This is a genomic window from Xanthomonas bonasiae (genome assembly GCF_017163705.1).
GTDB lineage: Bacteria > Pseudomonadota > Gammaproteobacteria > Xanthomonadales > Xanthomonadaceae > Xanthomonas_A > Xanthomonas_A bonasiae.
This window is the reverse complement of sequence record NZ_JAFIWB010000011.1, coordinates 57,672-115,342: the sequence shown is the minus strand read 5'-3', so window position 1 is coordinate 115,342 and position 57,671 is coordinate 57,672. Positions and strand designations below refer to the sequence as shown.

The 57,671-nt window shown below is 68.8% G+C and carries 45 protein-coding genes (1 of these 45 only partly in view); 31 read left to right on the top strand and 14 right to left on the bottom strand.

Going from position 1 to position 57,671, the window contains the following annotated elements; all coding sequences use genetic code 11:
- Positions 1-224 precede the first annotated feature (224 nt).
- The 6 genes from JR064_RS11860 (at position 225) to JR064_RS11835 (ending at position 10,874) form a co-directional block, all read left to right on the top strand.
- Positions 225-1,562, top strand: a complete 1,338-nt coding sequence (locus JR064_RS11860) for an outer membrane protein transport protein (RefSeq protein ID WP_145708758.1) — start codon at positions 225-227, stop codon at positions 1,560-1,562.
- 631 nt (positions 1,563-2,193) lie between these two features.
- Positions 2,194-5,172 (top strand): TonB-dependent receptor, encoded by a 2,979-nt coding sequence (locus JR064_RS11855; RefSeq protein WP_206229847.1) that lies wholly within the window; start codon positions 2,194-2,196, stop codon positions 5,170-5,172.
- Positions 5,173-5,242: 70 nt separating this feature from the next.
- Positions 5,243-7,114, top strand: a complete 1,872-nt coding sequence (locus JR064_RS11850) for a beta-galactosidase (RefSeq protein WP_206229846.1) — start codon at positions 5,243-5,245, stop codon at positions 7,112-7,114.
- Between the two features lie 70 nt (positions 7,115-7,184).
- The gene (locus tag JR064_RS11845) at positions 7,185-8,558 is read left to right on the top strand and encodes an APC family permease (protein WP_206229845.1); all 1,374 of its coding nucleotides are present in this window, start codon (positions 7,185-7,187) and stop codon (positions 8,556-8,558) included.
- Positions 8,555-9,481 carry a carbohydrate kinase family protein gene (locus JR064_RS11840; RefSeq protein WP_206229854.1) on the top strand — a complete coding sequence of 309 codons (927 nt, stop codon included), beginning with the start codon at positions 8,555-8,557 and terminating at the stop codon, positions 9,479-9,481. The genes JR064_RS11845 and JR064_RS11840 overlap by 4 nt, the downstream gene beginning before the upstream one ends.
- The gene (locus JR064_RS11835) at positions 9,462-10,874 is read left to right on the top strand and encodes a family 4 glycosyl hydrolase (RefSeq protein WP_206229844.1); all 1,413 of its coding nucleotides are present in this window, start codon (positions 9,462-9,464) and stop codon (positions 10,872-10,874) included. Before JR064_RS11840 ends, JR064_RS11835 begins: the two co-directional genes overlap by 20 nt.
- Positions 10,875-11,032: 158 nt before the next feature.
- Here the strand turns inward: JR064_RS11835 and putA are convergent, their stop codons facing one another.
- Entirely contained in the window at positions 11,033-14,218 is a 3,186-nt protein-coding gene (putA, locus tag JR064_RS11830) for a bifunctional proline dehydrogenase/L-glutamate gamma-semialdehyde dehydrogenase PutA (RefSeq protein ID WP_369916606.1), read from the bottom strand.
- Between the two features lie 274 nt (positions 14,219-14,492).
- On the opposite strand from putA, the gene JR064_RS11825 reads away from it, so the two are divergent.
- Genes JR064_RS11825 through JR064_RS11805 form a run of 6 tightly spaced genes read left to right on the top strand, consistent with a single transcriptional unit; the run spans position 14,493 to position 19,234 of the window.
- On the top strand, positions 14,493-14,969 hold the full coding sequence (locus JR064_RS11825) for a DUF2244 domain-containing protein (protein WP_179567876.1): 477 nt from the start codon (positions 14,493-14,495) through the stop codon (positions 14,967-14,969).
- 20 nt (positions 14,970-14,989) lie between these two features.
- Positions 14,990-15,979, top strand: coding sequence for a cytochrome c oxidase subunit II (coxB, locus tag JR064_RS11820; protein WP_191826926.1), 990 nt, complete (start codon positions 14,990-14,992; stop codon positions 15,977-15,979).
- A gap of 30 nt (positions 15,980-16,009) precedes the next feature.
- Positions 16,010-17,620 carry a cytochrome c oxidase subunit I gene (ctaD, locus tag JR064_RS11815; RefSeq protein WP_185815048.1) on the top strand — a complete coding sequence of 537 codons (1,611 nt, stop codon included), beginning with the start codon at positions 16,010-16,012 and terminating at the stop codon, positions 17,618-17,620.
- Complete coding sequence (locus tag JR064_RS23235; protein WP_255432700.1) at positions 17,620-17,751, top strand: hypothetical protein; 132 nt, start codon at positions 17,620-17,622, stop codon at positions 17,749-17,751. The genes ctaD and JR064_RS23235 overlap by 1 nt, the downstream gene beginning before the upstream one ends.
- Complete coding sequence (locus JR064_RS11810; RefSeq protein WP_179567870.1) at positions 17,748-18,338, top strand: cytochrome c oxidase assembly protein; 591 nt, start codon at positions 17,748-17,750, stop codon at positions 18,336-18,338. The genes JR064_RS23235 and JR064_RS11810 overlap by 4 nt, the downstream gene beginning before the upstream one ends.
- Before the next feature lie 20 nt (positions 18,339-18,358).
- A complete protein-coding gene (locus JR064_RS11805) occupies positions 18,359-19,234 on the top strand; it encodes a cytochrome c oxidase subunit 3 (protein ID WP_179567868.1) in 876 nt (291 codons plus the stop codon).
- Between the two features lie 111 nt (positions 19,235-19,345).
- On the opposite strand, the gene JR064_RS11800 is transcribed toward JR064_RS11805, so the two are convergent.
- A complete protein-coding gene (locus JR064_RS11800; RefSeq protein WP_003480622.1) occupies positions 19,346-19,564 on the bottom strand; it encodes a twin transmembrane helix small protein in 219 nt (72 codons plus the stop codon).
- 30 nt (positions 19,565-19,594) lie between these two features.
- On the opposite strand from JR064_RS11800, the gene JR064_RS11795 reads away from it, so the two are divergent.
- The 5 genes from JR064_RS11795 to JR064_RS11775 are packed head-to-tail and all read left to right on the top strand — an operon-like array spanning position 19,595 to position 23,509.
- Complete coding sequence (locus tag JR064_RS11795; protein WP_206229843.1) at positions 19,595-20,353, top strand: SURF1 family protein; 759 nt, start codon at positions 19,595-19,597, stop codon at positions 20,351-20,353.
- Positions 20,354-20,380: 27 nt separating this feature from the next.
- Positions 20,381-20,956 carry a hypothetical protein gene (locus JR064_RS11790; RefSeq protein WP_206229842.1) on the top strand — a complete coding sequence of 192 codons (576 nt, stop codon included), beginning with the start codon at positions 20,381-20,383 and terminating at the stop codon, positions 20,954-20,956.
- An 11-nt stretch (positions 20,957-20,967) separates the two neighbouring features.
- On the top strand, positions 20,968-22,131 hold the full coding sequence (locus JR064_RS11785) for a COX15/CtaA family protein (protein WP_206229853.1): 1,164 nt from the start codon (positions 20,968-20,970) through the stop codon (positions 22,129-22,131).
- Positions 22,128-23,048 carry a heme o synthase gene (cyoE, locus tag JR064_RS11780; protein ID WP_206229841.1) on the top strand — a complete coding sequence of 307 codons (921 nt, stop codon included), beginning with the start codon at positions 22,128-22,130 and terminating at the stop codon, positions 23,046-23,048. The genes JR064_RS11785 and cyoE overlap by 4 nt, the downstream gene beginning before the upstream one ends.
- Complete coding sequence (locus tag JR064_RS11775) at positions 23,045-23,509, top strand: hypothetical protein (protein ID WP_206229840.1); 465 nt, start codon at positions 23,045-23,047, stop codon at positions 23,507-23,509. Before cyoE ends, JR064_RS11775 begins: the two co-directional genes overlap by 4 nt.
- Positions 23,510-23,674: 165 nt before the next feature.
- Here JR064_RS11775 and JR064_RS11770 read toward each other — a convergent pair whose 3' ends face one another.
- Complete coding sequence (locus tag JR064_RS11770) at positions 23,675-25,261, bottom strand: thioredoxin family protein (RefSeq protein ID WP_206229839.1); 1,587 nt, start codon at positions 25,259-25,261, stop codon at positions 23,675-23,677.
- A gap of 353 nt (positions 25,262-25,614) precedes the next feature.
- Positions 25,615-26,604, bottom strand: coding sequence for a bile acid:sodium symporter family protein (locus tag JR064_RS11765; protein WP_179567856.1), 990 nt, complete (start codon positions 26,602-26,604; stop codon positions 25,615-25,617).
- A 239-nt stretch (positions 26,605-26,843) separates the two neighbouring features.
- Between JR064_RS11765 and JR064_RS11760 the strand changes: the two genes are divergently transcribed.
- Positions 26,844-28,028 (top strand): lipase family protein, encoded by a 1,185-nt coding sequence (locus tag JR064_RS11760; protein WP_206229838.1) that lies wholly within the window; start codon positions 26,844-26,846, stop codon positions 28,026-28,028.
- Between the two features lie 52 nt (positions 28,029-28,080).
- Here the strand turns inward: JR064_RS11760 and dnaG are convergent, their stop codons facing one another.
- From dnaG to rpsU, 4 genes are all read right to left on the bottom strand, one after another.
- The gene (dnaG, locus tag JR064_RS11755) at positions 28,081-29,820 is read right to left on the bottom strand and encodes a DNA primase (protein ID WP_206229837.1); all 1,740 of its coding nucleotides are present in this window, start codon (positions 29,818-29,820) and stop codon (positions 28,081-28,083) included.
- Between the two features lie 67 nt (positions 29,821-29,887).
- Positions 29,888-30,802, bottom strand: coding sequence for a YihY/virulence factor BrkB family protein (locus JR064_RS11750; RefSeq protein WP_179567850.1), 915 nt, complete (start codon positions 30,800-30,802; stop codon positions 29,888-29,890).
- A gap of 131 nt (positions 30,803-30,933) precedes the next feature.
- A complete protein-coding gene (locus JR064_RS11745; RefSeq protein WP_191826935.1) occupies positions 30,934-31,380 on the bottom strand; it encodes a GatB/YqeY domain-containing protein in 447 nt (148 codons plus the stop codon).
- 273 nt (positions 31,381-31,653) lie between these two features.
- A complete protein-coding gene (gene rpsU, locus JR064_RS11740) occupies positions 31,654-31,869 on the bottom strand; it encodes a 30S ribosomal protein S21 (protein ID WP_003465342.1) in 216 nt (71 codons plus the stop codon).
- Between the two features lie 121 nt (positions 31,870-31,990).
- On the opposite strand from rpsU, the gene tsaD reads away from it, so the two are divergent.
- The 6 genes from tsaD (at position 31,991) to JR064_RS11710 (ending at position 39,902) form a co-directional block, all read left to right on the top strand.
- Entirely contained in the window at positions 31,991-33,073 is a 1,083-nt protein-coding gene (gene tsaD, locus JR064_RS11735; RefSeq protein WP_206229836.1) for a tRNA (adenosine(37)-N6)-threonylcarbamoyltransferase complex transferase subunit TsaD, read from the top strand.
- Between the two features lie 89 nt (positions 33,074-33,162).
- The gene (gene folB, locus JR064_RS11730) at positions 33,163-33,522 is read left to right on the top strand and encodes a dihydroneopterin aldolase (RefSeq protein WP_206229835.1); all 360 of its coding nucleotides are present in this window, start codon (positions 33,163-33,165) and stop codon (positions 33,520-33,522) included.
- Positions 33,523-33,639: 117 nt separating this feature from the next.
- A complete protein-coding gene (locus JR064_RS11725; RefSeq protein WP_179567842.1) occupies positions 33,640-35,088 on the top strand; it encodes a circularly permuted type 2 ATP-grasp protein in 1,449 nt (482 codons plus the stop codon).
- A complete protein-coding gene (locus JR064_RS11720; RefSeq protein WP_179567840.1) occupies positions 35,088-36,029 on the top strand; it encodes an alpha-E domain-containing protein in 942 nt (313 codons plus the stop codon). Before JR064_RS11725 ends, JR064_RS11720 begins: the two co-directional genes overlap by 1 nt.
- A 353-nt stretch (positions 36,030-36,382) precedes the next feature.
- The gene (locus JR064_RS11715; RefSeq protein ID WP_206229834.1) at positions 36,383-38,560 is read left to right on the top strand and encodes a glycoside hydrolase family 3 N-terminal domain-containing protein; all 2,178 of its coding nucleotides are present in this window, start codon (positions 36,383-36,385) and stop codon (positions 38,558-38,560) included.
- Positions 38,561-38,756: 196 nt separating this feature from the next.
- A complete protein-coding gene (locus tag JR064_RS11710; protein WP_206229833.1) occupies positions 38,757-39,902 on the top strand; it encodes a PQQ-dependent sugar dehydrogenase in 1,146 nt (381 codons plus the stop codon).
- Between the two features lie 357 nt (positions 39,903-40,259).
- On the opposite strand, the gene JR064_RS11705 is transcribed toward JR064_RS11710, so the two are convergent.
- A complete protein-coding gene (locus JR064_RS11705; protein WP_179567834.1) occupies positions 40,260-40,565 on the bottom strand; it encodes a hypothetical protein in 306 nt (101 codons plus the stop codon).
- A 191-nt stretch (positions 40,566-40,756) separates the two neighbouring features.
- Between JR064_RS11705 and JR064_RS11700 the strand changes: the two genes are divergently transcribed.
- On the top strand, positions 40,757-41,269 hold the full coding sequence (locus tag JR064_RS11700) for a CcdC protein domain-containing protein (protein ID WP_206229832.1): 513 nt from the start codon (positions 40,757-40,759) through the stop codon (positions 41,267-41,269).
- A gap of 40 nt (positions 41,270-41,309) precedes the next feature.
- Here JR064_RS11700 and JR064_RS11695 read toward each other — a convergent pair whose 3' ends face one another.
- From JR064_RS11695 to JR064_RS11675, 5 genes are all read right to left on the bottom strand, one after another.
- On the bottom strand, positions 41,310-41,807 hold the full coding sequence (locus JR064_RS11695) for a hypothetical protein (protein ID WP_179567830.1): 498 nt from the start codon (positions 41,805-41,807) through the stop codon (positions 41,310-41,312).
- 87 nt (positions 41,808-41,894) lie between these two features.
- Entirely contained in the window at positions 41,895-43,187 is a 1,293-nt protein-coding gene (locus JR064_RS11690) for an APC family permease (protein ID WP_179567828.1), read from the bottom strand.
- Complete coding sequence (locus JR064_RS11685; RefSeq protein WP_425510297.1) at positions 43,184-43,936, bottom strand: L,D-transpeptidase family protein; 753 nt, start codon at positions 43,934-43,936, stop codon at positions 43,184-43,186. Before JR064_RS11685 ends, JR064_RS11690 begins: the two co-directional genes overlap by 4 nt.
- A 1,457-nt stretch (positions 43,937-45,393) precedes the next feature.
- Positions 45,394-46,497, bottom strand: a complete 1,104-nt coding sequence (locus tag JR064_RS11680) for a dipeptide epimerase (RefSeq protein WP_179567824.1) — start codon at positions 46,495-46,497, stop codon at positions 45,394-45,396.
- Entirely contained in the window at positions 46,494-47,888 is a 1,395-nt protein-coding gene (locus JR064_RS11675; protein WP_206229831.1) for a C40 family peptidase, read from the bottom strand. The genes JR064_RS11680 and JR064_RS11675 overlap by 4 nt, the downstream gene beginning before the upstream one ends.
- 386 nt (positions 47,889-48,274) lie before the next feature.
- Between JR064_RS11675 and JR064_RS11670 the strand changes: the two genes are divergently transcribed.
- The 6 genes from JR064_RS11670 to JR064_RS11645 all read left to right on the top strand — a co-directional run.
- Complete coding sequence (locus JR064_RS11670) at positions 48,275-51,067, top strand: TonB-dependent receptor plug domain-containing protein (protein ID WP_206229830.1); 2,793 nt, start codon at positions 48,275-48,277, stop codon at positions 51,065-51,067.
- 95 nt (positions 51,068-51,162) lie between these two features.
- Positions 51,163-52,821: a serine hydrolase gene (locus JR064_RS11665; RefSeq protein WP_241093013.1), complete on the top strand. Its 1,659-nt coding sequence runs from the start codon at positions 51,163-51,165 to the stop codon at positions 52,819-52,821.
- Between the two features lie 55 nt (positions 52,822-52,876).
- Positions 52,877-53,686 (top strand): N-acetylmuramoyl-L-alanine amidase, encoded by an 810-nt coding sequence (locus tag JR064_RS11660; RefSeq protein ID WP_179567818.1) that lies wholly within the window; start codon positions 52,877-52,879, stop codon positions 53,684-53,686.
- 131 nt (positions 53,687-53,817) lie between these two features.
- Positions 53,818-54,735 carry a hypothetical protein gene (locus JR064_RS11655; RefSeq protein WP_191825103.1) on the top strand — a complete coding sequence of 306 codons (918 nt, stop codon included), beginning with the start codon at positions 53,818-53,820 and terminating at the stop codon, positions 54,733-54,735.
- 403 nt (positions 54,736-55,138) lie between these two features.
- The gene (locus JR064_RS11650) at positions 55,139-55,924 is read left to right on the top strand and encodes a hypothetical protein (protein ID WP_206229829.1); all 786 of its coding nucleotides are present in this window, start codon (positions 55,139-55,141) and stop codon (positions 55,922-55,924) included.
- A gap of 167 nt (positions 55,925-56,091) precedes the next feature.
- Positions 56,092-57,671 carry the 5' portion of a peptidoglycan-binding protein gene (locus JR064_RS11645; RefSeq protein ID WP_206229828.1) on the top strand. 400 nt of this gene lie beyond the right edge of the window, so the window shows 1,580 of its 1,980 coding nt (coding positions 1-1,580); it begins with the start codon at positions 56,092-56,094; the stop codon falls past the right edge of the window.

The window sequence follows — 57,671 nt, the reverse complement described above, 5'->3', positions numbered from 1 at the left end:
CGGGGGACGCGGCCCGTAACGATACCGGCTCCCTCCGGCTGAACGCACGCCTACTCCGCGCGAAACTGAACGGGCGGTATTGTTATTGTTCGGTTAACGCAGAGGGGTATACTGCATACGGCGTCGTATGTCGGGAGGGGACTCCGGCGCGCATTTCCGGCTTGCTCAGCGGGGATGCGCAGACGCGAACACAGACATTTTCGTCTTCCGGAGAGTAACAAGCCATGCAAAACGCAACCCAGTTCGTCCGCTTCACCGCCCTGGCCGTCGGCATCGTCGGCGCCCTGACCATCGGTCAGGCGCACGGCGCCGCGTTCCAGCTCAAGGAAAACAGCGCCAAGGGCCTGGGCCGCGCCTTCGCCGGCTCCGGCAGCGCCCCCGGCGACGCCTCGATCATCGCCAACAACCCGGCCGGCATGCGCCAGCTCGACGGCAAGGTGTTCCAGGCCGACGTCAGCGCGATCCAGTTCGCGGCCAAGTACGAGGGCACCGGCACCTACGCCACCGGCTCGGCGATCTCCGGCGGCAACGGCGGCGATGCCGGCACGATCGCGCCGGTCCCGGCGGTCTACTTCCACCTGCCGTTCGGCGAAAACAACAACATGCACTTCGGCACCTCGCTGACCGTGCCGTACGGCTTCAAGACCGAATACGACCGCGACTGGAAAGGCCGCTACAACGGCGTCAAGACCGAGCTGCAGGCGATCGACCTCAACCTCGCCTTCTCCTACGACGTGAACCCGTACGTGTCGTTCGGCGCGTCGGTGTTCGCCGAGCGCCTGGACATCGATCTGTCCAACGCGATCGATCTGGGTTCGGTCCTGGCCGCGCGCCGCGTGCCGGGCTTCGCGCCGGGCAGCGCCGACGGCTACTCGCGCATCAAGGGCGACAGCACCGATATCGGCTACACCCTGGGCGGCCTGTTCAGCATCGACGAGAACACCCACATCGGCTTCAGCTACCGGTCGAAGGTCGAGCACAAGATCACCGACGGCACCGCCGACTTCACCACGCCGGCCAACGCCGCCACCGTGCTGGCCGTCGCTGCGCCGGGCACCTTCGTCGACACCAAGGGCCGCGCCACGGTCACGCTGCCGGCCAGCGCGACCGCCAGCTTCACCCACACCATCAACGAGCAGTGGACGGTGATGGCCGACGTCAGCCGCACCGCCTGGAGCAAGTTCGACCAGGTGACGGTGGACTTCGCCAACAACCAGCCCGACAGCGTGCTGAACTTCGCCTACAACGACACCACCTTCGTCTCGATCGGTGCCGACTACCGCATGAGCGACACGCTGACTCTGCGTGGCGGCCTGGCCTACGACGAAACCCCGACCAGCAACGAGCACCGCGACGTGCGCGTGCCCGACGCGAGCCGCAAGTGGGTCTCGCTGGGTCTGAGCTGGCGTCCGTCCGAGCAGGCCGAGTACAGCTTCGGCTATACCCACCTGTTCACCAGCGATCCGAGCATCAACTCGACCACTGCCACCGGCAACACCCTGATCGGCAGCTACGACGTCAGCGGCAACGTGCTGGCGGCGTCGGTCAACTACAAGTTCTGATCGAGCGCTTGCGCGACAGTCTCGCGGCGCAGGCCGCGAGCCACCAAAGCCCCGCTTCGGCGGGGCTTTTTTGTGCGTGTTTCCCTTCCCCTGACGCGGCTTCGCGCATATCGTCGCGAATGCTTGACAGGCATCCCACCCGGGCGTAGAAGGCTTGTGAAGCCGATGGGGATGTGACATCGGCATGCGGCCACGGCAGTCATGCCGTCGCCATCCGGCCTGCGGTCGTCGAATGGGAGAGGTTGGCAATGCACCACCGCGAATCGACTCCTTCGTCCTGCGCTGCAACGCCGCTGTTTTCCTGTACCGCGCCTTCGGCACTGGCTGCCGTCCGCGTTTCTCGAGGCGGGCCGGCATGACCGTTCGCCACAAGCTGAGTGCCCTGCGCTCACGCGACAAGTGCGTCGCCGGCTACTCGCCGCCTCGACGCTAATCGTGCATCGCGGTCTGATCTGACCGACGCCGTCGCGTTTGTTTCCCGTGTCCCGTTGCCCGTGCGCGCCCGTTTTTGCGCGCAGCGCCGCAGCGTGCGCGCCATGCATTCGCCTTGCGTCCGGTCGGTCCAAACGACATCCGGGTTGCCGACATGCGTCGCGCCCGGTGCATGGCACTTTTGGCGAGGGGAAGCATCATGTGCAGTGGCAAGCGTTCGAACGGCAAGATCCTGGTTGAGGCGATCCTGGCGGTACTGGGGGCGAGCGCCGCATTGACGGCGGTGGCGGGGACGGTGACCGGTCAGGTCAGCGTGCAAGGCGGCAAGCCCGCCGCGAACGCGCGGGTCGGCATCGCCGGGACCGCGTACAGCGCGGTGACCGATGCCAATGGGCATTTCGCCATCGCCGATGTGCCGGCCGGGCAATACGCGCTGGAATCGAGCTATCCGGGTTTCAGCGCGGCGCAGACCAGCTTCGAGGTGAGCGACACCGGCACCACCGCGCTCACCGTCGCGCTGGACGAGGTCAAGCAGCTGAAGAACATCACCGTCGTCGCCAACCGCTACGACGCCAGCAACCTGAAGATGAATGCCGTGAACACGGTGGACGTGCTGTCCGCCAACGACCTGCAGCACACCGCGGTGCACAATGTCGCCGAGGCGCTGGGGCTGATCTCGGGCATCAACATCACCACCACCGGTTCGGGCTATTTCGGCGGCGTGGATGGCGCGGCGCGCGGCGAGGGCATGTTCGCCTCGGTGCGCGGATTGCCGTCGGAGTACAACGTCAACCTGATCGACGGTGTCACCGTCGCGCAGGGCATGCCCTACAGCCGCAGCGTGCAGCTCAGCCTGCTGCCGCCGTCGGGATTGCAGACCATCGTGGTCAACAAGACCTCCACCGCCGACATGGACGGCGATGCGATCGGCGGCACCATCGACTTCCGTACGCCTACCGCGTTCGATTTCAAGCAGACCACCAGCGGCAGCGTGACCGGCAGCGGCCGGCTGGAGAGTCGCGCGCGCGACTACGGCGGCGACGGCCTGGGCGGCGGCCTGGCCGGCGAGTTCCAGCACAAGTTCGGCGACGAACAGCAGTTCGGCTTCTATGCCAGCGCTTACTACGACTACCGCACTTCGACCAACAGCGAGGTCGCCGCGGCGACCAGCGCGCTGAACGACCATTCGTGGGCGTTCCTGCATGCCGATGCCGACGGCGGCAACGCCGCCGGTTACGATCCGCAGCACAACCTGACCAGCACCGGCATGAATGTCGGCGTGGTCGCCGGCTGGGAACGCCGCTACGGCGGCAACGCCTCGTTCGACTGGCAGGTCGACGACAGCCTGTCGCTGTACGCGCGCGCCACCTACGCCTACGCCAAGACCGACCAGGGCACCACCTTCGTGCAGCTGCTGCCGCAGGACGTGACCTATGTGCCGAGCGCGACAGCAGGCGTCTACACGCCCAACATCGGCCGCATCGCCTCGCGCTTCTGGTACGAGACCAATCCGGAAATCGCCGACCTGGCGACGTTCCAGATCGGCGCGCGCAAGACCTCCGGCGGCTGGACCTTCATGCCGAACCTGTTCTACAGCTTCGGCGACAACGACCGTCCCGACCATGTCGAGATCGACGGCCGCGAGGACAAGTTCTCGCAGACCAACTACGCCTACTCCGGCAGCAGCCTGGTCAACTACGGCAGCGGCGCCTTCCCGTATCCGCAACTGACTCCGGCGTTGCTGGCGCAGGTCAACAATATCCCATCGCTGTACGCCAGCAGCTACGGCGAACTGACCAAGATCTATTCCGGGCAGAAGAAGGGCGGCGCCAAGTTCGACGTGCGCTACGACTTCGAGGACGGCGCGCTGTCGGCGCTGCAGTTCGGGGTGAAGTACAGCAAGAGCTCGCGCAATTTCAGCAACCGCGACTGGTGGACCGGCGGCGTCGACGACACCAGCACGCTCGGCGACCTGGGCATCTTCAACGGCAACTACAGCGCCATCTTTCCCGGCAAGTATCCCTGGGTCACGCCCAAGGTCAGCGAGACCGCGGTCAGCAACGTCATCTACAGCCATCTGCGCGACGACGACCTGGACAGCTGCGGCAAGGCGTATTACGTCAACAACTGGAACTGCAACACGATGCGCGGCACCGAGGCGGTCGCCGCAGCCTATGCGATGGCGACCTTCTCGCTCGGCAACCTGGAAATCGTGCCGGGCGTGCGCTTCGAGCACAGCAGTATCCACAACACGTTCTGGGTGACGCCGTCCGACGCCGACGGCAACGAAACAGTCGGCTATTTCGACAGCAACCACACCGCCTACGACGAACCGTTGCCGAGCGTGTTCCTGACCTGGCGCCCCGACGCGCGCACCGCCTACCGCGCCTCGCTGTGGACCAGCTATACCCGGCCCGCGTTCGTGCAGTTGGGCGGCGGATCCAACATCAGCATCTCCAACAGCGTCCCCGCCGTCACCACGATCACCCAGGGCAACCCGGACCTGAAGCCGATCGAAGCGACCAACCTGGACCTGTCCGGGGAATGGTCGACCGAGCATGGCGGCTTCTTCTCGGTCGCCGGCTTCTACAAGCGCCTGCGCAACTACATCTACGACGCCGGCTCCGGCCAGGCCAATCCCGGCACCAGCGGCAGCGGCACGGTGTTCTATTCGATGCCGACCAATGGCGGCGACGGCCGCGTCTATGGCCTGGAGGTCAGCGCGCGCCAGCGCTTCCAGGATCTGCCCGAACCGCTGAACGGCCTGGGCGTGAGCTTCAACGCCACCCGTCAGCATGCGCGCGCCGACCTGGGCATGGACGGCTTCGAGAACGAGCACATGCAGTCGGCACCCAATGCCATGGCCAACGTCGAGCTGTTCTACGAACGCGAGCGTTTCTCGGTGAACCTGAGCTACCACTTCAGCAGCTCGTATCTGCTCAGTTACGACTATCTGCACCAGGGCGCGACCTGGGACGACCTGTGGGCGCGTCCGACCCGGCGCGTGGACCTGCATGCCGGCTACCACTTCGACAACGGCCTGAGCCTGGATCTGTCGATCTCCAACCTGACCAAGGAGTACAGCTACTGGGCGCACGTGGGCCGCAGCGATCTGGCGGTCTCGGACATCGTCGATGCCGGCATGACCACGTTGCTGACCGCCAAGTACGCGTTCTAGCCAGTTCTCCGCGGGATCGGGGCGATGCAGGCCTGCATCGCCCCGTGCCGCGCTGCCCACGGAGACTTCGATGAAACGTCGCCATTTTTGTTTGCTGAGTGTGCTGGCGCCGCTCGGGATGGCGGCCGCGCCAGCGGGTGCCGTCGCCACGGCCGTCGCGCCCGAACCGGACGGACGCCCGCACGCGTTCGGTTTCGCGCAAAAGCAGTTCGTGCTCGACGGCCAGCCGTGGCAGATCCGCAGCGGCGAGATGCATCCGTTGCGCATTCCACGCGAGTACTGGTTGCAGCGGATCCGCATGGCCAAGGCGATGGGCCTGAACACCATCGCCCTGTATCTGATGTGGAACGCGCTGGAATCGGCACCGGGCGTGTTCGACCTGGACAGCGATCGCCGCGATTTCGTCGCCTTCATCCGCCTGTGCGCGCAGGAAGGCATGTGGGTCTATCTGCGGCCGGGTCCCTACGTCTGCGCCGAGTGGACGCTCGGCGGCCTGCCCGCCTATCTGTTGCGCGAACCCGGCATGCGCCTGCGCGACGCCGGCGATGCGCGCTACATGGCCGCAGTGCGGCGCTACATCGCGGCGGTGGCGCCGCGCATCGCGCCGTTGCTGGCGGCGGCCGGCGGGCCGGTGCTGATGCTGCAGATCGAGAACGAGTATTCGATGTTCGGCGACGACGTCGGTTATCTGCAGGCGTTGCGCGCGCTGTGGCAGGAGCACGGCATCGACGGGCCGTTCGCGGTCGCCGACGGGATGAAGGACCTGCGCCGGCGCAAGGCGTACCTGCCCGGCGCGGCGCTGGGCCTGGACGGTGCCGACCTGGCCGATCTGGAGCACGGCCGCGTGTTCGCCGGCGACGCGCCGGTGTGGGTGGCCGAGGGCTATCCGGGCTGGCTGACGCACTGGGGCGAGGCGGACTTCGCGCGGCGCGACTACCTGCCGACGCTGCGCCGGCTGTTGGCGCATGGCCATTCGTTCAACCTGTACGTGGTGCATGGCGGCAGCAACTTCGGCCTGAGCGCCGGCGCCAATGCCGACGACGACGGCTCCAACTTCCAGCCGGCGTTGACCAGCTACGACTACGGCGCGCCGATCGACGAGCGCGGCGCGGCGACGCCGGCGTACTGGGCGATGCGCGACGCGATCGCCGCGTCTGTGCCACAGCGCTTGCCGTTGCCGCCGGCGGCGCCGCCACGCACGACGTTCGCGCCGACCCTGGCGCTGCCCTATGCGTCCTTGTGGGACAACCTGCCCGCGGCACCGGTCGCGACCGTGGCGCCGGCCGGCAACGAACTCCTGTTCGGCCAGGACCAGGGACTGGTGCTGTATCGCCGCCGCATCGGTCCCGGCGCGCAGTTGCGTGTGGACGGCGCGCACGACTACGCGGTGGTGCAGGTGGATGGCGAGGAAGTGGGGCACGTGTCGCGGGTGCGGCATCGCACGTTGCAGTCCTCGCCGCAGCTGACGCTGCCGCGGGCGCAGCAGGCCGAGCGCACGCTGGAGATCCTGGTCGACAGCTTCGGCCATGTGAACTTCGGTCCGGCGCTGGGCGATGCCAAGGGGCTGGTCGGCGCCGTGCAGTTGCAAGGCGCGCCGCTGCAGGAGTGGCAGGCGTATCCGATCGCGCTGGACGACGCCTGGATCAAGACGCTGCTGCCGCTGCGCGCGGCGTCGTCGCGGCCGGGGCTGTTCTTCCGTGCGGAGATCGTGGTCGAGACGCCCGGCGACGCCTACCTGGACATGCGCGAGTGGGACAAGGGCTATCTGTGGGTCAATGGCCGGTTGCTCGGCCGCTACTGGCGGATCGGGCCGCAGCAAGGCCTGTACTGCCCCGGGCCGTGGCTGCGTCCAGGCCGCAACGAGGTGCTGGTGCTCGATCTGCATCGCCGCCGCGCCGCCGCGATCCATTGCGCGGACTCGCTGCGGGGAACACACGCATGAGCCTGCGCCGCGTACACACCGACCGTCTCCATCCGATCCACTGCGTCGCGCCGGCGACAAGGGAGTCTGCATGCTGCTGACCACGCCCGATGCGACGCGTCACGATGCCGAGCACGTGCCGCCGCGCGCGATCGGATTCTGGGGCGGGCTGTCCGCGAACCTGCTGAACATGGTCGGCATCGGCCCGTTCATCACCATCCCGTTGGCGTTGTCGGCGCTGGCCGGACCGATGGTGCTGCTGGGCTGGGTGGCCGGCGCGTTGCTGTGCCTGTGCGACGGCCTGGTCTGGGCCGAACTGGGCTCGGCGATTCCCAAATCCGGCGGGCCGTACCACTACCTGCGCGAGGCCTATGGCCGCGACCGCCTGGGCAGCCTGTTCGGTTTTCTCTACCTGTGGCAGACGCTGCTGACCGCGCCGTTGTCGATCGGCGCGGCGGCGGTCGGCTTCACCCAGTACCTGGCCTTTCTGGCGCCGGGCCTGGCGCCATGGCAACTGACCGCGATCGCCGCGGCGCTGTGCCTGTTCAACACCGTCTTGCTGTACCGCGAAGTGCGCTCGGTGCAGGTGCTGTCGCTGCTGGTCACCGCCGCGGTGGTGGCGGCGGTGGTGTGGATCGTGGCCAGCGGCCTGCTGCATTTCGACATGGCGATCGCGCGGCGTTTCCTGCATGCCGGTGCGGTCTCGCCGCACGGCTTCTGGCTCGGCTTCGGCGCGGTGGCGCTGATCGCGGTGTACGACTACGGCGGCTACAACAACGTGTGCATGCTCGGCGGCGAGATCCGCCAGCCGCGGCGCAACATCCCGCTGGCGGTGCTGTGTTCGATCCCGATCGTGGCGGCGCTGTACCTGGGCTTGAACGTGGCCATCCTCGGCGTGCTGCCGTGGCAGCAGGCGGCGCAGTCGAAGGCGGTGGTCGCCGACTTCATGCAGGCGATCTACGGGCATGTCGGCAGCACCATCGCGGTCGCGCTGATCATGCTGGCCAGCTGGGGCTCCGCGCTGGTGGTATTGCTGGGCTATTCGCGGGTGCCGTACGCGGCGGCGGCCGAGGGGCAGTTCTTCCGGGTGTTCGCGCGGCTGCATCCGCGCGGGCGTTTCCCGACCGTGTCGCTGCTGTTCGTCGGCGCGACCTCGGCGCTGGCCTGCCTGCTGTCGCTGGACGACCTGATCGCCACGCTGATGGTCATCCAGATCATGTTCCAGTTCATGGCGCAGTGCCTGGCGGTGGTGCTGCTGCGGCGGCAGGCACAGCGTCCGCCGGAGGCGTTCTCGATGCCGCTGTATCCGTGGCCGCTATGGGTGAGCGTGGCCGGCTGGCTGTACATCCTGGCCACCAGCCAGGGCCGCCATCTGCTCGCGGCGGTCGTGGCGTTGTGTGTGGGCACGGCGCTGTTCTTGATTCAAGCCAGGAGGCAGGGCACATGGCCTTGGGTAGCGCGATGAGCGCGTGCGACGTCGCCGTGGTCGGCGAGATCTACGCCGATCACATCCTCAGCGGGTTCCAGCGCTGGCCGCAGCCGGGCGAGGAAGCCCTGGCCAGCGCCTATCTGCGCGAACTCGGCGGCGGTACCGTCAACACCGCCTGCGGGCTGGCGCGGCTGGGGCGCAGCACGCGGCTGATCGGCCTGATCGGCGAGAGCGACCGGCCATGGTTCGAACAGCGCCTGGGCCAGTTCCAGGTGCGCAGCGACGGCTTGCGCAGCGACCCGGCCGGCACCGGGATCACGGTCAGCGTGTCGATGCCCGACGACCGTGCGTTCTTCACCTACCTGGGCGCCAACGCCAAGCTCGACGCGCTGCTCGCGCGCGCCGAGGTGCTGGACGAACTGTGCGCGGCGCGCCACGTGCATTTCGCGATGCCGCTGTCGCGCGCGCTGGCGCAGACGCTGCTGCCGGCGCTGGCTGCGGCCGGCTGCACGACGTCGCTGGACGTGGGCTTCAGCCCGGACTGGCTGAGCGCGCCGCAGAACCTGGCCACCTGCCGCGAGGTGGACTATTTCCTGCCCAATCAGAAAGAGGCCGCGCTGCTCGGCTGCGGCGACGGCGCCGAGGCGTGCCGCCAGTGGGCGCAGACGCTGGGCTTGCGCCATGCGGCGATCAAGCTCGGCGGCGCCGGCGCGATGGCGGTCGATGCGGCCGGCGCGCGCCTGGTGGCCGCGCCCGCGGTGCAGGTGCGCGACACCACCGGCGCCGGCGACGCCTTCGACGCGGGCTTCATCGATGCGCTGCTCGACGGCGCAGGACTCGACGACTGCCTGCGCCGCGCCTGCTTCTGCGGCGCGTCCTGCTGCGCCGCGCTCGGCGCGCTGGACGGCCTCCCCGATTTCGACCAACTGAGGAACCGCAATGACAGCAACGAATCGTAAGATCGCCTTGATCGGCGGTGGCGGGGTGCGCTCGCCACTGGTCGTGTATGGGGTCAACGAGGCGGCCGCGGCACTGGGCGTGGAGGAGATGGTGCTGTACGACCCGGATCCGGAGCGCGTGCAGCTGATGGTCGCGATGGGCCGCGCAGTGGTGAGCGAGTTCGGCGGCGACTTGCGCCTGCGCGCGGCCGATTCGCTGGAGGATGCGATCGAAGGCGCGGACTTCGTGCTCAACAGCATCCGCATCGGCGGCATCGCGCAGCGCGCCGCCGACGAGCGGGTGAGCATCGACCAGGGCTATCCGGGGCAGGAGACCACCGGCCCGGCGGGCGTGGCCATGGCCTTGCGCACCGTGCCGGTGTCGATCGCGCAGGCGCGGCTGGTCGAGCAGTTGAGCCCGGACGCATGGCTGGTCAACTTCACCAATCCGGCCGGGCTGATCACCCAGGCGGTGACCACGCATACCCGCGCCAAGATCGTCGGCATCTGCGACACCCCGACCGAACTGTTCCACAACATCGCGCATGCGCTGGGCGCGCACCACGACGCGGTGGAGTGCGATTACGTCGGCCTCAATCACCTGGGCTGGGTGCGTGGCGTGCGCCTGCACGGCGAAGAGGTCATCGACCGGCTGCTGCAGGACGACGCGCTGCTGCGCCAGCTGTACCTGGCGCCGCTGTTCGACTTCGACATGATCCGCGAGCTGCGGCTGATTCCCAGCGAATACCTGTTCTTCTACTACGAGCGGCGCCGCGCGCTGGCCAACCAGCGCACGCAGGGCGGCAGCCGCGGCGCCGAGATCGAGACCTTGAACCATGCCCTGATCGCCACGCTGGGCAGCCGCCTGCAGGCCGGCGACGGCCACGGTGCGGTGCAGACCTATGCGGCGTATCTGAACCAGCGCTCGGGCTCGTACATGAAGCTCGAGGCCGAAGGCGGTTCGGCGTTCGATGCCGGGGTCAGCCTGCAGGCCGATCCGTTCCGGGTCAGCACCGGCTACCACCGCATCGCCATCGACGTGATGAGCGCGCTGACCGGCGCGGTGCCGGCGAAGATCGTGGTCAACGTGCGCAACCAGGGCGCGATCGCCGATCTGCCCGACGACGACATCGTGGAGATTTCCTCGCACATCGACCGCGACCGCATCGTGCCGTGCCCGACCGCGCCGCTGCCGGATGCGGTCCATGGCCTGATCCGCGCGGTGAAGGCCTACGAGCGCGCGGCGATCGAGGCGGTGCTGTCGGGCAGCCGCCTGACCGCGCGCAAGGCGATGCTGATCCATCCGGCGATCGGCGAATGGACGCCGTCGCACGATTTGCTGGAGAGCCTGTTCGGGCATCTCAGCGACGACGGCCAGTGCCTGTGCCAGGGGCCGATGCACTGGCATGGCTGATGGGTGCATGAGGACGTGGCGGCGGAGCCGTTGATCCGCCGCCAATTGCGCTTCGCTGTCGTGTAGGAGCGGCTTCAGCCGCGACATTGGCTTACCGGAGAGTGCCTGTCGCGGCTGAAGCCGCTCCTACAGAATGCCGCACAGAACCCTTGCGCCGATCAGTCGCCCAGGGTCAGCAGCGACGCATTGCCGCCGGCCGCGGTGGTGTTGACCGTCACCACCTTCTCGGTGGCGAAGCGCAACAGGTAGTGCGGACCGCCGGCCTTGGGGCCGGTGCCGGACAGGCCCTGGCCGCCGAACGGCTGTACCCCGACCACCGCGCCGATCTGGTTGCGGTTGACGTAGACGTTGCCGACCTGCACGCGGGCGGCGATGCGCTCGATGGTCTCGTCGATGCGCGAATGCACGCCCAGGGTCAGGCCGTAGCCGGTGGCGTTGATCTGCTCGATCACCGCGTCGAGTTGGTCGGCCTTCCAGCGGATCACGTGCAGCACCGGGCCGAAGATCTCGCGCTGCAGCTGCGCCAGCGACTGCAGTTCGTAGGCGCGCGGGGCGAAGAAGCTGCCGTGCGCGGTGCCGTCGTCGCTGGCGGCCACCGCGATCAGGCGCGCTTCGCGGTCCATGCGCGCGGCGTGGTCGGTGAGGAGTTGCAACGCGTCGGCATCGATCACCGGGCCGACGTCGGTGGACAGCAGGCCCGGGTCGCCGATCTTCAGTTCGGCCATCGCGCCGGCGAGCATGGTCATCACCTTGTCGGCGATGTCGTCCTGCACGAACAGCACGCGCGCGGCCGAGCAGCGCTGGCCGGCGGAGATGAAGGCGCTGGAGATCGCGTCCTTGACCACCGCCTCGGGCAGCGACGAGGAGTCGGCGATGAACGCGTTCTGGCCGCCGGTCTCGGCGATCAGCACGCCGATCGCGGCGTCGCGCGCGGCCAGCGCGCGGTTGATCGCGCGCGCGGTCTCGGTCGAGCCGGTGAAGGCGACGCCGGCCACGCGCGCATCGCGGGTCAGTGCGGCGCCGACGGTGGCGCCGTCGCCGGGCAGGAACTGCACCGCCGCTTCCGGCACGCCGGCCTCGTGCAGCAGCTTCACCGCGGCATGGCCGACCAGGTTGGTCTGCTCGGCCGGCTTGGCGATGACGCTGTTGCCGGCGGCCAGTGCCGCGGCGACCTGGCCGAGGAAGATCGCCAGCGGGAAGTTCCAGGGACTGATGCACACGAACACGCCGCGGCCGTGCAGCTGCAGTTCGTTGGACTCGCCGGTCGGCCCGGGCAGGCGCTCGGGCGCGCCGAACTGGGCGCGCGCCTGGCCGGCGTAGTAGCGCAGGAAATCCACCGCCTCGCGCACTTCGGCGACGCCGTCGGGCAGGGTCTTGCCGGCTTCCTTGACGCACAGCGCGATGAACTCGGGCATGCGCGCTTCCAGCAGATCGGCGGCGTGCTCGAGGATGGTGGCGCGGCTGGCGGCCGGGGTGCGGTTCCAGCCCGGCTGCGCGGCGACCGCGTTGGCCAGCGCCTTCTCCACGGTGGCGGCGTCGGCCGGTTGCCAGCGGCCCACCACCTGGCGGCGGTCGGCGGGGTTGGTCACGTCCAGCGGCGCGCTGGCGATCACCGCGCCCGGCACCAGCGGCACGGCCTGCCAGGGCTTGATCGCGGCGTTGAGCTGGTCGGCCAGCGCGCGCAGGTCGTTGTCGTTGGCGAGGTTGGCGCCCATGGAATTCTTCCTGTTGTGGTTCTGGCTGCGCAGCAGATCGGCCGGCAGCGGAATCTTCGGATGCGGGATGGAGGCGAATGCGGACACGGCTTCGACCGGATCGCGGATCAGGTCCTCGATGGCCACGTCCTCGTCGGTGATGCGGTTGACGAAGCTGGAGTTGGCGCCGTTTTCGAGCAGGCGCCGCACCAGGTATGGCAGCAGGTCCTCGTGCGAGCCGACCGGCGCGTACACCCGGCACGGCACGCCCAGGCGGTCGGCGGGAATCACCTCGGCGTACAGGTCGTCGCCCATGCCGTGCAGCTTCTGGTGTTCGTAGTCCTTGCTGCCGGCGATGGCGCGCACCGCGGCGATGGTCTGCGCGTTGTGGGTGGCGAACATCGGGTACAGCGCGTCGCTGTGCGCGAACATGCGCTTGGCGCAGGCCAGGTACGACACGTCGGTGTTCTGCTTGCGGGTGAACACCGGGTAGCCCGGATGGCCCTCGACCTGCGCGCGCTTGATCTCCGCGTCCCAGTACGCGCCCTTGACCAGGCGCACCGGGATGCGGCGGCCGACGCGGCGCGCCAGGTCGGCGAGGAAGTCGATCGTGTACGGGGTACGCTTCTGGTACGCCTGCACCGCCAGGCCGTAGCCTTCCCAGCCGTCCAGCGACGGATCGGAGAAGGTGGCCTCGATGATGTCCAGCGACAGTTCCAGGCGGTCGGCCTCTTCGGCATCCACCGTGTAGCCGATGCCGTAGGACCGGGCCAGCTGCGCCAGCTCCAGCACGCCCGGCACCAGTTCGGCCATTACCCGCGCGCGCTTGGCGTGCTCGTAGCGCGGATACAGCGCGGACAGCTTGATCGAGATGCTGGGCGCGGCGAACACGTCGCTGCCCTTGTACGAGCCGTTGGGGCCGCTGCGGCCGATCGCGTGGATCGCCTGGCGGTAGGCGTCGAGGTAGCGGTGCGCGTCCTTCATGGTCAGCGCGCCTTCGCCGAGCATGTCGAACGAGTAGCGGTAATGCGCGTTGTCGCCCTTCTTCGAGCGCGACAGCGCCTCGCCGATGGTACGGCCCATCACGAACTGGTGGCCCATGATCTTCATCGCCTGGCGCACCGCCAGGCGGATCACCGGCTCGCCGACGCGGCCGATCAGGCGCTTGAACGCGCCGGCCACGTCGGCGCGGGTCAGGTCGTTGATCTGCACCAGCTTGCCGGTGAGCATCAGCCCCCAGGTGGAGGCGTTGACCAGCACCGAGTCGCTTTCGCCCATGTGCTTCTTCCAGTCCGCGTCGCCGAGCTTGTCGCGGATCAGCTTGTCGGCGGTTTCCTGGTCGGGGATGCGCAGCAGCGCTTCGGCCACGCACATCAACAGCACGCCCTCTTCGCTGCCCAGGTCGTACTGGCGCATGAAGGCTTCGATCGCGCCCTGGTTCTGGGCGCGGGCGCGCACCCGGGTGACCAGGTCGGCGGCCAGCGCCTGCACCTTGGCCTGGTCGGCGGCGGGCAGGCGCGCCTGTTCGAGCAGTTCGCGCACGTGGTCGGCCTCGTCCTTCAGCCATGCGGCGGTGATCGCGGCGCGCAGCGCGTGGGAGGCGGGGGGCAGTTCGGGGGCAAGCAACGGCGAGGGAGACGCGGACGGCATCGCCGGTGAGGAACCGGCGCCAGACAGAGCGTTCATGCAGGGAGGACCAGGGAAGATGCGCGCATTTTATGCCAGCGCCCGCTCGTGCAGCGCGTCGGCGCGGTGCACGGTTGCCTGCGGCGGGCACCGATGGCTGAACGCTTGCGGCGAGAATTTGGTTGCAATGCAGCATTTTTTATGATGAACGCGCGCTTGCCGGCGCGCAGGCCCGGGGCTACCATCGAATCGTTGCTCGCGGCTGGTACAGCGCGGCGGCTCGGAAGCGCGGTTCGACATGATCGAAATGTGTCCGTTTTCTGCGGAGGGAGCGGGTACGCAGCTGCGGCTGCGGCCGCCGCGGGCGCTCAGTGCCCGGCAATTCGTGATGTTGTTCGCGGCGCTGGCCGGGGCGATGTGGGCGGTGGCGGTGCTGGGGTGGTTCGCCGGCAACGTGTTCGCGCCGGCGTTCGCCTTGTTGCACAGCATCGTGGTGGCGCTCGCGCTGCGCTGGTCATGGCGCAGCGGCGAGCGCGAAGAGGACATCCGGGTGGGTCCGGGCTGCGTGGAAGTGACCCGCACGAATGCAGGAACGCCGGCGTTCCGCGCCCACCCGCATTGGGTGCGGTTGCGGATCGAAGGCGACGACAGGGTGGTGCTGGCGTGCAGCGGCAAGCAGGTCCGGGTCGGCGAGTTTCTCGGCCCGGGCGAGCGCCGCGAGCTGGCGCAGACCCTGGAAGGCTTGCTGGCGGCCGCGACCGGCCGCAACCGATGACGCTCCAAGGGGTCTAGGCAATGAAGCAAAGCGGCAGATGGAAGCAACAGGCGGTCAGGGGCGGGATGGCATTGGCGGCGGCGCTGGCCGTCCCGATGGCGTGGGCACAATCGGCCGATCCGAAACCCTGGCAGTTGAACATGGGCCGCGGCGTCACCCAGAGCGCGCGCAACGCCTACGATTCGAACATGCTGTCGCTGTGGATCTGCGCGGTCATCGGCGTGCTGGTGTTCGGCGCGATGGGCTATGCGATGTTCAAGTTCCGCAAGTCCAAGGGCGCGGTCGCGGCGCAGTTCAGCCACAACACCAAGGCCGAGGTGATCTGGACGGTGATCCCGGTGCTGATCCTGATCGCGATGGCGTGGCCGGCCACGGCCAAGCTGATCGCCATGTACGACACCCGCGACGCCGAGCTGACGGTCAAGGTCACCGGCTACCAGTGGATGTGGCGCTACGAATACCTGGGCGAGAACGTCTCCTTCACCAGCCGCCTGGCGCGCGACTCGGACCGCATGCGCCAGAGCGGCCAGGTGCCGAGCCTGGAGAGCAATCCGCACTACCTGCTCGACGTGGACAACCGGCTGGTGCTGCCGGTGAACACCAAGGTGCGCTTCGTGATCACCTCCGACGACGTGATCCACGCCTGGTGGGTGCCGGCGCTGGGCTGGAAGCAGGACGCCATCCCCGGGATCATCAACGAAGCCTGGACCGACATCGACACTCCCGGCGTGTACCGCGGCCAGTGCGCCGAACTGTGCGGCAAGGACCACGGCTTCATGCCGATCGTGGTCGAGGCGGTGTCCAAGCAGGACTTCCAGAAGTGGCTGGCGGCGCGCAAGCCGGCACCGGCGGCGGCCCCGGCCGCGCCGGCCGCCGCACCTGCCGAAGCGCCCGCCGCGCCGGCGGCTCCCGCTGCGCCCGCGCCCGAGGCCACTGCGCCGGCCGCGCCGCCGCAGGCGCTGCTGCCCCGTCTTCGTTCCGGTTCGCACCTGACCGTGCAAGCCGCCTGATCTCCTGCATTCTTTTTTGAGGTAGCCGCCATGGCCCATTCCGCAGTCGATCACCACGACGAGCACGGGCATCAGCAGAGCTTCGTGGAACGGTGGTTCTTCTCCACCAACCACAAGGACATCGGCACGCTGTACCTGCTTTTCAGCTTCACGATGTTCATCGTCGGCGCGGCGATGAGCGTGGTGATCCGTGCGGAGCTGGCGCAACCGGGCCTGCAGTTCGTCAAGCCCGAATTCTTCAACCAGATGACCACCGTGCACGCGCTGGTGATGATCTTCGGCGGGGTGATGCCGGCCTTCGTCGGCCTGGCCAACTGGATGATCCCGCTGCAGATCGGCGCGCCGGACATGGCCCTGCCGCGCATGAACAACTGGTCGTTCTGGCTGCTGCCGGTGGCGTTCACCCTGCTGCTGCTGACCTTCTTCCTGCCCGGCGGCGCGCCGGCCGGCGGCTGGACCCTGTACCCGCCGCTGTCGCTGCAGGGCGGCTACAACGTCGCCTTCAGCGTGTTCGCGATCCACGTCGCCGGCATCAGTTCGATCATGGGCGCGATCAACATCATCGCCACCGTGCTGAACATGCGCGCGCCCGGCATCGACCTGCTGAAGATGCCGATCTTCTGCTGGGCCTGGCTGATCACCGCGTTCCTGCTGATCGCGGTGATGCCGGTGCTGGCCGGCGCGGTGACCATGCTGCTGACCGACAAGTTCTTCGGCACCAGTTTCTTCAATGCGGCCGGCGGCGGCGACCCGGTGATGTACCAGCACATCTTCTGGTTCTTCGGGCACCCGGAGGTCTACATCATGATCCTGCCGGCGTTCGGCGTGGTCAGCGAGATCATCCCGACCTTCAGCCGCAAGCCGCTGTTCGGCTACCAGGCGATGGTGTACGCGATCGCCGCGATCGCGTTCCTGAGCTTCATCGTCTGGGCGCACCACATGTTCACCGTGGGCATGCCGCTGGGCGGCGAGATCTACTTCATGTTCGCCACCATGCTGATCTCCATCCCCACCGGGGTGAAGGTGTTCAACTGGGTCAGCACCATGTGGCAGGGCTCGCTGACCTTCGAGGCGCCGATGCTGTGGGCGGTGTCGTTCGTCATCCTGTTCACCATCGGCGGCTTCTCCGGGCTGATGCTGGCGATCGTGCCGGCCGACTTCCAGTACCACGACACCTACTTCGTGGTCGCGCACTTCCACTACGTGCTGGTCACCGGCGCGGTGTTCGGGCTGATCGCCGCGGTGTACTACTGGTGGCCGAAGTGGACCGGGCGCATGTACAGCGAGGCCTGGGGCAAGTTCCATTTCTGGTGGACGATGCTGTTCGTCAACCTGCTGTTCTTCCCGCAGCACTTCCTCGGCCTGGCCGGCATGCCGCGGCGCATTCCCGACTACAACGTGGTGTTCGCCGACTGGAACCTGGTCAGCTCGATCGGTGCGTTCGGCATGTTCGTCACTCCGTTCCTGATGGCCGGCATCCTGCTGGCGTCGCTGCGCAACGGCGCACGCGCCGAGGCGCGGGCGTGGGAAGGCGCGCGCGGCCTGGAATGGACGGTGCCGTCGCCGGCGCCGGCGCATACCTTCACCCTGCCGCCGGTGCTCAAGCCCGGCGACCTGGCCCACGACGACATCAGCCACTGATGACCGCGCAGACGCCGCTCGACGATCTGGCCCTGCGCCGCAAGCGCGCCGTGCGTACCGCGCTGGTGGTGGGCGCGGTCGCGGTGCTGATCTATGCCGGCTTCATCCTGTCCGGGGTGATCGGCCGATGAGCGCGCCGGCGCCGCGCGTGCACAGCAGCGCCGGGCTGTTCAAGCTGGTCGGCGTGGCGCTGGCGGTGTTCGTGCTGACCTTCTCGCTGGTGCCGCTGTACCGCATCGCCTGCGAGAAGGTGTTCGGCGTGCGCCTGGAGCGCGGCCCGGGCGAAGGCCCGCAGGCCGGCAAGCCGCTGCTCGGCAAGCGCACGGTCAAGGTCGAGTTCGACGGCGGGGTGAATTCCAAGCTGCCGTGGTCGTTCCATCCCGAGCAGCTGACCATGCAGGTGGTGCCCGGCGAACTCAACGAAGCGCTGTACTACGCGCGCAACGACGGCGAACGCGCGATCGTCGGCAGCGCGGTGCCGTCGGTGGCGCCGGCGCGCGCCTCCGGCTACTTCACCAAGACCGAGTGCTTCTGCTTCACCGCGCAGACCCTGCAGGCCGGCGAGAAGCGCGACATGCCGGTGCGCTTCATCGTCGATCCGAACCTGCCCGGCGACATCACCACCATCACCCTGTCGTACACCTTCTTCAAGAACGATGCGCTGAGCGCGGAACTGGGATCGCCGAAACTGGCCGGTTCCGCGCGCGCGGCCCCTTGACCTCACCCGGAACGCCCGCCATGGCCCAGCCCAGCACCGACGCCACTGCCTATTACGTGCCCAGCCAGAGCCGCTGGCCGTTCATCGGCTCGATCGCGATGTTCGTGACCATGATCGGCGTGGCCAGTTGGCTCAACGACGCGGCCTGGGGCAAGTGGACCTTCTTCATCGGCATCGCGATGCTGGTGGCGACCTTGTTCATGTGGTTCGGCGACGTGATCCGCGAATCGATCGCCGGCCATTACAACCGCCAGGTCGACGTGTCGTTCCGCATGGGCATGGTCTGGTTCATCTTTTCCGAAGTGATGTTCTTCGGCGCGTTCTTCGGCGCGCTGTTCTACACCCGCACCTTCATCCTGCCGTGGCTGGGCGGCTCCGGCGACGGGGTGATGACCAACGCGCTGCTGTGGGACGGCTATTCGGCGGCCTGGCCGACCAACGGCCCGGGCGCGATCGGCGGCCAGTTCCAGACCATCCCGGCGTGGGGCCTGCCGCTGATCAATACGCTGATCCTGCTCAGCTCCGGCGTGACCCTGACCATCGCCCACCATGCGCTGAAAGCCGGCCATCGCACGCGCCTGCTGGTGTTCCAGGGGCTGACCGTGCTGCTGGGCTGCGCCTTCCTGTACTTCCAGGCCGAGGAATACATCCACGCCTACAAGGAGCTCAACCTGACGTTGGGTTCGGGCATCTACGGCTCGACCTTCTTCATGCTCACCGGCTTCCACGGCGTGCACGTGCTGCTGGGCACGATCATGCTGCTGGTGATGTGGCTGCGCTCGGCGCGCGGCCATTTCAGCCGCGACAACCACTTCGCCTTCGAAGCGGCGGCATGGTACTGGCACTTCGTCGACGTGGTGTGGCTGGCGCTGTTCCTGTTCGTCTATGTACTTTGACGGCTGGGATTAGGGATTAGGGATTAGGGATTCGGGATTGGGGATTCGGCAAAGCAGGGCGCTGCTCTTGCGATTCCCTATTCCCGATTCTCCATTCCCGGCTAGGCCGCGTCAGCGGCCTAGCCCATGCGGCTTGATCACGCCGGTGTAGATGCCCAGGATCACCAGCAGGATCAGGCATACCGATAGGCCGATGCGCCAGGTCAGTGCGTTCACCGTGCGCTTGCTCTGGCCGCGGTCCACCAACAGGTAGTACAGGCCGGCGCCGAGGTTCCACAGAATGACCAGCAGGAACGCGACGATCAGCAGGGTTTTCAGCGAGTCGTTCATGGGCGTCTCGGTGCACGGTATCGCCGCATTATGACCCTCGCCGCGTCTTCGCGCGTCGCCGCGCGCGCGCGCATGCCGTTGTGGCTCGGCTGGTGCATCGCGCTGGCGGTGGCGCTGGGATTCTGCGCCCTGGGCCGCTGGCAGTTGCTGCGCATGCACGAGAAACAGGCGCTGCTCGCGCAGGCCGCGCACATCCGCGATCGTCCGCAGGCCTTGGCCGCTGCGCTGCGCGCGGCGCGGCCGACGCAGCTGGCCTGGGTGCATGGCGCTGGCCGTTTCCTGCCCGGGCAGATCCTGCTCGACAATCAGCTGCGCGAGGGCCGCAGCGGGGTCAAGGTCTACCAGCCGTTCCTGGCCGATGGCGCCTCCGCGCCGCTGCTGGTCGAACTGGGCTGGTTGCCGCTGCCGGCCGACCGCGCGCTGCCCAGGCCGCTGCCGTTGCAGGGGAGGTACACGCTGGTCGGCCTGCTCGGGCCGGTGCCGTCGCATGGGCTGACCCTGGGGCCGGCGCTGGTCGCCGCGCCGGCGCCGCAGCTGTGGCTGGCGATGCGCCTCGAGCCGGCGGCGATCGGCCGGGCGCTCGGCCGCCGCGACATTTTGTCGCAGGTGCTGCGCCTGGATCCGGCCCTGCCGCTGGGCTATCCGCGCGACCTGGACATGCTGCCGAACACGCTGCCGCCCGAGCGCCACTTGGGTTACGCGGTGCAATGGTTCGGCCTGGCGCTGGCCGTGCTGATCACCGCGGGCCTGCTCAGCTGGCGCGCGCGCAAGGGGCGAGGCGGGCGCTGAGCGCGCGCGCATGAGAAAATCCCCGGCATGAATGCCTCCCCTTCGGCTCCACGCCAGGCGACCGCACGCGGTCGCTGGACGTTGATCGCGCTGTTCGCCCTGTTCTTCGGCTCGATGCTGGTCGCCGGCGCGCTGCGGTTTTCCGGCTGGCAACCGCCCGGCAGCCGCAACCATGGCGAGTTGCTGAAGCCGCCGGCCGACCTGCGCGCGCTGCAGCCGCGGCTCGACGACGGCAGCGTCTACGCCTGGCAACCGCAGCAGCGCCTGTGGCGCATCGCGCTGGCGCCGCCGCGCGACTGCAGCAGCGCCTGCGAGGCGCTGGCGCGCGACCTGGACAAGGTCTGGCAGTTGTTCGGCCACGACGCCGACCACGTGCAGATCCTGTGGATCGGCACGCCGCCGGCGGCGGTGCGCGCGCTGCCGCAGGTACGCGTGCTGCGTGCCGACGCCGCATTGCTTGACGGTCTGCCGCGCGTGCACGACGCGGCCGGGGTGCCGGTCTACGTGATCGATCCGAACGGCTTCGTGGTGCTGCGCTACGCGCCGGGCTTCGACCCGGCCGGGTTGCGCGCGGACCTGTCGAAGCTGCTGAAACTCCTGTGAGCCGTCCCCCTATGAACCTGTTCGCGCCACCGGCGCTGTTTCGGCACTTCCACCGCATGGCCTGGCTGGCGGCGCTGTTCACCGCCAGCACGATCATGTTCGGTTCGTTCGTGCGCCTGTCCGACGCGGGGATGAGCTGCCCGGACTGGCCGACCTGCTATGGCCGGGTGACCTGGCCGCAGAGCAGCGACGAGGCCAACGCGCATGCGGCCAGCAAGATCCGCCCGCTGGAGACGCACAAGGCCTGGCGCGAGCAGGTGCACCGCTTCCTGGCCGGAGCGCTGGGCGTGGAAGTGCTGGTGCTGTCGCTGTTGGCCGCACGACGGCGGCGCCTGGGCATCGTCCAGATCGTCGGCGCCGCGCTGCTGGTGGCGTTGTCGATCCCGCTGTACATGTCCGGCTGGCCGTCGCTGGCGATGGCGCTGGCCGCTGCCGGCGAAGCGATCCTGTTGCTGGCGGCGCTGCGCTGGTCCAATAGCGACCTGGCGCGCGCGGCGGTGCTGACCCTGGCGGTGGTGATCTTCCAGGCGCTGCTCGGCATGTGGACGGTGACCCTGCTGCTCAAGCCGATCGTGGTGATGGGGCATCTGCTCGGCGGCCTGCTGATGTTCTCGCTGCTGGTGTGGATGGCCTGGCGCGCCACCCACTTGCCGATCACGTTGGCCGATGCGTCGCGGCTGAAGTGGCTGCTGCGCATCGGCGTGGCGGTGCTGGCGCTGCAGATCGCGCTCGGCGGCTGGGTCAGCGCCAACTATGCGGCGCTGGCCTGCGGCGGCGGCAGCTGGTCGGCCGACAACTTCCCGCGCTGCGTCAGCCAGTGGTGGCCGCCGCACGATTTCCGCGAAGGCTTCACCCTGTGGCGCGGCATCGGCGTGGACTACGAAGGCGGCGTGCTCGACGGCGCGGCGCGCATCGCGATCCAGATGGCGCACCGGATGATGGCGCTGCTGGTGGCGGCCTACCTGCTGTGGCTGGGCTGGCGGCTGAGCCGCTCGCCGGGCATGCGCGGCTGGGCCGCGGCGCTGGCGCTGCTGCTGGTGGCGCAGGTCAGCCTGGGCATCCTCAACGTCAAGCTGGCGCTGCCGTTGCCGGTGGCGGTGCTGCACAACGCCGGCGCGGTGGCGCTGCTGTTCGTGCTGGTGTCGCTGCTGGCGCGCCTGCGGGCGCCGCAATGAGCACGAAGGGCCTCCACTGGCGCGACTACTGGGACCTGACCAAGCCCAAGGTGGTGGCGCTGATCGTGTTCACCGCGCTGGTCGGGATGTGCCTGGCGATTCCGGGCGTGCCGACCTGGGCGCAGGTGCGCACCGGTTTGATCGGCTTCTTCGGCATCTGGCTGGCGGCATCGGCCGCGGCGGCGATCAACCAGTTGCTGGACGCGCGCATCGACGCGCAGATGGCGCGCACCTCGTGGCGGCCGCTGGTGGTGGGCAAGGTGCTGCCGTGGCAGGTGCTGCTGTTCGCCACCGCGCTGACCGCGCTGTCGATGGCGATCCTGGTGATCTGGGTCAACACCATCACCGCGGTGCTGACCTTCGCCTCGCTGATCGGCTATGCGGTGATCTATACCGTGTTCCTCAAGCGCACCACGCCGCAGAACATCGTCATCGGCGGCCTGGCCGGCGCGGCGCCGCCGCTGCTGGGCTGGGCCGCGATCACCGGCATGCAGGGGCAGTGGGACTGGGCCTACGCGTCGCTGCTGGTGCTGATCATCTTCGTGTGGACGCCGCCGCACTTCTGGGCGCTGGCGATCTTCCGCCGCGCCGACTACGCCAAGGCGTCGGTGCCGATGTTGCCGGTCACCCACGGCGTGGCGCATACGCGCAAGCAGATCCTGGTGTACACGCTGCTGCTGGTGGTGGCGACGCTGCTGCCGGCGGCGGTGGGCATGAGCGGCGTGTTCTACCTCGGCGGCGCGCTGGTGCTGAACGCGGTGTTCGTCTGGTACGCCTGGCGCATGCTCGACCCGCCGGACGAGATGTTCTCGATGCGCATGTTCGGCTATTCGATCGTGTACCTGATGGCGCTGTTCGCGTTCCTGCTGGTGGATCACTGGTTGCTGCCGGCACTGCCGATGCCGACCGGCGCGTGAGCCGCCTGCGCCACGCCGGGTTGCTGGCGCTGGCGGCGCTGCCGTTGCCGGCATCGGCGTGGGACACGCCGGAACAGGCGATCGACGCCTACCTGGCCTTCGAGCTGGACGGCGGGCGGCTGCAAGCCTGGCCGTTCGCGCGCTACATCGTGGCGCCGCGCGGCTACGACGAACCGGGCTGGGACGTGCTGCACGCGGTGCGCGGCTGGCAGCGCGGCGCGGTGCGCTGCGACCATCCCGCGCGTTGCGAGGTCGTGGTGCTGTTCGAATACGCCGACACGCTGGCCCTGCCGGCGGCATGGCAACTGATACCGCATCCGCATGGCGGCAGCGAGCGGGTGCGCTATACGCTGCAGCAGCAGCCCGCGCCGGACGGCTGGCGCGTGGCCTCCACGCTCGGCCCGCCGCGGGTCAGGCTGAAGGTGGTGGCGACGCTGTGGCCGGAAACTGCGGCCGACTGAGCCGCGCCGATCGACCGCGGCGCGCGGGCGCTGGCGCCGCAGCCGGTGCAGGCCGGAGCGGCTCCGATGGTGCACGGCCTTCGTTCGATGGCGCCCGGTGCGGCGCGCGCGCTGCTCGGCAGGCGCGTGCGCCAGCACCGACGCATGCCGCGATGACCCGGGCGCTCAGCTCAGCCAATGCTGGCAGCTGTCGCGGTCCTGGCTGCCGCAGCTTTGCTGCATCTTGTGCTGCAGGCGTGCGAGCACGGCGCTGCCGCCATGGCCCTTGCTCCAGCCCTGCAGGGTCTTGGCCAGGGTGTCGAAGCGCTGCCTGGTGCGCTGGTGGTAGCCGCCGGGCTGCCCGGCCAGTTCGCCGATGACCTGGCCGGCGGCGGCCTCGATCGCGGCCGCATTGTCCGGCTGCAGCCGGATCAGGCCGTCGACATAGAGCACGCCCCACTGCACCCGGGTGGCGGGGCCTTCGGCGCTCTCGTAGGCCTTCTTCAGCCAGTACAGCGCGGTCTGCTTGTCGCCGCGCGCCTCGGCCAGGCCGGCCAGTTCCGGCATGTAGTAGTACGGCGTCTTGCTGCGCCCCAGCTCGGCCAGCAGCAGCTGTTCGGCGCCGGCGCTGTCGCCGGCGTCGTCGAGCAGGCCGGCGGCATTGCTGATCGTGGACTGGCGTTCGTAATCGGTCTTGGCCGCCTGCTCGGCCCACTGCACGCGCTGTTGGACCTTGGCGACCACCGCAGCCGGCAGCGGCGGATGCGGCGCGTCGCCGGCGTCGGCCGGCTGGCCCTGCGCCAGCCGCGCCAGCTGGATGTCGGCGTACGCGGTATCCAGGCGATCGCTGATCGGCAGGCTGCTGTCGGCGTAGACCCGGTCCAGCGCGCCGGTCAGCGCATTGGACAGTGTGGTCCGTTCGCTGGCATCGGCCGCCGCGGCCTGCACCAGTTCGCGCGCCGAATAGGTCAGGGTGCTGCGGTTGGCGCGCGCCTCGGCCGGATCGGCGAGCACCGCCTGCAGCAGGCGGCGATCGGCGGCGCGGCGCTTGGCGTCGGTGGCGCCGGCCTTGTCCGGTTCCCGCGCGGCCAGCGCCAGCAGCGCGAAGCGGCGCTGCAGCGCCGGCTGCGGCGCGGCCGCGGCCAGTTGCGCGAGCACGCCGGCGGCCTGCTCCGGCTTGACCAGTTTGCTCGCATCCACCGCCCAGCCGTATTCGCCGAGCAGGGTCCAATCGTCGGCGCTGAGCGTGGCCGGCGCCTGCAGTGCCTTCTGCAGCAACTGCGCCGAGGTGGTGGTGCGGGTCGCGGCCACGCGCAAGGCCTCGGCCAGGCGCCCGGTGTCGCTGTCGCCGGCCAGGCGGGTGATCTCGCTGCGATCCGGGCGCAGCACGATGATGGTCGGGTAGCCCTTGATGCCGAAGCGTTCGCCCCAGGCCTGCGCGCCTTCCGAATCGCCGTCCAGATGCACCGCGACGAAGGCGCGGGTACGGGCGATGAAGGCCGGGTCCTTGAACAGCGTGGCCTTGAGCCGGTTGCACGGCGGGCACCAGGCCGCGCCCCAGTACAGCAGCACCGGCTTGTTCTGCTCGCGCGCTTCGGCGAAGGCGTCGTCGACGTCGCCCTCGCGCCAGGCGATGCCGGCGCTGTCGGGCGCCCTGGCCGGCGCGATGGCCTGCGGCTTGGCGGGAGCGGGCGGCTTGTCGCAGCCGCCCAGCGCCAGCAGTGCGGCAAGGCTGGCGGAGGTCATGACGGAAAGGCGGAGCGTACGGCGCATACGTCGGTCACCGGGCGAAGAGGGGAGGGCGGCAACGGCGGATGCCGTGCAGGCCATGGCGCCAATCGCGCACTCTACCTAGCCGATCGCGCTGCGTGTACCTGGCGGACATGGCGGTTGCGCATTTGCATATGCCGCGACTCAGCGGCGGCGGCCAGCGCGCTTGCGGCTCGCGGCACCGGCGATGGCGATGGCGATGGCGATGGCGCGGCGCCGGGCGAGCGCCATTGCGCAGCGTTCTCGCTAGCGCAGACCTGATCGATCGGCGTGTGGCGCCCGAGCGCGGGCAGCGGCCGCGGCTTGAACTGGGACAGGCCGCGCCGGGCCGCTGCCGCCGCGACGGGCCGCGGTCGCTAGTCGTGCTTGGCCGTCTTCGCATCGCGCGCATAGCGTTGCGCGACGAAGGCGCAGACGATCAGCTGGATCTGGTGATAGATCATCACCGGCAGCACGATCGCGCCCAGGCTGCCGCCGGCGAACAGCACCTTGGCCATCGGCACGCCGGTGGCCAGGCTCTTCTTCGAGCCGCAGAACACGATCGGGATCTCGTCGCGGCGGCTGAAGCCCAGCCGCCGCGCGGCGAAGGTGATCAGCCCCATCGCCAGCGCCAGCAGCAGCGCGGCGACCAGCGCCACGCCGAGCAGCGCCGGCAGCGGCGTCTTGCGCCACAGGCCCTCGATCACCGCGGCGCTGAAGGCGGTGTACACCACCAGCAGGATCACGCCCTGATCGGTGTAGCGCAGCACTGCGCGGCGCCGCTCGACCCAGCCGCCGACCCAGGGCCGCAGCAGGTGGCCGGCGACGAACGGCACCAGCAGCTGCAGCATGATCTTGCCCATCGCCTCCAGCGGGTTGGCCATCGCGCTCTGCGCGCCGGCCAGCAGGCCCATCAGCAGCGGCGTCAGGAACACCCCGAGCAGGCTCGACAGCGAGGCGCTGCACACCGCCGCCGGCACGTTGCCGCCGGCCATCGAGGTGAACGCGATCGACGACTGCACCGTGGACGGTAGCGCGCACAGGAACAGCACGCCGATGTACAGCTCCGGGGTCAGCAGCCAGTGCGACAGCGGCTTGAGCAGCAGCCCCAGCAGCGGGAACAGCACGAAGGTGGCGGCGAGGATGGTCAGGTGCAGGCGCCAGTGCAGCGCGCCGGCGACGATCGCCTCGCGCGACAGGCGCGCGCCGTGCAGGAAGAACAGCGCGGCGATGGCGATGTCGGTGACGTCGTCCATGATCGCCGCGGCCTGCCCTTGCACCGGCAACAGCGAGGCCAGCAGCACGGTACCGAGCAAGGCCAGGGTGAACGGTTCGATGCGCAGGCGGGCGAGCCAGTGTCTGATCATGGCGGGGAGGTGGGCGAGGGGAGGCTCATTCTAGGAAGCGCTGCGCGCGGATGCGAATCCGTCAGCAAGCCGTAGACAACTCGCAGACATGTTGCTGCGTACGCCGCTCCGGCCACAACCGGCGATCGCGTGCTTGCTAGATTGCCCACGCCCCGTCGATGAGCGCGGCGAGCGAGCGCTGGGTCACGCGATCGTCGGCGCTTGCCTTTCCAAGGATCGCAACGGAGAAGGAGCAAGCCATGCAATACGATCAATACCAGACCGTGTTCGCGCTCTCGAGCCTGTCCAACTGGGTCAGCACGCGCAAGGGAACCGCACAGGCGCTGCAGGCCGACTACCAACATGTGCTGCATGCGACGCTGGCCTCGGCGGCGGCGCAGAACGCCATCGGCACCTGGGAGCTCGTCTGGGGACCGCAGGTCTGGCAGGCGCCGGACTCGCAGCGGTCGGACAATGCGATGTTCGTGGCCAAGGCGGGTGCGGTGCCGGGCATCGAAGGCGATGTCTATGTCGTGGCGATCTGCGCCACCAATCCGAATTCTCTCTACGACTGGTTGGTGGAGGATTTCGATGTGTCCGTGGTGGTCGATTTCGCCACTTACGACCCGTTGGCCGGCACCGCCCCGGTCAGGACCCCGAAGCCGGTGGCGCCGGGGACGGTCGTCATTTCGATGGGAACCGCGCTGGGGGTGTGGCATCTGCTCGACATGGTCAGCCCGGCGTCGGCATCGGCGCCAGGCACGACCCTGGCCAGCTTTCTGCAAACCGCCGCGAGCGAAAACGCGACCGTGATCTTCGCCGGCCACAGCCTGGGCGGCGCGCTGGCGCCGACCATGGCGACCTGGTTCGAGCGCACCGGCAGGCTCGATGGCTGCAAAGCGGTGTACTGCTATCCGACAGCAGGCGCCACGCCAGGAAACACCGATTTCGCGGCGCTCTTTCAGGCGACGCTGCCGCCGGTCATCGGGAACAAGCCGTACCAGACTTGGAATCGCGATCTGTGGAACACGCTCGACGCGGTGCCGCATGCATGGGTGTTGGCGATGCTGCGGCAGATCAAATCGCTCTACGGCAACAAGCCGATCGCAGGTGTCGATGCCCTGGTCTCTTTCGCCAGGGCCAATGCGCGCGCCTCAGGGGTCATCTACAGCCAGATCACCAATCAGCCGCTGCAGGGGACGCGCAGCGGCGATCCGCCGACCACCACGCTGGCCTTCCTCGAGCAGATGCGGATCCAGCACGGCACGGCCTATGAAGCGCTGATCGCGGACTGGTTGCAGCCGGTGGTGCCACTCGGGCGCGCGTTGCAGACCGCCGAGGTGGACATGGATGCCCTGCTGGCCGAACTGGCCAGGCGTCTGGATGCGGGCAGCGACACGGTGAAGGCATTGGAGGCCGAGGAGCGCGCCGCACTCGGGGAATGATCGCCGCCGCCGCTCGCGGGATCGGGCCATGGCCTGATCCCGCCTGCCGCCCTCAATGCAGCGCCGCGCGCGCCTTGAACAACTCGCGCAGTTCGTACTTGTCGGTCTCGTCCAGGCCTTGCGCGCGCTGCTTGGCCTGCAGTTCCTCCAGCCGCTGCTGCAACGTCTGCCGTTCCAGTTGCACCACCACGTCGTGCAGTTCCTGGCGCCAGCTGGCGGTCTCGCCGGGAATCTCCTGCACCGCCAGCTTCTGCAGCGCGGGCAGTTCCTCGCGTTCGTGGAAATGCTCGAGCAGGGCGCCGGTGGAAATGTCCGGGCGCGTGTGCACGATCTCCAGCAGTTCGATCATCAGTTCGATGCCGGGCAGGCGCAGGCCGGCGAACGGGTAGGGCGGGGGCAGGTCCAGCGCCAGCGAGGGCGTGTGCAGCAGGCGCACGATCGCCTCGCGCACCAGGCTGCGTTTCTGCGTCGGCCGTGCCGCTGCGCGCGGCGGCGGCTTGGCCAGCTGCGCGGCGGCGGGCGCAGGGCCGCCGATGCCGGTGATCTCGGCCAGGCGCTGGCGCATCAGGTCGCCGAACGCGCCATCGGGAATCTGCGCCAGCATCGGCCGCGCGCGCTCGGCCAGCCGCGCCTTGCCGTCGAGCGTGGCCAGGTTGACCTCGCGCGAGAGTTCGTCGAAGAAGAACTGCGACAGCGGCGTGGCCTGCTGCAGGCGCGCGGCGAAGCCGTCGGCGCCTTCCTTGCGCACGATGCTGTCCGGGTCCTCGCCGTCGGGCAGGAACAGGAAGAACGCCTGGCGCCCGTCCTTCATCCGCGGCAACACCGATTCCAGCGCCTTCCAGCCGGCGCGGCGGCCGGCGGCGTCGCCGTCGAAGCAGAAGAACACGTCCGGCGCGTTGCGGAACAGCAGCTCGGCGTGTTCGGAGGTGGTCGCGGTGCCCAGCGTCGCCACCGCCTGGGTGACGCCGAACTGGAACAGCGAGACTACGTCCATGTAGCCCTCGACCACGATCAGCCGCTCGATCTTCTGGTTGGCCTGGCGCACCTGCCACAGGCCGTACAGCTCGCGGCCCTTGTGGAACAGCGCGGTCTCCGGCGAGTTCAGGTACTTGGGGCCGTCGTCCTTGTCCATGACCCGGCCGCCGAAGGCGATGACCCGGCCGCGGCGGTCGAAGATCGGGAACATGACCCGGTCGCGGAACTTGTCGTAGACGTGGCCGCGCTCGTTCTTGGAGAACAGCCCGGCGCGCTCGAGCAGCTTGTGGCGGCGCTCGTCGGTGCCCAGCGCGTCCTTCAGCGCGCTGTAGCCGTCCGGCGCGTAGCCGATCTGGAAACGCGCGCGGTTGTCCGCGTCCACGCCGCGGCCGTCGAGGTAGCTGCGCGCCTTGTCGCTGCCGTCGAGCTGGCGCTGGAAGAACTTGGTCGCCGCATCGAGTGCCGAGTACAGGTCGCGATGGTCGTCGCCGGCGGCCTGCGCGGCGCCGCGCTGTTGCGCGTCGCGCGGCACTTCTATGCCGGCGCGCTTGGCCAGTTCGTCGACCGCGTCGAGGAACTCGAGGCGGTCGTAGTTCATCAGGAAGCTGATCGCGGTGCCGTGCGCGCCGCAGCCGAAGCAGTGGTAGAACTGCTTGGTCGGCGACACCGTGAACGAGGCCGAACGCTCGTCGTGGAACGGGCAGCGCGCCGCGTATTCCTTGCCCTGGCGCTTCAGCGGCACGCGCGTGCCGACCACCTCGACGATGTCGGTGCGGGCGAGCAGGTCGTCGATGAACGCGTCGGGGATGCGGGCCATGGGCGATAGGATGCCATGCGTCCGCGCCGCCGCCACGGATCGGCCCGCAAACCCTGGCGTTGCGGTGCTACAGCGGCGGCGGAATCGCGGTGATCGCGCTGGCGTCGATCCCGGCCGCGGCGAGCTTGCGCCGCGAGCGCAGGCGCTCGTCGATCACCGCGGTGATCAGCGCGCCGACGAAGAACACCACCGTGGCGTAGTAGATCCACACCAGCAGGATCACCAGCGCGCCCATCGAGCCGTAGGCGCTGCCCGGCGCGGCGGTGGCGATGTACAGGCCGATCGCGTAGCGCCCGGCCACGAACAGGCAGGCGGTGATGGCGCCGCCGATCACCGCCTGGCGCCATTCCACGCGCCGGTCCGGCAGGTAGTGGTAGAGCACGGCGAAGGCCAGCACGTAGATCGCCAGCGTGGAGGCGTAGCCGACCGCCGGCAGCAGCGACGGCAGGCGCGCGAAGGCGACCTGCAGCACCGTGGTCAGGATCATCGAGATCAGCAGCAGGAAGCCCAGCGCGAACACCACGCCGAACGAGAACACGCGCTTCTTCAGCCACGCCACGATGCCTTCCAGGCGCTGCTTGTCGGTGCGGAAGATCAGGTTCAGCGCGTTCTGCAGCTGCGCGAACACCGCGGTGGCGCCGACGAACAGCAGCAGCGTGCTCCACAGCCCGGCCAGCGAGCCGACGTTGGGCTGGTTCTTGGCGTTGTCGATGATGGTCTGCGCCACTTCGCGCGCGCCATGCCCGGCCAGTTGCCCGATCTGCTCGATGAAGGCCTGCTGCGCCTGCGGGTACAGCGAGGCGGTCAGCCACAGCAGCAACACCAGCAGCGGCGCCAGCGACAGCAGCGCGTAGAACGACAGCGAAGCGGCCTGGGTCATCACGTCGATCTCGACGAAACGCCGCAGCAATGCCGCCGGCAGGCTCTGCTGCAGGCGTTCGAGGTGTTTTTGCAGGCGGGTGGGCGACAGCGACAGGGACATGGGAACGGCAACGGCCTTGCAGCGGGCGCGGCAGGTGATGCCGGGCCCGCGGATGCGCGTGGAAGGTGTCGCAGGCTCGCGGGGGTTGTAGCAGCCCGGCGCCGAAAGGCGGGTGAAGCCCGCCTGCGCGGTCAGCCGGCCAGTTGCTGCTTGACCAGCACCGAGACCAGGCTCATGTCGGCCTTGCCGGCCAGCGCCGGCTTCAGCACGGCCATCAGCTTGCCCATGTCGGCGGCGCTGCTGGCGCCGGTCTGCGCGATCGCGGCCTGGATCGCGGCGACGATCTCCGCCTCGCCGAGCTTGGCCGGCAGGTAGCGCTCGATCACCACGATCTCCTCGCGCTCGATCGACGCCAGGTCCTCGCGCCCGGCCGCGGCGTACTGGCTCACCGAGTCCTTGCGCTGCTTGACCATCTTGTCCATCAGCGCCAGCACCGCGGCGTCGTCCACGTCCTTGCGCTCGTCCACTTCCTTCTGCTTGATCGCGGCGTTGATCAGCCGGATCACGCCCAGGCTGTGCGCGTCGCGGGCCTTCATCGCGGCCTTCATGTCGTCGGTGAGCTGCTGCTTGAGGGTCATGAGGGGCTCCAGGGGAAAGGGAAGAAGGGGGGACATTCTAGGCGCTGCGCCGCATCGGTCCGGGCACGGCGCAGGCGATCACGCGCCGAGGCGGGCGCAGGGGCGGTGGCGGGTGCGCCGGCGCGATGCGGAAGGCGGTGCGCCGCGACGCGGGCTGGCCGGGCCTGACCCACGGCCACACAAAAAGCCGGCGACGCTTGCGCGTGCCGGCTTCGTGGGCTTACCGTAGCGGATGCCGAAACCGGCACAACCCGCTACCGCAAACCGCGATCCTCAGTACAGACGCTGGCGCTTGGTGACGTCGCGAGACGTACGGCGCAGCTGACGCTTCACCGCGGCTGCGGCCTTGCGCTTGCGTTCCTGGGTCGGCTTTTCGTAGAACTCGCGCTTGCGGGTTTCGGCCAGCACGCCGGCCTTTTCGCAGGTGCGCTTGAAGCGACGGAGCGCAAACTCGAAGGGCTCGTTCTCGCGGACTTTGACGCTGGGCATGGAATCTCCGGGACACAATGGTGACCGGGTCACGCCCGGCGAGCCGCACATTATAGCGACTGATTTCCTGGCTGCAAGCGGGACGTTTGCCTGCCGCCGATTCGGCCCCACAATGGCAGCCATGAGAGTCCTCGGCATCGAATCCAGCTGCGACGAAACCGGCGTCGCCGTCTACGACACCGCCCTGTCCGGCGCGGCCGCGCTGCGCGCGCACGGGCTGTACAGCCAGATCGCGCTGCACGCCGAATACGGCGGCGTGGTGCCGGAACTGGCCAGCCGCGACCATGTGCGCAAGCTGCTGCCGCTGATCCGCCAGACCCTGGCCGAGGCCGGGCTGCAGGTGCGCGACATCGACGGGGTCGCCTATACGGCCGGCCCCGGCCTGGTCGGCGCCTTGCTGGTCGGCGCCGGCGTCGCCCGCGCGCTGGCCTGGGCGCTGGAGGTGCCGGCGATCGGCGTCCACCATATGGAAGGCCACCTGCTGGCGCCGCTGATGGAGGACCCTGACCCGGTGCACGGCGTGCCGGCGCCGCCGTTCGTGGCGCTGCTGGTGTCCGGCGGGCATACCCAGCTGATCGCGGTAGAGGCGATCGGCCGGTACCGGCTGCTCGGCGAGACCCTGGACGACGCCGCCGGCGAGGCCTTCGACAAGACCGCCAAGATGATGGGCCTGCCGTACCCGGGTGGCCCGCAGCTGGCCGCGCTGGCCGCGCAGGGCACGCCGGGCCGGTACCGCTTCGCGCGACCGATGACCGACCGGCCCGGGCTGGATTTCAGTTTTTCCGGACTCAAGACCCAGGTGCTGCTGGCCTGGCGCGGCAGCGACCAGAGCGAGAGCACCCGCGCCGACATCGCCCGCGGCTTCGAGGATGCGGTGGTGGACACGCTGGCGATCAAGTGCGAGCGCGCGCTGCAGGCGGCGGGCAGCGACACCATCGTGGTCGCCGGTGGCGTCGGCGCCAATGTGCGCCTGCGCGCCAAGCTGCAGGCGATGGCGCAGGCGCGCGGCGGCCGCGCCTGTTTCCCGCGCCCGGCGCTGTGCACCGACAACGGCGCGATGATCGCCTTCGCCGGCGCGCTGCGCCTGCAGGCCGGCCAGTCCAGCGACGCGGCGGTGCGGGTGACGCCGCGGTGGGACATGGCGGAGCTGCCGCCGTTGGCGGCGGCAGCGGGGGAATCGGGAACGGGGAATCGGGAATCGTAAAAGCGGGCTCCGTGCGGTTTTGCCTTTGCCTCCGCTTTTGCGTTTGCTCTTACCATTCCCCATTCTCGACTCCCCATTCCCGGCCCCCAATGGATAAAGTTTTCATCGAAGGTCTAGAGATCGACGCGCTGATCGGCATCTACGATTGGGAGCGGCGGATCCGGCAGACCTTGCGCTTCGATCTGGAGATGGGCTTCGACAACCGGGTGCCGGCGGCCAGCGACGACATCGCCGATACGCTCAACTACAAGGCGGTCAGCAAACGCCTGGTGGAGCTGGTCGAGCAGTCCGACTACGGCCTGGTGGAGACGCTGGCCGAGCGCTGTGCGGCCGCGGTGCTGGACGAGTTCGAGGTGCGCTGGCTGCGGCTGAAGCTGAGCAAGCCGGGGGCGGTGCGCGGCGCGCAGGCGGTGGGCGTGATCATCGAGCGATGCCGCGACGCCGGCTGAGCGCGCGCCGGCGCGGCATCGGCGCAGCCGCTTGACGCTCATTCCGGTTCCGGGCATGTTGCTGTGCAACGCAACACTCGGCCGATCGCGCCCGGTGGCGTACACCGACGGGGCACGATGGACTGGAGCAAGTACCGCACGGCCACCTACGACGAGCTGATCCAGGCAGATGGTCAGCCGCGTCCCGCCGCCCGCCGGGTCATCGAATACCTGTCCAGCCTGTCCGGCCGCGAATTGTCCGAGCGCCAGCTCGCCGCCGATGTCGCCGCACGGGTCATGGGCATCACCTTCACCGTCTATTCCGATGGCCGCAACGTCGATCGCACGCTGCCGTTCGACCTGATCCCGCGGGTGATCCCGCTGCGCGAGTGGCAACGCACCGAGGCCGGGCTGAAGCAGCGCATGCGCGCGCTCAACCTGTTCATCGGCGACGTCTACGGCGCGCAGCGCATCGTCAAGGACAAGGTGTTTCCGGCGATGCTGCTGGAGCATTCGGTGAACTTCCGTCCGCAGTGCGTGGGCATCACCCCGGCGCTGGGCGTGTGGGCGCATATCTGCGGCTCGGACCTGGTGCGCGACGCCGACGGCACGCTGTACGCGCTGGAAGACAACCTGCGCATTCCCAGCGGCGTGTCGTACATGCTGGAAAACCGCATGGTCGCCAAGCGCGTGTTTCCCGAACTGTTCGAGACCAGCGCGATCCTGCCGGTGGACGAATATCCGGCGCAGCTGTACGACACCCTGGCCGCGCTGTCGCCGCGCCCCGGCGACCAGCCGGTGATCGCGCTGCTGACCCCGGGCATCTTCAACAGCGCGTATTTCGAGCACGCCTACCTGGCCCAGGCGATGGGCATCGAGCTGGTCGAGGGCGACGACCTGTTCGTCGCCGACGACGACTGCACCTACATGCGCACCATCTACGGGCCGCGCCGGGTCGACGTGATCTATCGCCGGGTCGACGACCTGTTCATCGATCCGGAAGTGTTCCACCCCGATTCGGTGCTCGGTGTGCCCGGGCTGATCCGCAGCTGGCGCGCCGGCAAGGTGGCGCTGGCCAATGCGCCCGGCGCCGGCGTGGCCGACGACAAGGTGGTGTTCGCCTACGTGCCGAAGATGATCCGCTACTACCTGGACGAAGAGCCGATCCTGCCCAACGTGCCCAGCTACCTGTGCCACGACGACAAGGATCGCAAGTACGTGCTCGAGCACCTCGACCAGTTGGTGGTGAAGCCGGCCAACGAATCCGGCGGCTACGGCATGCTGATCGGGCCGCGCTCGACCAAGCGCCAGCGCGACGAGTTCCGCAAGCTGATCCAGGCCGATCCGCGCAACTACATGGCGCAGCCGACGCTGGGCCTGTCCACCGCGCCGATCGTGACCGAGGTCGGCCCGTCGGCGCGGCATCTGGACCTGCGCCCGTTCATCCTGTCGCGCGAGGACGTCTACGTCACTACCGGCGGGCTGACCCGGGTGGCGATGGAAGAGGGTTCGCTGGTGGTCAATTCCTCGCAGGGCGGCGGCGCCAAGGACACCTGGGTGGTGGACCTGGACGAGGAGATGGACTGATGCTGTCGCGGGTCGCCGACAACCTCTACTGGTTCAGCCGCTACGTGCGCCGCGCCGAGACCACCGCGCGGCTGGTCGGCGTGGGCAGCCTGCTGCAGCTGGACCTGCCGCGCTCGGTGCGTTTCGCCTGGCGGCCGATGATCGACACGGTCGGCGCCGGCGAGATCTTCAACGTCTGGTTCCCGAACGCCGGCGACGACGTCGGGGACGCCGACGTGGTGCGCTTCCTGCTGCTGGACGAGCGCAATCCGTCCTCGCTGCGCAGTTCGGCGCGGCAGGCGCGCGAGCTGCTGCGCGGCATCCGCGACACGCTGCCGCAGGAAGTGTGGGAGGCGGTCAACGACCTGCACCTGTACATCGACGCCAACGGCGAGCGCAGCGTCGGCCGTCGCTACCGGATGGAATTCCTCGGCCACGTCACCGACGCCTGCCTGAAGGTCTCCGGCCTGCTCACCGCCAACGTCAGCCGCGACATCGGCTTCCAGTTCCTGCGCCTGGGCACGGCGATCGAACAGGCCGACATGACCACGCGCATCATCGATGCCGGCGCCTCGGGCCTGATCACCCCGCGCAAGGCCGACGATCTGGAGGCCTACCAGAACATGCAGTGGATGAGCGTGCTGCGCTCGCTGGCCGCCTACCAGATGTACCGGCGCCACGTGCGCCAGCGCGTCACCGGCGAGCATGCGCTGCGCTTCCTGCTGCAGAACAACGATTTCCCGCGCAGCGTGCATTTCTGCCTGACCCGCGCCCAGCACATCCTGCCGACCATGCCGCCGCGGCCGACCGTGGAGCGCGCGCTGATGCGGATCAACGGGCTGGTGCGCAATGCCGACCCGTCCTATCTGGCGCGGCACAATCCGGCCGAGTTCATGGACGAGATCCAGACCCACCTCGGCTACCTGCACAGCGCGATCGCCGAGGCCTACTTCAGCTCGTGAGCGGCGCCTGGCCGGCGCGGCGCCGGTCGCCTCGCGTTGCCGCCCGGGGTGTGCGGCCAGCGCGTCGCAAGGCGGTTGAGACGCAATCCGGCATGGACCCAGGGCACAGGGCCGCTACGATCGCAGCCGCGCCCGCTGGGCACGAGACACCTGCGCCGGTCAGTGCGGAGTGCGACGCGCGCGGCGCAAACGGTTCAGCAGCGGGATGCGGGGGCGTATGGCGGCGTTGGTCGCCGGCGGCGGGCGACGGTAGACAGTTCCCTGAATAGGCGGATCCGGCGCCGGGATTTGCTCTTTCGTCTGGCCGGAGAGCTAGAATTGACGGCTATGTAAACGTTTTCTCAAAGGACCCCATGGCTTCGGATCGTATCGAATCGCTCATCGCCCGCATGACCGTCGAAGAGAAGGTCGGCCAGCTCGGCGTCTTCGCCGACATGGTGCGCCCGTTCGCGCCGGACGTGAATCCGGAAGCGAACGTCAGCAATGCCGACGAGGTGCTGCAGCAGGTGCGCGCCGGCCTGGTCGGCTCGCTGTTCAACGGCGTGGGCGCCGAGCTGGGGCGGCGGATCCAGCGCACGGCGCTGGAAGAGAGCCGCCTGGGCATTCCGGTGATCCTGGCCGCGGACGTGATCCACGGCATGCGCACCGTGTTCCCGATCCCGCTGGGCGAGGCCGCCAGCTTCGAGCCGGAGCTGGCCGAGCGCACCGCGCGCGCCACCGCGGTCGAGGCCACCGCCGCCGGCATCCACTGGACCTATGCGCCGGCGGTGGACATCGCCCGCGACCAGCGCTGGGGCCGCGGCGCCGAGGGCGCCGGCGAGGACGTGGTACTGGGCTGCGCGTTCGCCGCCGCCCGCGTGCGCGGCTTCCAGGGCCCGGACCTGCGCGCGCACGACGCGCTGCTGGCCACGCCCAAGCATTTCGCCGCCTACGGCGCGGTCGCCGCGGGCATGGAATACAACAGCGTGGACATCGCCCCGCAGACCCTGCGCGACGTGCACCTGCCGCCGTTCCAGGCCGCGTTCGGCGCCGGCGCGCTGAGCGTGATGACCTCGTTCAACGACATCAACGGCGTGCCGGCCAGCGCCAACCACGAACTGCTGACCGAGATCCTGCGCGGCGAATGGAAATTCCCCGGCGTCGTGATCTCCGACTACACCGCCGACATGGAACTGATCGCGCACGGCTATGCGGCCGACGAGCGCGACGCGACCAAGAAGGCGTTCCTCGCCGGCATGGACATGAGCATGCAGAGCGGTTTCTACGCCGCGCACCTGCCGTCGCTGATAGAGGGTGGCGAAGTGCCGATGGCCGCGCTGGACGAAGCGGTGCGGCGGGTGCTGACGCTGAAGGAAACCATCGGCCTGTTCGACGATCCGTACCGTTCGCTTGACCCGCAGCGCGAGGCCGACCAGTCGCACATCGCCGCGCACGATGCGCTGTCGCGCGAGGCGGCGCGGCGCTCGATCGTGCTGCTGAAGAACGACGGCGACGTGCTGCCGCTGCGCAAGCGTGGACAGAAGATCGCGCTGATCGGGCCGTTCGTGCAGGACCGCGAGAACATCGAGGGTTGCTGGACCCTGTTCGGCGACAAGACCCGCTACGTGACCCTGGAGGCCGGCGTACGCGCGGCGCTGGACGACGCCGATGCGCTGAGCGTGGTGCCGGGCTGCGAGCTGGAAGCGCCGCTGGACGGCGGCATCGACGCGGCGGTGGCCGCCGCGCGCACCGCCGACGTGGTGGTGCTGGCGCTGGGCGAGCCGCAGCGCTACAGCGGCGAGGCGCAGTCGCGCACGCAGATCGTGTTGCCGCCGGTGCAGCAGGCGCTGGCCGAAGCCGTCGCCGCCACCGGCACGCCGCTGGTGGTGTTGCTGCGCAACGGCCGCGCGCTGGCGCTGCAGGGCGCGGTGCGCGACGCGGCGGCGATCGCGGTGACCTGGTACCTGGGCACGCAGACCGGCCCGGCGGTGGCCGACGTGCTGTTCGGCGACTACAACCCTTCGGCGCGGCTGCCGGTCAGCTTTCCGCTCGACCCGGGCCAGCAGCCGTACTTCTACAACCACGCGCGCACCGGCCGGCCGGAACTGCCGACGATGAGCGAGTTCAAGGCGCGCTGGCGCGAGATCCCGAACGCGCCGCTGTATCCGTTCGGCCACGGCATCGGCTACACCCGCTTCGCCTACGGCGCGCCGCAACTGGATCGCGTGCAGTTGGGCTGGGACGACACGCTGACCGTGACCACCCGCATCGACAACGTCGGCGAGCGCGACGGCGAGGAAGTGGTGCAGCTGTACGTGCACGACCGCGTCGCCAGCCGGGTGCGCCCGGTGCGCGAACTGAAGGGCTTCCGCAAGGTGCGGCTGGCGCAGGGGCAGGGCATGGATGTGGTGTTCACCCTGGACCGCCGCGCCCTGGCCTTCAGCGGCCGCGACGGCCGGTTCGAGGCCGAGCCGGGGTTGTTCGACCTGTGGGTCTGCGCGTCGTCGGCCAGCGGCGAGCCGGTCGGCTTCGAACTGCTGCCGCAGGCCTGACAGCCGCGCGCAGGCGGCCGCGTCACGGTCGTCTGCGCGCACGTCTCCCTTGCCCGCCGTTGCGTCGCGCGCAGGCCGCTGTCTACGCCGCGCGAACGCCGCGCGTGACCGCGGCCACGGCTTGGCCATTGCATGCTTGCCGTCCACACCTGCTTTGCTAGGTTCGGCCTTCGACCCCATTCGATAGGTGCGCGTCATGCAACGTTCTCCCCTGGGTTTGGCCTGTGCATTGGCGATGAGTCTGGTCGTGTCCGCGGCAAATGCGGCGCCGCCCGCCAAGAGCGCCGAACGGCGCGGCGACTGGCCGTTCTCGGCGACGCCGTTCGCCACCTTCAACGAACCGTGGGCGATGAGCTTCCTGCCCGACGGCAGCGCGCTGATCAGCGAGAAGCGCGGCACGCTCAAGCGTTTCGATCCGGCCAGCGGCCGAACCGGCACGGTCAGCGGCGTGCCCGCGGTCGCCTATGGCGGCCAGGGCGGTTTCGGCGATGTGCTGCCGCATCCGGGCTTTGCCCAGAATGGCTGGGTGTACCTGAGTTATGCCGAGGCCGGCAGCGGCGACACCCGCGGTGGCGCGGTGGCGCGCGCCAAGCTGACCCTGGACGGCAATGGCGGCGGCGCGCTGTCGCAGCTGAAGGTGATCTGGCGCCAGCAGCCCAAGGTGTCCGGCAACGGCCATTACGGCCACCGCCTGGCGTTCGGGCCCGACGGCAAGCTGTGGATCAGTTCCAGCGAGCGGCAGAAGTTCGATCCGGCGCAGGACATGAGCGGCAACCTGGGCAAGATCGTGCGCCTCAACGACGACGGCAGCGTGCCGGCCGACAATCCGTTCGCGCGCCGCGGCGGCGTTGCCGCGCAGGTGTGGTCGCTCGGCCACCGCAACGTGCTCGGCCTGGCCTTCGACGCCAACGGCCAGCTGTGGGAACACGAGATGGGCCCGGCCGGCGGCGACGAACTGAACCTGATCCAGCGCGGCGCCAACTACGGTTATCCGATCGTCTCCAACGGCGACCACTACGACGGCCGGCCGATCCCCGACCATTCCACGCGCCCGGAATTCGCCGCGCCCAAGGTCAGCTGGACGCCGGTGATCTCGCCGGCCGGTTTCGTGATCTACAACGGCAGCACTTTCCCGCAGTGGCGCGGCAACGGCTTCATCGGCGGGCTGTCCTCGCAGTCGCTGGTACGGATCGAGTTCAACGGCGAGAACGCGCGCGAAGCGGCGCGCTACGACATGGGCAAGCGCATCCGCGAAGTGGAACAGGGCCCGGATGGCGCGCTGTGGCTGCTGGAAGACGGTAGCGGCGGACGTTTGCTACAGCTGCAGCCGGTGGAGAGCTGACGCCACCCGAGCCGACGGGTGATGCGTTGCCGCGCCGCTGAGAGCGGCGTGGCGACTGGTGGCGGGATGTGGCCGCTATGCGTGGGAAATGGTGTGCGTTGCGGCCATATCGGTCGCTCGATTGCGCCGGTCGCGGCTGAAGCCGCTCTTACAAGGTGGGCCGCGCGTTGTTAGGCCGCTTCGTGTAGGAGCGGCTTCAGCCGCGACCAAAACCGTCCGCATGAGACGCTCGCCGAAACGCACAAGCTCATCCGACATCGCGCAAACCCGAATCCGCGCCACGTCGATAACCGCGCAGCGACTCGGAAAGACCCACCGAAGCGACCGCAACTGTAGCCCTTCCGGCTGCGATCACCCTCAGTCCTGACCCGCCCGCTCCCAGGCACGGCGCACCGCATGGCGGGCCTTGCTCCAGCTCAGGGTCTGCGAGCCCTTGGTGCTGTCCCAGTTGCGGTGCAGTTCGGCCTCGACCTGTTCGTAGGCCAGATTGAAGTTGCGTACGCGCGCCTCGTGTCCGGCGTGATAGGCCGGCTCGTAGTCCTCGAAGCGTTCGCCGTCGCTGTAGTAAGGCTCCTCGGCGAAACGCTCGCGCCAGTATTGCGACACCAGGCTGCGATCGTCGTCGTTGGGCGCGCGACCGGGGATCTGATAAGGAACGCTCATCGTTGTCTCCTGTGCGAATGGGGTGTCCGACGTTAGCGACGGCGCCGTTAATGCGATTCCAGCATCGCGTGATCGAGGCATGAAGCACGGCGCGGCGGTCGATTGCCGCCGCCGCGCCGGCGCCGGCTACGCCACGGGCCACGGATGGATTACGATCCGGCAACGCCGCTCGTCCCCCGTCGCAGGATTCCATGGCCGCCACCGGTATCGCCTTGCTCACCCCGTACCTGGCCACCGCCGGCATCGGCTGGTTGTACTACCGGCGCATCCGCCGCTATTTCGGCCGCCAGCCATGGCAGCCGCGGCGGACCGTGGCGCGGATGCTGCTGCTGGCGCTGGCGGCGGCAGGGCTGACCTACCTGGCGGCGGTAGTGCCGCCGGTCCGCCTCGGCATGGCGCTGGGGGTCTTGGCCGGCGCGGCGCTGGGGGCCTTCGCCTTGCACCACACCCGCATCGACGTGATCGAGGGCCGGCGCTATTACACGCCCAATCCCTGGATCGGCGCCGGACTCAGCGTGCTGCTGATCGGACGCCTGGCGTGGCGTTGGGCCAGCGGTGCGTTTTCCGGCGGTAGCGCGCAGTCGCTGCAGAACGCCAGCCCGCTGACCCTGGCGATCGCCGCGGTGCTGATCGCGTATTCGTTGGTGCACACCGGCGGCTTGCTGCTGCGCATGCGCGCGCTGGCGCCGGCGCAAGCCTCCTAGCGGCGCGAAGCCTGCGCCGCCTGCAACGCGCAGGGCCGCGTCATTGCGCGGCAGCGGCGGACTGGTAGGGCAGCGCGATCGTGCCGGCGCCACGCAGTGCCGCATCGGCGGCATCGAGTTGCGACGCTTCGCCCTCGATCACCACCAGGATGCGGCCGGCCTCGATTTCCTCTTCGAAGTTGCGCCGCACCGGATCCGGCACGGTGGCACCGACCAGGGCCGAGGACCAGCTGCCGACCAGTGCGCCGGCGATGGCCATCACCCCCGCGCCGGCCAGGGTGATTCCCAGCGGCGGCACCGCGATCGCCGCGAGTCCAGCGAGCAGGCCGGCCGCGCCGCCGCCCAACGCGCCGCGTGCGGCCGCGGGCAAGGCGTCGGTCTTGACGTCCTTGCGCTCGTCGGGGATCGCGTCCAGTTCGATGTCGCTGCGGGCGATCAACGACAGGTCGTCGTTGTCGATGCCGGCGCCGCGTGCCGCTTGCAGGGCACGGGTGGCGGTGGCCAGATCGGGGGCGCTGTAGACACGGCGTAGTTTCATCGCGGACTCCATCGCTGAGGCTGGCGCCCAGAGTCGAAGCGATGCGGTTACCCGCACGTGACAGCGGCGCAAGGCCGCGTGAAGGCGCTACGGCGCCTTGCGCGGGAAGCGGTAGAACAGCGCGCCCACCAGCAGCGCCACGCCGGCCGCGGCCAGGTTCTGCCAGCTGGCGCTGAGCAGCAACGCCAACGCCAGCAGCAACGCGGCGACCGGGATCAGCGGGCCGCCCGGCAGGTGCAGCGCACCCGGCCGGTCGCGGTAGCGCCGTGCCAGCACCAGCACCGCCGCGGCCGTGCCGATGTAGGCGAACAGGCGGGTGACCATCGACAGCAGCGCCAGCTGCACGAACGAGCCGGACAGCGCCAGCGCCAGCGACAGCACGCCCTGCAGCAGGATCGCCGCGGCGGGCGTGCGGAAGCGCGGATGCACCCGCGCCAGGAACGCCGGGCCGTAACCGTCCTGCGCCAGCGCGAACAGGAAGCGCGGCCCCAGCATCACCGTGTTGCTGGTGGTGCCGAGGATGGAGATGGTGGCGCCGACGGTGAGGATCAGCGCCAGCGCCTCGCCGCCGAAGCCGCTGGCGGCATCGGCCAACGGCGTCGCCGACTGCGCCACGTTCGCCAGCGTGCCCTGCGCGACCACCTGCACCGCGGCATAGATCAAGGTGACGGTGACGATCATCGTGATCAGCGCGAACGGCACGTCGCGGCGCGGATTGCGGTATTCGCCGGCGGCGGCGGGGATGTTCTCGAAGCCGGCGTAGGCGAACAGCAACAGCAGCGCCGCTTCGCCCATGTTGCCGAAGTCGCGCGGGTCCGGCGCCTGGCCGGAGAACGCCCACGACCAGTCCACGTAGAACAGGCCGATGGCCACGAACAGCAGCAGCGGCACCAGCTTGCCGATCACCAGCGCCACACCGGTGCGCGCGGCCGATTTCACCCCGATCACGTTGATCGCGGTGAGCAGGCCGAGCGAGCCGACCACGATCGCCAGGCGCGCGCCGCCACCTGCTGCGGCCGGCCAGAAGCGCACCACCGCATCGGCCAGGCCGTTGCCGAGCGCGGCGGCGGAACTGATCCGGGTCAGCCAGATCATCCAGCCGATCTCGAAGCCGGCGAAGCGGCCGAACGCCTCGCGCGCATACAGGTAGCTGCCGCCGGGTTCGTCGAAATAGCTGGCCGCCTGCGCATAGCACAGCACCAGCAAGCCCACCGCCAGCCCGGCCAGCAGCACCGCCCACAGGCTCATCGGCCCGAGCAGCGCGGCGGTGGCGGCGGGCAGCAGATAGATGCCGCTGCCGATGACGTCGTTGATCGACAGGCCGACGATCTGCCAGCGGCTGACCGCGCGGACCAGGCTCGGTTCGGGTGCGTTGCTCATGGTGCCGGCTCCACGGCCGGCAGTGCCCAGGCGGTGCGGAGGCGCTCGTAGTCGTTGCGCGGCAGCAGCACGAACAGCGGCGCGGCGTCCGGCTGCAGCCAGGCCAGCAGGCGCTGCATGTCGGCCGGCTCCATCGCGGTGCAGCCGGCGGTGGCTTCGCCCGCGGCACGCCACAGGTGGGCGAAGATGCAGCTGCCGGCGCCGGGCCGCGCCTGCGGGTTGTGGCCGATCACGAAGCCTTCCTGGTAACGGCGGTCGCCGTCGTGGTGCAGGTCCAGGCGCATCGGCTCGGTCGAGCCGGCCACCGCGTCGGCGCCGACCCGGTCGGCGTCGACGATGCGGTTGTACAGCGGCGAATCGGGCACGTCGATGCAATAGCTGCTCTGCTGCATCGGCTGGTACGGCAGCGCGCTGTCGATGCGCTGCGCATAACCGAACGCCTCGCCGATGGTGAAGATGCCGGCCGGGCTGCGGCCGTCGCCTTCGCGTTTCTGCGGGCCGTCGGTCTGCGTCGGGTGCAGGCCCAGCCCCCAGGCGCTGCCGTTGCGGCCGAGCGCGACATCGAAGCGCTGGCCGTGCGCGCGCCAGCCCTGCGCCGTGCGTTCGAACGCCTGCAGTTGCCCGCGCGGGCTGTCCCAATCCGGGGCCACGACCAGCACCAGCTGGCGCGCCTGCTGCAGTGCCGGCGGCATGGTGTCGCCGGTGGCGGCCAGGCACGTGCCGGTCACGGCGGTGCACAGCACTGCCATGGCCGCCAGGCAGCTGCGGCGGACGCGGCCGGTCTGCGTCAGGGCGGACCACCATGGGAATTTCGGCATGCGCATCTCCGGTCGCGATCGGGCATCGAGCGGGTGCTGGGCCCGCTGCAGGTTCACCGCCGGCTGCCGCCTGCGGTCGGGGTGGGTTTGGCGCGTCGGCCCGACCGCGAAGTCGAGCAGATGCGGCAATGCTGCACGGTACAACAGTTGTTCGATCTGCGGCGCTGGATCAGGCACGGGGACCGTCCGTGCGGTGTCGGTAGGCGCTGTGGATTGGTGCGCCGATGGTGTGGTGTGCTTGGGGCTGTTGGCAATGCACGACGCGGCAAGCTCGGTCGGCTTGCTACGCAGTTCGATCGTGTGGTGCGGCTGCGGCTGATGCTATTGCTGCTGCGGTTGGGGTTGCTGTTGCTTTTTTTGCTTTTGATCTTGATTTACCGGGTCCCTTACGTAGCGGCGAATAGGGCGGGAAAAACCCCGAAGGGGCGGCGCACAGGGATGTGCGCCGTTCGCGGCAGGGGCAGGATGCCCCTTCCGCGAATCCCGTCCTATTCGCGGACCCGGAGCGCGCAGCGCGGAGGGCGCGGAGGAGGGTGTGCTTGACCAGCCTTCGGCTGTGGTAAAGCGCTTCTTTTGGTTACTTTTCTTTGCACAAGCAAAGAAAAGTAACTCGCCGTAGGCGAAAGCCTTTGCCTTTGCCTTTGCCTTTGCGACGGCGACGGCGACGGCGACGGCGATGGCGATGGCGATGGCGATGAAGCAATCATTGTAGGAGCGGCTTCAGCCGCGACCGGTTCTGTCAGGAAGGTGTCGCGGCTGAAGCCGCTCCTACAAGAGCCAATGCCCAAGCAAAAAAGCAACAGCAAAGCAAAGGCTTCCGCCCTTGGCGGGTCACTTTTCTTTGCTCGTGCAAAGAAAAGTAACCAAAAGAAAGCACGCCCTGCCTTGCGCCCTCCGCGCTGCGCGCTACGGGTCCGCGGATGCACCGGGGATTCGCGGAAGGGGCATCCTGCCCCTGCCGCGAACGGCGCACATCCTTGTGCGCCGCCCTTCGGGTTTTTCCCCGGTCCATCCGCCGCTGCGGAAGGGAACCCGGTAAAAGCAACAGCAGAAGCAACAGCAAAGCAGAAGAAAAAGAAGCAGAGCAAAGCAGAAGCAGAGCAGAGGCAGAGCAGAGGCAGAGCAGAACAGAGCAGAGCAGAGCAGAGGCAGAGCAGAACAGAGCAGAACAGAGCAGAACAGAGCAGAGCAGAGCAGAGCAGAGCAGAGGCAGGTGGCAACCGGGATCTGTTTAGCGTTCCAGATGCGCGTGCCGGAGTCCCGGTGGTTGTCCGCCCTGGCGCGCAATGGCGTCACAGCGATACGCGGTGAAGGCAAGCGCGATCGCGATGGAAGCCATCGCATGCGTCGGCCGTGCGCATTGCAGCGCAGGCGCCAGCGCGCCAAGATCACCCGCGCGGCGGCAGCAGTTCCAGGCCGCGGATCTCGCGGATGCCCAGGCCCGGCGCGTCGGTGATCGTGATCTGCGAGTCGTTGAAGAGCACTCCGCCCTGCACCGGGTCGAACAGGCCCAGCGACGGGCCGTCCAGGTCCACCTTGGTGATGACCTCCGCCTTGGCCACCGCCAGGTGTACCGCCGCCGCCACGCTGATGCTCGACTCGAGCATGCAGCCGATCATGCACTCCACCCCGTACAGCGCGGCGATGTCGGCGATGCGGATCGCGTTGGACAGGCCGCCGGTCTTCATCAGCTTGATGTTGACGATGTCCGCGGCACGGCGCTGGATCAGGTCGAACACCTGCGCCGGCCCGAACACGCTCTCGTCCGCCATCACCGGCGTGTTCACGCGCTCGGTCACGTACTTCAGCCCGTCGATGTCCCAGGCCTTGACCGGCTGCTCCAGCAGCTCCAGCGCCACGCCGGCGTCTTCCAGCGCACGCATCGCGTACACCGCCTGTTTCGGCGTCCAGCCCTGGTTGGCGTCCAGCCGCAGCGAGGCGCGGCCTGCGACCGCGGTGTGGATCGCCTTGACCCGCGCGATGTCCACGTCGATGTCCTTGCCGACCTTGATCTTCAGCGCCGCGAAGCCGCGCGCGAGCGCCGACAGCGCATCGGCCACCATCTTGTCGATGGCGTCCACGCTGATGGTGATGTCGGTGGTGATGGCCGGCGTACCGCCGCCGAGCATCCTGTACAGCGGCGCGCCGTACAGCTGCGCCCACAGGTCGTAGACCGCGATCTCCACCGCGGCCTTGGCGCTGCTGTTGCGCTCCAGCGCGCCCTGGATCCGCCCGGTGATCCGGTTGAGGTCGGCCACGTCCTCGCCGATCAGGCGCGGTGTGATGAAGCGGTCGATCGCCGCGATGATCGAACCGTGGGTGTCGCCGGTGATCGGCGCGGTGGCCGGCGCTTCGCCATAGCCGATGTGGCCGCTGTCGGTATGCACCAGCACCACCACGTCTTCGACCGTCTCCACGGTCCGCAACGCGGTCTTGAACGGGGTCTTCAACGGCACGCGCAGCATGCCCAGTTGGATGTCGGTGATCTTCATTCGATAGGCAGCGGACGGACGCGTTGGATGCGGGTGATGCGGTCGATGAAGGGCGTGCCGTCGCCCAACAGCATCGGCTCCAGCGGCGTCACCGAGACGCTGTTGAGGCGCACGCGCTGCAATTGCCCGGACGCGTCGCGGTAGCCGGCGCCGGCCACGTCGTGGATCACCCAGGTGTGGCCGCGGTCGTGGCCGATCACCATCATCACGTGGCCGGGGATGTACACCAGATCGCCGACCTGCAGCCGCGCCAGCGTTCGCCGCCGTTGCGCCAGTGGCGCGTCAGCGATGTAGGACACGCTGGCGAGGGTGGGGCTGCGCGCCTGGTCGCCGGTATTGCGCGGCAACGCGATGCCCAGGCTGCGGTAGATGTCGGAGACGAAGCCGCTGCAGTCGCGCGCGTCGTAGTCGTTGCCCCAGCCGTAGCGCTCGCCGAGGAACTTGAAGGCCTGCCGCAGTAGGTTACGTTGCGTCGCCGCCAGTGGCGCGGCGGCGACGTCGGCACCGCGCGGCACCAGCGCGGGTGCCAGCCGCAGTCGGCCATCGTCGTCGCGCAAGGGCAGTTGCACCACGTAGGCGGCCAGCGGCGACTGGCCGTTGACCGCCTGTTGCGCCGGCCAGTCCTGCAGCAGCGGCAGGCTGCTGCCCATGTCCAGCGGCAGGTGCGACGCCGCAGGCAATTCCGGGGTGAAGGCGGTCAGCGTGCGCGCGCCGGTCGCCACCAGCCGCGGCGTGCGCTGCGCGTAGTCCAGCACCGTGGCGCGATCGCCTTCGGCCACGCGTTCGCGCGCGATCCACGCCGCGTAGTTCGGCGCCAGCACGAACAGCCACTGGCCGTCGCGGCTGGCATGCAGGATCGCCACCGCGGTGCCGGGATACAGCGCCGATTCCTGGAAGCGATCGATGTCGTGGTCGTCGCGGGTGCTGAAAACGCGTTGTCGGGTCGGGAAGGTACGCAGATCGGCGCGGCGCACCACCAGCGCGTAGCGCGGCGCGACCTGCGCGGGAATCGCGTCCAGGGCGAGCGCCGATTGCAGGGCGGCCAGCTGCGCGGCGTCGAGCGCGGCGCCGTGCGCGTCGTAGAGCGTGCGCGTCGGCGGTGCCGACAGCGCCAGTACTTGCGCGCGCACCTGCGCTGCGCTGTAGCGCTCGGGCAGCGCCTGCAGGTCGTGCATCGAGGCATCGTGGCGCAGCAGGTGCGCGTTGAAGGCCTGCACCTGCGCCGCGTCGAGCAGCGGGCGCGGCGCATCGGGCAAACGCGCGATCCAGTACTCCGCCTGCAGTTGGCTGGCCTGCAACTGGAACGGCGCCTCGCTGGCGACGCTGGCCGCGGCGATGGGCGCGCTGAATGCGGCGGCCAGTAACAGGCACAGGCCACGCATCGTATTCATCGGACCCCGGGCGGTGGAAAGAATGCCGGACCGCTGCGCGCCGGCTTCCGAATAGTCTTTTCCTCGATGGGGCTTGTCAAGAATGCGCGATTGACATGCGATTTCGCAGCGTGCTACACCCGAAACGCAGGGGCGAGGAAGCGGTGGCGACAGGTGCCGTTCCCGTCAGCAGCGAGGCGCTGGCCTGGGGATCACGGGCGTACGTCGCAGGGGGCGCTGTTGGGCATCCGCACCTGGGGAAAGTAGCGAGTACAGAGAACGGCGCCGTGCTACGGCCGTGCGCCATGTTGTCCGCGTGGGTGCCCAGGGAAGGCGGCCGGCTGCCGGCCTGCGTCGACTTGGGGCGCCGTTGTCAGCGTCCGTCGTCGATTGCAGGAGAGAGCCGCATGCCCATCCGAGTCCAGCGTTCCCGTTGCCACGTCCGACCGTCCCGCCTCGCGCTCGCGCTGCTGGCCGGATGCGCATTGCCGCCGCTCGCCGCGGCGCAGGACACCGCCGTCGCCACGCGCGACCTGGACAAGGTCACCGTCACCGGTTCGCGCATCGCGCGCTCGCAGGTGGAAGGGCCGGCGCCGGTGACCGTCATCACCGCGCAGGACATCCAGAAGCAGGGCTTCAGCACGGTGTGGGAATCGCTCGGCACGCTGACCCAGTTCAGCGGCAGCGCCTTCAACGAAAGCGACCAGACCGGCAGTTCGCCCAACGGCCAGTACCTCAACCTGCGCGGCCTGGGGCCCGGCTATCAGTTGATCCTGCTCAACGGCAAGCGCATGGCCGACTACCCGCAGTCCTACAACGCCAACGGCACCGCGGTCAGCCTGGGCAGCATTCCGGCGGCGGCGGTGGAGCGCATCGAGGTGATGAGCGGCGGCGCCTCGGCGATCTACGGTTCCGACGCGGTGGCCGGCGTGGTCAACATCATCACCAAGCGCGATTTCAGCGGCGACACGCTGCGCTTGCGCGGCGGCACCACCACGCGCGGCGGCGGCGACAGCGGCCAGCTGCAATGGAGCGGCGGGCGTACCGGCGATCGCTGGAGCCTGACCTACGCGTTCGAACGGCTGGACCGCGAAGCCATCGTCGCCAGCCAGCGCGACTTCCTGGATTCGTACGACGACCACCCCGGCAACAAGGCCGATCCGTCCAGCCCCAATGCCTCGATTTCCGGCGTCTACCTGCGTCGCGGCAATACCTATCTGTGGCCCAGCGGCGGCAGCCTGTCCACGTCGGCCAGCGCGCTGGATGCGGCGTGTGCGGCGACCAATCCGGCATTCAGGCCGTACAAGACCGCCGACAGCCTGGCCGCGGCCAACCGCTGCGGTGCGTTCGGCTACTACGAAGGCCGCTCGGTGCAGAACGGCTACGGCAAGACGTCCGCGTATCTGTCCGGCAGTTTCGATTTCAGCGAAGAAGTCACCGGCTATGCGCAGGTGCTGGCCAACCGCTCCAAGGACGAAAGCTCCAGCCAGACCCACTACTACATCGGCGAAGGCGCGTTCACCGTCTACGATCCGGACCTGGGCCTGGTCACCGCGCAGCGCATCTTCCTGCCCTCGGAAGTGGGCGGCATCAAGAACATCGAGTACGACGAGAAATCCTGGAACCTCAACGCCGGCGTGCGCGGCAAGCTGTTCGACGGCCGCTTCGACTGGGACGCGAGCGTGTCGATGTCGCGCTACGACATCACCACGCGGCGCCCGCGCTTCCTCACCAACGCGGTGCGCGATTACTACATGGGGCCGCTGCTCGGCTATCGGCCCGACGGCACCGAGATCCGCGAGTTCTACGCCGACAAACTGTTTGCGCCGGGCAGTGCGGCGTTGTACGACCAGCTCACCACCGAGGTGGTGAGCCGCGGCGAATCCAGCACCGACCAGGCCCAGTTCGTGTTCAGCGGCGACCTGTTCGCCCTGCCGGCCGGCATGGTGCAGATCGCCACCGTGCTGGAGGCGGCGCGGCAGAAGTACGACCTCGCGCCGGATCCGCGCACCACCGTGGACTACACCGGCAGCGAACGCATCTACAACCTGACCCAGACCCCGGGCGGCGGCCCGCGCGACCGCTACGCCGCAGGCCTGGAACTGCGCGTGCCGATCTTCCGCCGGCTCAGCGCGACGCTGGCCGCGCGCTACGACAAGTACGACGACATCACCGCGGTCGACGATGCCGCGACCTGGCAGGCGGGATTGGAGTGGCGGCCGTTCGACAGCCTGCTGCTGCGCGGCAGCCACGCCACCAGTTTCCGCGCGCCGGACCTGCTGTGGATCTACGCCGGCACCAGCGCCAACAACCCCACCGTCACCGACGAATACCTGTGCCGCCGCGATGGCCTGGATCCGCTGTCCGATGCCTGTTCGGCCGCGCACGAATACCAGACCTTCTCCACCCAGTCCTCCAATCCGTTGCTGGAAGAGGAGAAAGGCAAGTCGACCACGCTGGGTTTCGTGTGGGACGTGCTGCCGACCCTGTCGCTGAGCGCGGACTACTACCGCATCGAACTGGAAGGCCGGGTCGAGTCGATTTCCAGCGAGACCTTGCTGGAGAACAACGCCAACTGCCTGCTCGGCAGCGACCGCGCCGGCAATGCGGTCGATACCGCATCGGCGGCCTGCCAGTTCTACATCCAGTCGGTGACCCGCAGCCCGGGTACCGACCTCACCGCCGAAGGCCAGATCACCGCGTTCGAGACCTTCCCGATCAACCAGTCGCTGATGCGGACCGACGGCGTGGACGCCAACCTGCGCTACAGCTTCGACCTCGGCGACTGGGGCGCGTTCGGGTTGCAGGCCGGCTATACCCGCGTGCTGAAGATGGAAGTGGCGCAGTTTGACGGGGCCAAGCCGGTGGACGTGATGAACGACGTCGATTACCTGGCGTTCCGTACCCGCGCCAACTGGCGTGCGAACTGGAGCGTCGGCGACTGGTCGACCAGCCTGTACGGCTACCGCTACGGCTCGCGTCCCAACTACGCCGAGAGCGGACGCGTGGCGCCGTACGTGATCTGGAACGCGGACATCGCCAAGCGGATCACCGACAAGGCCACGCTCGGCATCAGCGTGCTCAACGTGTTCGACAAGATCCATCCGCGCGACGACACCTACACCGCCTGGCCGTACTTCCCGCGCGTGTACAGTGCGATCGGGCGGCAGTTGTACGCCAATTTCACCTACACCTTTTGAGGACGCGCGTGCGAAGCGAGGCTGCCACGCTGGAGTCGACGAGACCGGGGACGCCGTCGCGCAGCGTTGCAAGCGCGGGACGCCTGCGCAGCGCGTTGCTCGCGGTCTGCCTGGTGTTGCCGGCGTTGGCGGCGGCCGCGCCTGGCGCTGCGGACACGCCGCCGCCGCGCGCCGAGCTCGATCGCCTGTTCGAGCAGGCCATGACCCGCTACCGGCTGCCGGGGTTGGCAGTCGGCGTGATCGACAACGGCGAAGTGGTCTACACGCGCAGCGCCGGCGAGCTGCGTGCCGGCAGCGGCGAGCGCGTCGATGGCGCGACGCTGTTCAAGATCGCCTCCAACAGCAAGGCGATGACCACCGCATTGCTGGCGCGGCTGGTCGATGCCGGCAAGCTGCGCTGGGACGATCCGGTGACCCGGTATGTGCCGGAATTCCGCATGTACGATCCGTGGGTCACGCGCAACATCCAGGTGCGCGACCTGCTGATCCACAACAGCGGCCTGGGCCTGGGCGCCGGCGATCTGATGCTGTGGCCGGAACCCAATGCGTTCGGCCGCGCCGACATCATCGCCGGGCTGGCCTACCTGAAGCCGACCCACAGCTTCCGCGCGCACTACGCCTACGACAACCTGCTGTACGTGGTCGCGGGCGAAGTGGCCGCGCGCGTCGGCGGCAAGCCCTACGAGCAACTGCTGCGCGAGCAGGTGTTCGCGCCGCTGGGCATGCGCCGCTGCCAGGTCGGCGCCTGGGAGCGCGACGCGGTCGGCAACGTCGCCCAGCCGCATATGCGCCAGGGCGAGGCCAACGTCGTGGTGCGCGCGGACCCGGCGCGGATCGCGGATACGCCGTCGATGGCGGCTGGCGGCGTGCGCTGCAGTCTCGACGACATGCTGGCCTGGATGCGCGCCTGGCTGTCGCCCGACACCGGCGCTGTGCCCTGGCTGTCGCCGGCGCAGCGCCAGGCGTTGTGGACGCTGCACACGCCGATGCCGATCTCCGCGCAGATGCGCGACTGGGACGGCACGCGCCTGTACGGCTATGGCTACGGCTGGCGCCTGTCCGACGTGGACGGGCAGTGGCAGGTCGCGCACACCGGCACCCTGATGGGCATGTATTCGGCGCTGGTGCTGCTGCCGGATCGGCGCAGCGGTTTCGTCATCCTCAGCAACGGCGAGGGCGGCGAGATGCGGACCGTGTTGGGCGAGGCGCTGCTCAAGCAGTTCACCCGTCCCGGCGAGCGTGCGCTGGATGTCGTGCACTACGCCACGTTGCTCGAACGCGCGCGTGCGCAGGCCGACAAGGCGGCGCCTGCCGCAGTGGATACGTCTGCGCGCACACCGGTCGCCAGCGCCGCCTCGCGCGATCGGCAAGGCGTGTGGCGCGATCCGTGGTTCGGCGAGGTCCTGCTCTGCCCGCAGCAGGGACTGCTGCGCTTCCAGGCGCGCAAGTCGCCGCTGCTGCGCGGCCGGGTCCTGCAGGCCGGCGCGCGCTGGCTGGTGGACTGGGACGATGCCAGCGTCGATGCCGAGCCGTGGCTGGACTTCGCTGTCGGTGCCGACGGCGTGCAACGGATGCAACTGGCGCATGTCGATCCGAACGCGGATTTCAGCTACGACTATGCCGACCTGGAGTTCGTGCGGGTGGGATCCTGTCCCGATCGTGTGGGAGGGATTTCAGTCCCGACGCTTTGGCGGCAAAGCCTGCCGGGACTGAAGCCGCTCCCACAACAACACGCTCGTTCACCAGGATTCTAGATACTGCTGTTGCTTGCGCTTGCCGCTCACTGTCAGATGCCCCGGAATCTTCTCCATGACCCGACGCTTTCCCCCTCCCGCATCGCCCCGCATCCGCTGGCTGGCACCGCTGGCGCTGGTCGCCCTGCTCGGCGCCTGCGCGCACGCGCCGCAGCGCAATCCGCTGGCCGAGTGGGTGCCGTCGCCGAACCAGGATCTGCGCCGGCCGATCCTGATCGTGATCCATTACACCGACCAGGACTCGGTGCAGCGCAGCCTGGACACGCTGCGTTCGCACAACAGCAAGGGCAAGGTCAGCGCGCATTACCTGATCGGTCGCGACGGCAAGCGCTACCAGCTGGTCAGCGACGAGCGCCGCGCCTGGCATGGCGGCGCCGGGCGCTGGGGCACGATCACCGACATCAATTCCGCCTCGATCGGCATCGAGCTGGACAACGACGGCAAGACCCCGTTCGCCGCCGCGCAGATCGACAGCCTGCTGCTGTTGCTGGAGGACCTGTGCACGCGGCTGCGCATCCCGCGCACGCAGGTGGTCGGGCACGAGGACTTCGCACCCACGCGCAAGGTCGATCCGGGTCCGCTGTTTCCGTGGAAGCGCCTCGCCGACGCCGGTTTCGGCCGCTGGCCCGCCGCGGACACGCCGCCGGCGCCGCCCGGCTTCGACCCGTGGCAGGCGCTGGCGCTGATCGGCTATCCGATCGACGACCGCGCGGCCACGCTGCGCGCCTTCCACCACCATTACCGCGGCAACGACGCCACCGCGTTCGATGCCGAGGACCTGCGCATTCTCTATGCACTGACCCAGCCGGCGCAGGCGCGACCGCAGCCGCAGCCGACCCCGGCGCAGGAACAGGACGTGCCGTAGCGTTGCCGGGTCGTCCGGCACTGCATGCAGGCGACCACGCCTGTGGCGCCGCGCCGACCTGGCGCGGCATCCATTGGAGCCAACGCGTTCTTGGTAGCATGAGCGCGCCAAGAACTCCAAAGGACGCAGTGATGAGGCTCGCAAAGACAGCCCTGTGGGCGGCAACGCTCCTGTTGATCGGCGGTTGCACGGACAAGCACGCCGACCCCGCGCCGGCGGGCACGCAGGCGCAACCCGCGGCGACCGCTGCCGCCGCGCCTGCACCCGCGTCCGCGGCCGCGCAACCCGAGCCGGTCGGCGTCGAGGTGCCGGCGCCCGGGCAGGTGCTCGCCGATATCTATGGCATGAAGGGCGACGGCTCGGCGTCCTACACGATCGACAACAACGCCCTGGCCAGCTTCTGGTATGGCTATCGTTTCGACCTCGGCGGCAAGCACTACTACACCGGCTTCGCCAATGCGGGTCCGGAGAAGTACGGCAAGTCGGAGGAAGAGAACACCCCGGATCCCGCCGTCGGCGTGAGCATCAGCCAGGCCACCTATGTGCTCGACAGCACCGACGGCAAGCCGACCTGGACGCTGTTCCATGCCCAGCAATGGGCCGGCGATTTCGGCAGCAACGAGAAGGCCGATACGCTGGACCAGAAGCGCAAGCCGCAGAGCACCGAGACCAAGGACGGCCACCTGCTGCTGGCGCTGCCGACCACGCACTTCGCCGACGGCATCACCAGCTCGGGGTTCGCCGTGTTCACCTTCGACCCCAACAAGAACGACCTGGGCGACTACAAGGGCTGGGTCTACCTGGGCACCGTGGCCACCGGCGAAGACAACGGCGCGGCCTGCGACGATCAGGGCACGATGAAGTGCGCGTCCAGCACCGGCACGCTGAGCTTCGAACCCGGCACCGGCCCGCTGCCGGGCCTGCGCGTGGCCATGAGCGGCACCGCCATCGCCGGCCCCGGCAAGGTCCGCACGCTCGGCCCCGCCGACGTGGCGACCTATACCTACGATCAGGCCAAGGGCAAGTACACGCCGCCGCTGGATCGCTGAACACCCGCCGACCGGCCCGCGCCGCGGCCGGTCGGAGGCCGGCGCGGAGGGGCGCTGCCCGCTGGTAGCCGGCAATGGAACTGGGTAAGATGCCGGCACGGGGCCTGATGATCAGGCGAGTCATTCGCGAGCGGCAATGGATGCTGCACTCGCCCGAAATGCCGGAGTGGATCGCCGGCTTGCGGTTCGCCATGCGCGAACGCCATCACCGCCCCTGCTTTGGGGCCGGATTGCAATCCACCGTTCTCTGTCCGAAGCCGCGCCTGCGAGGAGTTCTTCGTCCGCGTAGGTCGCGCTGTGTCTGCGATGCGCAAGAGGGCGGCATCCGGATACGGCGGCGTGGCGTGTCGGGATTTTCAGGAGTGTTTTTCGGCTTCTTCAACGAATACAGGATGTTCTGCACATGTCCAATGACAACAAGCTCGCCGTCGCGACCGAAGCGCCGCCCTATCCGGGCAGCGTGCTGTATCTGATCTACGGGATCGACGGCGATGGCGCCCTCTCGTACGAAATCGACAACGGCGCCGTGGCCAGCTTCTGGCACGGTCAGCACTTTGATCTGGGCGGCAAGCACTACTACACCGGCTTCGCCTATGCCACGCCGAACAAGTACGGCAACGACGACACCGAGACCTTTCCGGATCCGGGCGAAGGCGTGTCGATCAGCCAGGCCACGTTCCTGCTGGCCGCGCCCGGCAGCGAGCGGCCGTGGATGCTGTGGCATGCGCAGCAGTACGTCGGCAGCTTCGGCGGCTACGAGCGCGCCGATGCGCTCGACGAGACGCGCAAGCCGCAGCAGCACGTCCTGGACAATGGCCACTTGCTGCTGGCGGTGCCGACGTCGAGCTTCGGCAATGGCGTCACCAGCGCCAGCTTCGCGTTGTTCACGTTCGATCCGGACAAGAACGACCTGGGCGACTACCGGGGCTGGGTATATCTGGGAACGGTCGCCGCCGGCGAGGACAACGAAGCCAGCAGCGACGAAGAAGGCGTCGTCCCGCATGTCTCCAGCGTCGGCACGCTGAGCTTCGAGACGGTACCGGGCGAACCCATGCCTGCTCTGCGCGTGGCGCTGAGCGGCACCGCGATCGCAGGTCCCGGCAGGGCGCGCATGCTCGATGCATCCGACGCAGTGGTCTACGCGTACGACCAGGCGAGCGGACAGTACCTGCCGAAAGATGGCCCATGAATCCGCCGGCGCGCCGATCCGCCGATCGGCGCACCGGCAGCAGCAAGAACGCATTCCCCGCAGTACCCGAATTGTTTTGTTGACCGCGCACTAACAAGCTCACGGACGAGCTCGGTTGACCTTGTCGGCGCACGCCGCCGTATATCAACCTCAAGGAGTAACACGAGATGGCACGCGATTACACGAAGGCCGAGAACCTCGACATCATCGAGCGTGAGGCCAAGGAACGCCACATTCCGGTCGACGATTTCATGCGTTTCGCCTATATCGAAACCGGCGGCAAGTTCAACGAGCAGGCCAGCCGCGGCCCGAACAGCGCCAAGGGCCTGTTCCAGTTCACCCCCGGCACCGCAGCGGCCTACGGCATCAGCGGCCGCGAACTGGATGCAGTGGCCAATACCGACGCCGCGGCGCGTCTGTACCAGGACAACCAGCATTCGCTGACCCGGCAGCACGACAAGGACCACCGTCCGTACCTGTCCGGCAAGCCGCAGCCCGATGGCCTGGACATGTACATGGCGCACCAGCAGGGCGCCGGCGGCTACCGCTCGATCCAGGCCGCGGTCGCCACCGGCAGCTTCGCGCGCGAAGACACGCGTCCGAACATCCTCAACAACGTACCGCGCGAAAAGGATGCGGCCGGGGCCAGGCAGTTCGAGGCCTACACCGGATCTTCGCTGGCCGAGTTCAAGAAGATGTCCGACCAGGACATGGCCAAGACGTTCCTGAAGTACTGGGACACCAAGTTCGACCACATCGCGATCCCGGAAAAGGGCATCAAGCCGGTCGCCGAGGGCCAGGCCCAGGCCACTCCCGCCCAGCACGCCGAGCAGCGCGCGCAGGCGCCGCAGGCTGCCGCGCAGGCCACGCCCGCCGCCGCCAAGCAGCAGGGCGAGCATGCCGGCATCCAGCTCACCGCCGCGCACGCGATGGGCGTCAAGTACGACGACGTGCAGTACGCGATCAATATCAAGGGCCACAAGCTTTATCACCCCGGCGTGGACGGCAAGCACCTGGAGCAGGGTTACATCGATTGCTCCGGCTGGGTGTCCGAGCTGCAGAACGCCACGATGCGGGAAATCAACCAGAAGGCCGGCCATACCGTGTTCGGCCGTCAGGACATGCTGGCGCAAGGCATGAACGGTTCCGGCGGCATCGTCAAGAAAGCCTTCGACAGTTCCGGCGTGCTGCTGCAGGGCCAGGACGTGTTCAAGCCTGGCGCGCTGAAGGAAGGCATGGTCATCGGCGTGGATGCCGGCAATACCAAGCACGAGCACTGGAAGGGCATCGACCACATTCTGATGGTGGTGCGCGATCCCAAGAGCGGCGAATTGCAGGTCAGCCAGTCCAGCGGCAGCAAGGGCGTGAACACCATGCCGTTGGACGACTATCTGGCCAGCCACAAGAACGCCAAGCTGTTCGCGTCCGATCCGCTGGCCAAGGCACGCGACCTGCTGCAGGACAGGCAGCAGACGCAGTCGCAGAATCACAGCCAAGGCCATGACGCGCGCACCTCGCTGAAGCCGGGCGAGCAGGGTCCCGACGTGAAGGCGATGCAGCAGAGCCTGATCGAGCTCGGCATCAAGGACAACAGCGGCAAGTTGCTGACCGGCACCGGTTACTACGGCGACAAGACCAAGGAAGTGGTGGCCAACCTGCAGCGCGAGAAGGGCATCGAGCCGACCGGCATCGCCGACAAGATCACCCTCGATGCGCTGAGCAAGCTGCAGACGCAGGGCAAGACCGA

Excerpts from the sequence above, each read along its gene's own strand:
- JR064_RS11685 (WP_425510297.1), bottom strand. The coding sequence starts at position 43,936 with ATGGCAGTGCTGTGCACCGCCGTGACCGGCACGTGCCTGGCCGCCACC.
- JR064_RS11795 (WP_206229843.1), top strand. The coding sequence starts at position 19,595 with ATGACCCTCGCCGCGTCTTCGCGCGTCGCCGCGCGCGCGCGCATGCCG.
- JR064_RS11670 (WP_206229830.1), top strand. The coding sequence starts at position 48,275 with ATGCCCATCCGAGTCCAGCGTTCCCGTTGCCACGTCCGACCGTCCCGC.
- JR064_RS11700 (WP_206229832.1), top strand. The coding sequence starts at position 40,757 with ATGGCCGCCACCGGTATCGCCTTGCTCACCCCGTACCTGGCCACCGCC.
- JR064_RS11765 (WP_179567856.1), bottom strand. The coding sequence starts at position 26,604 with ATGATCAGACACTGGCTCGCCCGCCTGCGCATCGAACCGTTCACCCTG.
- JR064_RS11720 (WP_179567840.1), top strand. The coding sequence starts at position 35,088 with ATGCTGTCGCGGGTCGCCGACAACCTCTACTGGTTCAGCCGCTACGTG.
- rpsU (WP_003465342.1), bottom strand. The coding sequence starts at position 31,869 with ATGCCCAGCGTCAAAGTCCGCGAGAACGAGCCCTTCGAGTTTGCGCTC.
- coxB (WP_191826926.1), top strand. The coding sequence starts at position 14,990 with ATGAAGCAAAGCGGCAGATGGAAGCAACAGGCGGTCAGGGGCGGGATG.
- JR064_RS11810 (WP_179567870.1), top strand. The coding sequence starts at position 17,748 with ATGAGCGCGCCGGCGCCGCGCGTGCACAGCAGCGCCGGGCTGTTCAAG.
- JR064_RS11845 (WP_206229845.1), top strand. The coding sequence starts at position 7,185 with ATGCTGCTGACCACGCCCGATGCGACGCGTCACGATGCCGAGCACGTG.
- putA (WP_369916606.1), bottom strand. The coding sequence starts at position 14,218 with ATGCCGTCCGCGTCTCCCTCGCCGTTGCTTGCCCCCGAACTGCCCCCC.
- ctaD (WP_185815048.1), top strand. The coding sequence starts at position 16,010 with ATGGCCCATTCCGCAGTCGATCACCACGACGAGCACGGGCATCAGCAG.
- JR064_RS11800 (WP_003480622.1), bottom strand. The coding sequence starts at position 19,564 with ATGAACGACTCGCTGAAAACCCTGCTGATCGTCGCGTTCCTGCTGGTC.
- tsaD (WP_206229836.1), top strand. The coding sequence starts at position 31,991 with ATGAGAGTCCTCGGCATCGAATCCAGCTGCGACGAAACCGGCGTCGCC.
- JR064_RS11745 (WP_191826935.1), bottom strand. The coding sequence starts at position 31,380 with ATGACCCTCAAGCAGCAGCTCACCGACGACATGAAGGCCGCGATGAAG.
- JR064_RS11760 (WP_206229838.1), top strand. The coding sequence starts at position 26,844 with ATGCAATACGATCAATACCAGACCGTGTTCGCGCTCTCGAGCCTGTCC.
- JR064_RS11695 (WP_179567830.1), bottom strand. The coding sequence starts at position 41,807 with ATGAAACTACGCCGTGTCTACAGCGCCCCCGATCTGGCCACCGCCACC.
- JR064_RS11840 (WP_206229854.1), top strand. The coding sequence starts at position 8,555 with ATGAGCGCGTGCGACGTCGCCGTGGTCGGCGAGATCTACGCCGATCAC.
- JR064_RS11835 (WP_206229844.1), top strand. The coding sequence starts at position 9,462 with ATGACAGCAACGAATCGTAAGATCGCCTTGATCGGCGGTGGCGGGGTG.
- JR064_RS11805 (WP_179567868.1), top strand. The coding sequence starts at position 18,359 with ATGGCCCAGCCCAGCACCGACGCCACTGCCTATTACGTGCCCAGCCAG.
- JR064_RS11725 (WP_179567842.1), top strand. The coding sequence starts at position 33,640 with ATGGACTGGAGCAAGTACCGCACGGCCACCTACGACGAGCTGATCCAG.
- JR064_RS11680 (WP_179567824.1), bottom strand. The coding sequence starts at position 46,497 with ATGAAGATCACCGACATCCAACTGGGCATGCTGCGCGTGCCGTTGAAG.
- JR064_RS11860 (WP_145708758.1), top strand. The coding sequence starts at position 225 with ATGCAAAACGCAACCCAGTTCGTCCGCTTCACCGCCCTGGCCGTCGGC.
- dnaG (WP_206229837.1), bottom strand. The coding sequence starts at position 29,820 with ATGGCCCGCATCCCCGACGCGTTCATCGACGACCTGCTCGCCCGCACC.
- cyoE (WP_206229841.1), top strand. The coding sequence starts at position 22,128 with ATGAGCACGAAGGGCCTCCACTGGCGCGACTACTGGGACCTGACCAAG.
- JR064_RS11675 (WP_206229831.1), bottom strand. The coding sequence starts at position 47,888 with ATGAATACGATGCGTGGCCTGTGCCTGTTACTGGCCGCCGCATTCAGC.
- JR064_RS11785 (WP_206229853.1), top strand. The coding sequence starts at position 20,968 with ATGAACCTGTTCGCGCCACCGGCGCTGTTTCGGCACTTCCACCGCATG.
- JR064_RS11790 (WP_206229842.1), top strand. The coding sequence starts at position 20,381 with ATGAATGCCTCCCCTTCGGCTCCACGCCAGGCGACCGCACGCGGTCGC.
- JR064_RS11655 (WP_191825103.1), top strand. The coding sequence starts at position 53,818 with ATGAGGCTCGCAAAGACAGCCCTGTGGGCGGCAACGCTCCTGTTGATC.
- folB (WP_206229835.1), top strand. The coding sequence starts at position 33,163 with ATGGATAAAGTTTTCATCGAAGGTCTAGAGATCGACGCGCTGATCGGC.
- JR064_RS11850 (WP_206229846.1), top strand. The coding sequence starts at position 5,243 with ATGAAACGTCGCCATTTTTGTTTGCTGAGTGTGCTGGCGCCGCTCGGG.
- JR064_RS11690 (WP_179567828.1), bottom strand. The coding sequence starts at position 43,187 with ATGAGCAACGCACCCGAACCGAGCCTGGTCCGCGCGGTCAGCCGCTGG.
- JR064_RS11660 (WP_179567818.1), top strand. The coding sequence starts at position 52,877 with ATGACCCGACGCTTTCCCCCTCCCGCATCGCCCCGCATCCGCTGGCTG.
- JR064_RS11715 (WP_206229834.1), top strand. The coding sequence starts at position 36,383 with ATGGCTTCGGATCGTATCGAATCGCTCATCGCCCGCATGACCGTCGAA.
- JR064_RS11650 (WP_206229829.1), top strand. The coding sequence starts at position 55,139 with ATGTCCAATGACAACAAGCTCGCCGTCGCGACCGAAGCGCCGCCCTAT.
- JR064_RS11825 (WP_179567876.1), top strand. The coding sequence starts at position 14,493 with ATGATCGAAATGTGTCCGTTTTCTGCGGAGGGAGCGGGTACGCAGCTG.
- JR064_RS11705 (WP_179567834.1), bottom strand. The coding sequence starts at position 40,565 with ATGAGCGTTCCTTATCAGATCCCCGGTCGCGCGCCCAACGACGACGAT.
- JR064_RS11710 (WP_206229833.1), top strand. The coding sequence starts at position 38,757 with ATGCAACGTTCTCCCCTGGGTTTGGCCTGTGCATTGGCGATGAGTCTG.
- JR064_RS23235 (WP_255432700.1), top strand. The coding sequence starts at position 17,620 with ATGACCGCGCAGACGCCGCTCGACGATCTGGCCCTGCGCCGCAAGCGC.
- JR064_RS11855 (WP_206229847.1), top strand. The coding sequence starts at position 2,194 with ATGTGCAGTGGCAAGCGTTCGAACGGCAAGATCCTGGTTGAGGCGATC.
- JR064_RS11750 (WP_179567850.1), bottom strand. The coding sequence starts at position 30,802 with ATGTCCCTGTCGCTGTCGCCCACCCGCCTGCAAAAACACCTCGAACGC.
- JR064_RS11770 (WP_206229839.1), bottom strand. The coding sequence starts at position 25,261 with ATGCGCCGTACGCTCCGCCTTTCCGTCATGACCTCCGCCAGCCTTGCC.